Origin of the sequence: Cohnella algarum (assembly GCF_016937515.1) — a bacterium.
Taxonomy (GTDB): domain Bacteria; phylum Bacillota; class Bacilli; order Paenibacillales; family Paenibacillaceae; genus Cohnella; species Cohnella algarum.
Window position 1 is genome coordinate 5,469,823 of sequence record NZ_JAFHKM010000002.1, and the last position, 56,777, is coordinate 5,526,599.

A 56,777-nucleotide genomic window follows, 5' to 3' on the forward strand; every position below is an offset into this window, starting at 1 on the left:
GTCGATCAAATGCAGAAGCAGATCGAGCGGTCCTTCGAACGTTTCCAGCTTGTACAGCACCGTCACGCCGCCAAGTCACCCTTTCTGCGGAGCGCAAACCGAGCGGCTTGCGCCGACCGCGCGGAGCCGCGGCCGCGATCGTCCGCTCAACCTTTCAGCGCCCGCGTAAGATTGGCCATTTCGATCGCCGTCGTGGCCGCTTCCCAGCCTTTGTTGCCTGCTTTCGTGCCGGCCCTTTCGACCGCTTGCTCGATGCTGTCGGTCGTCAGCACGCCGAAAATCGTCGGCACGCCCGTTTTCAGTGCGGTCGCGGCCACGCCTTTGGCCACTTCGTTCGAAACGAAATCGAAATGCGGCGTGGAACCGCGAATGACGGCCCCGAGCGTGACGACCGCGTCGTACTTGCCGCTTTCGGCCATTTTCTGCGCGACGAGCGGAATTTCGAACGCGCCCGGCACCCAGGCGATTTCAACCTCGTCCTCTTGCGCGCCGTGGCGTTTGAACGCGTCCAGCGCCCCGCTGAGCAGTCTCGTCGAAATAAATTCGTTGAAACGGCCGACGACGACCCCATATTTTAAACCGGTGGAAATCAGATTGCCTTCATATACGACTGCCATATTATTATTCATCCTTTCTTCGGCGTCAAGCCCGGAATTTGTTCGTTTTGTTCGATGACGTTCAAGGGTTCGGTCCGGCGGCCTTCCTCCGGGAAAGAAAACAGATGGCCGAGCTTATCTTGCTTCGTATGCAAATAGCGGGCGTTGTCTTCGTTTTCCGGCATTTGGATCGGGACGCGCTCGACGACGCTCAGGCCGTAGCCTTCCAAGCCTTTGATCTTGCGCGGATTGTTCGTCAGCAGCCGGATTCGGCGGACGCCGATGTCTTTCAGGATTTGCGCTCCGATGCCGTAATCCCGCAAATCCGGGGCGAAGCCCAATTTGATATTCGCTTCGACCGTGTCCAATCCTTCTTCCTGCAGCTTGTACGCCCGGAGCTTGTTCAAAAGCCCGATGCCGCGGCCTTCCTGACGCATATACAATAACACGCCGGAGCCCGCTTCATCAATTTGCCTGAGCGCCGCTTCGAGCTGCGGCCCGCAGTCGCAGCGGTGCGAATGGAAGACGTCGCCCGTCAAGCACTCGGAATGGACGCGAACGAGGGTCGGCGCCGAACCGTCGATGTCCCCCTTAACCAAGGCGACGTGCTCCTTGTAGTCGACGACGTTCGTATACCCGATCGCCCGGAATTCTCCGAAATCGGTCGGCAGCCGAATTTCCACTTCGCGTTTGACCAGCTTTTCCTTCTCGTTGCGATAGCGGATCAAATCCTGGATCGTCACGAGCTTCAGGCCGTGGCGCTTCGTGAACTCGATCAGATCCGGCAGGCGGGCCATCGTCCCGTCTTCCTTGATGACCTCGCAAATGACCGCGGCCGGGTACGTGCCGCACAAGCGCGCGAGGTCGACGGCCGCTTCCGTATGGCCCGCCCGGCGCAGGACGCCGCCGTTTTTGGCGATCAGCGGAAACATGTGGCCGGGCCTGCGGAAGCTGGCGGGGCCGGAAGCCGGATCGATGAGCGCCTTGACCGTCTCCGCGCGCTCGAACGCCGAAATGCCGGTCGTCGTCGCGACGGCATCCACGGACACGGTAAACGCGGTGCCGTGGTAATCCGTATTGTGCTGGACCATCGGCGGCAAATCGAGCTGTTCCGCGCGCTCCTCCGTAATCGGCACGCATACGAGGCCTCGGCCCTCGGTAATCATGAAGTTGATGATTTCGGGGGTCGCTTTGTCCGCCAGCGCGATCAAATCGCCCTCGTTTTCGCGATCTTCGTCGTCCACGACGACGATCGCCTTGCCTTGCAGCAAATCCTGCATCGCTTCTTCTATCGTATGGAAGTTGAAGGCGTCCATCCTGTTGTCCTCCTCTGTTCTCGCGCTAACTTAAATCCGATTGCCGGGATGCCCGATTGTCCGAACGGTTGACCGAATGCCGATTTATTCGAATCTCGGTTATGCGAATGCCGGTTGTCGGAATCTCGGTTGTCCGGGTGCCCGTTTGTCCGGATCTCGGTTGTTCGGATCTCGGCTGTCCGGGTGCCGGTTATGCCGGTTGCCCGGATACTCGAATGTCCGGCAGCCGATCATCAAAATCCGTTTTCGCGCAGCATCGCTTCCGTCAAGCCTCTGCCGGCCGCCCCGGGGACAGCCGTGCCCGCAGGCGGTTCGCCGAACCGCTGCCTGAGTAAATGATCGACGTATTTGCCCAAAATGTCGCACTCGACATTGACCGTGTCGCCCGGCTTCCTGAACTGGATCGCCGTTTCCTTCAGCGTATGGGGAATGATGGAAACGGTAATCGTTCCGGCGCCGTCGTCGACCGATACGATCGTCAGGCTCGTGCCGTCGATCGTAATCGAACCTTTCGGCACCGATTGGCGGACCAATTCCGGACTGTGCGGCTTGATCGCGAAAACGATCGCGTTCGCTTCCGCCCGGCGGGAGACGACCGTTGCCGTGCCGTCCACGTGCCCTTGCACGATGTGTCCGCCGAATCGCCCCCCGGCAAGCATCGCCCGTTCCAGGTTGACCGGATCGCCGGGCTTCAGTTCGTGCAAGGTCGAGCGTCGAAACGTTTCCGGCATGACGTCCGCGTCGAACGAAGATCCGTCGAACGAAATGACCGTGAGACACACCCCGTTGACGGCGATGCTGTCTCCGAGGCGCGCGCCTTCCAGCACCTTGGCGGCGGCGACCGTCAGCACCATCGCCTCACCGCGCCGCTGCACGCGCCGCAGCGTTCCGATTTCTTCGATAAGTCCCGTGAACATGTCCGTTCCTCCTTCCTAGAGCCTCGGCTTGGCGGGATAACCGCTGACGCACCAATCGTCCCCGTAACGCTCGATTTCAATCCGCTCGATCGAAAGCGCCTCTTCCATTCGTTCGGGACCGGTAAAGGCAAACGCCGGCGGAGCGTCACCGCCGACCAGCTTCGGCGCGTAGAACAGCATGATCTTGTCGACGAGGCCGGCCTCGACGAGCGCGCCGTTCAGCGCGCCGCCTCCTTCCACGAGCAGCGAGGCGATATCCCTGCGGCCGAGTTCCGCAAGCGCGGCGGCGAGATCGACCTTCGGGCCCTCGCCGCACGCGATTACTTCCGCTCCCCGCTGCCTGAGCGACCGGGCCCGATTTTCGTCCGCGCCCGCCGTCGTCAGCACGATCGTCCGCGCCTCGCCGTTCAGCACGCGGGCCGAGTCGGGCAGGCGGAGCTGCGAATCGACCACGATCCGAATCGGATGAAGGCCGGGAACGCCGAGCCGCGTCGTCAATTCCGGGTCGTCCGCGAGCACCGTCCCGATGCCGACCATGATGCCGTTGTTCCGATGGCGGAGCGCATGAACCGCTTCCCGGGCCGCCGGCCCGGTAATCCATTTGCTGTGCCCTTCGCGCGTCGCGATTTTGCCGTCCATCGTCACCGCCGTCTTGATCGTGACGAACGGCAAGCCGGTAACGATGTACTTGTTGAACGCTTCGTTCAGCTTCTCGGCCTCGGCTTTGAGCACGCCGACTTTCACCTCGATGCCGCTCTCGCGGAGCCGGGCCAGCCCCCTGCCCGCCACGAGCGGGTTCGGATCGGTCGTCGCGACGACGACGCGGGCCACGCCCTCGCGAATGAGGCGCTCGCAGCAGGGCGGCGTCCGGCCGTGGTGGCTGCACGGCTCGAGCGTCACGTATGCGGTGGAGCCCTTCGCGTCCTCTCCCGCCATGTTGAGCGCGTGCACCTCGGCATGGGCTTCTCCCCTGCGCAGGTGGGCGCCGATGCCGACGACGCGTCCGTTATTGACGACGACGCAGCCGACCATGGGATTGACTTCCGTCTGGCCGGCGGCGGAAGCGGCCGTATTCAGCGCAAGCCGCATGTAAAATTCGTCGTTGATAATGTCCATTTGCCTCCCACGCTCCCGACGCCGAAATAAAAACAAAAAAACCCGGAGCGGCAAGCCCCGGGGGTGGTTACACAGCGTTATCCGACCGAAAAAACGCTTCGTCCAAAGGCAAACAAGTCCCAAGCTCGCTCGCATGCGAGACAAGCGGACAACGAAGACAACCGACGCGGCGCGAAACGATGGCCGGCCCCGAATCGCGTCTTCCGCAGAAGTCTTGACTCGAACAAACCGATCCCGAACTCGCCGTACCGAAAGACGAATCGATGCGCGCAACATGGTCCCATGTGAAAAATGGTACATGCCAAGTCGCTTAAACGATAACCTGTTTGCGATTATCGTTGAAAAAGCGTTAGCGCCTGATTAGCGCAAGCGCCGCTCGTTCGCTTTCCTGTCGATTGGATGCCTAAAGACGCGGCCCGGCCGCGCTGCGCTTCCTTCTCCCATCCAGACTGTTACTGTCGGTCCCGGATTCGCACCGGGTCCACCGCATCACGCCCGCCGGTTATCCGGTAGCTGCGATGACGGGTCACGGACTGACGACGGCGGCGTCCGCTTAGCGGCCTGCGCGTTCCGTCGATCACCGCCGGTGGGGAATTGCACCCCGCCCCGAAGGTAAGTCGCTGATTGAAAGAAAGTTTACCACTCGCCTGCATAAATTGCAAGCCAAAAAAAGGCGCCGCCCCTCCGCAGCCGCCAAGCGCCCCCGCGCTGGCCATTGGGCGGTCCCCCCATTAGGACAGGCTTTGCGCAGTTACATGATTCGGCGCCATCGGGCTCCCGGCGCCAACGTTAAGGGGCGCCGCACGAACGACGCTTTTTCGTCCGGAACCCCGGAACGCGTGACCTACGTTGGATTTTATTTCGCAAGCGCCGTTCTCCCCAATCGCTCCGCACCGTTTCGCCGATTACTAGCCTAAGTTGGACTTGATCCCGACTAAAAGCACCGTTTTCGCCGATCGAACCGCACCGTTTTCGTTAATCGCTCCGCCCACGTTGGATTTCATCCAACCAAAAGCGCCGTTTTCCCCAATCGCTCTCCCTACGTTGGATTTTATCCAATCGGATGACGCCTTGTCCGTCCATTTCGCCCGAAATGCCCTTTTTCGTTGGATAAAATCCAGCGTAGATAGCACGTTTCCCGATTTTCGCTTCGCTGGTTGGACAAAATCCAACGTAGCTCGTCAAGCGGTTCATATTCCCCCGGTAACGGTTTTAACAAATTTTTAGTTGTAGGCGCCTAAACGTAAGATGACGGGAGTGTACGAAAAATCATATAAATGCGTATATACATAACCGCCTGACGGGGCGATTTTGTACGATAAATCGCGCGGCCTCATGAAACGACCATCAGCCCGTGCAATCAGCCCCCGCAATTCAGCCCGCGCCCACGCCGAAGAAGCCGTCCGCGCGTGAGGCCCGAAGCGGGACCTCCCGAAGCGAACGGCTTCCTTGACGCGATTTACGCCCCTTCGCCGACGCGAACGGTTTCCATTTTGTCGCGGCCTTTGAACGCGTCGACATGCTCCATGCCGGACGTCACCTTGCCGAACACGGTGTGCACGCCGTCCAGGTGCGGCTGCGGCGCATACGCGATGTAGAACTGGCTGCCCCCGGTGTTCGGGCCGCGGTGCGCCATTGCGAGCGCTCCGCGCTCGTGCTTATTCGGGTTGATTTCGCACGGAATCTCGTAGCCGGGCCCGCCGGTTCCGTTGCCGTTCGGGCAGCCGCCCTGGGCGACGAACCCGGGAATGACGCGGTGGAACGTCAGGCCGTCGTAAAATCCGGAGTTCGCGAGCTTTTCGAAGTTCGCCACCGTTCCGGGAGCGTCCTTCTCGAACAGTTCGATGACGACTTCCTTGCCGTCCTCAAGCTTGATAACCGCTTGCTTTGCCATATTCGATTCATCCTCTCGTCTGTCGATCGCCCGGTCCGGGCATTACTTGGCCACAGCTTGCTTGCGTAGACGCTCGGGAATGATGTCGTTGCCGACGATATTGTCGAACGATTCGCGGGATACGACCAGATCGGCCTGTCCGTCGCGCACGAACACGACCGCGGGACGGCGGATCCGGTTGTAATTGCTGGCCATTGCATAATTGTACGCTCCCGTGCAAAATACGGCAAGCAGGTCGCCCTGACGGACAGCCGGAAGCTTCAGGTCCCAGATGAGCATGTCGCCGCTTTCGCAGCATTTGCCGGCGACGGATACGACTTCGTCGGCGGCGTCGTTGCAGCGGTTGGCGAGCACGGCCTCGTATTTGGATTCGTACAGCGCCGGACGCGGATTGTCGGTCATCCCGCCGTCGACGGCGATATATTTGCGCACGCCGGGAATGTCCTTGCTCGTTCCGACGGTGTAAAGCGTCGTTCCGGCGTCGCCGACGATGCTGCGGCCCGGTTCGACCCAAATTTCCGGCAGCGGATAATCGTTTTCCTTGAAATGAGTAATGATCGCATCGGTGATGGCTTTGACGTACGTTGCCACCGGAAGCGGCTTATCCCCTTCGACATAGCGGATGCCGAAGCCGCCGCCCAGGTTGATGACCGGGAACGTGACGCCGAACTTCTCGCGGACTTCGACGGAGAACGCCGCGACCTTCTCGACGGCCATGCGGAAGCCTTCGACTTCGAAAATTTGCGAGCCGATGTGGGAGTGCACGCCGAGCAGCTTGAGCTGCGGCTGTTTCAGCGCTTCCTCGACCGCGCGCAGCGCGGTGCCGTTGCCGACGTCGAAGCCGAACTTCGAATCCTGCTGGCCCGTCGAAATATAATCGTGCGTATGGGCTTCGACCCCCGGCGTGACGCGGAGCAGGATGTTTACTTGCTTGTCCTTTTCCGCGGCGATGGCGTTCAGCATCGCCAGCTCGACGAAGTTGTCGACGACAAAGCAGCCGATTCCCGCGTCCAGCCCCATTTCGATTTCTTCCGGCGTTTTGTTGTTGCCGTGGAAATGGATGCGCTCCGCGGGAAAGCCCGCCTGCAGCGCCGTGTACAGTTCGCCGTCGGAGACGACGTCGAGACTCATGCCCTCTTCCTCGGCCACCCGGCACATCGCCATGACGCAAAACGCCTTGGACGCGTAGGCGACCTGAAAGCGCAGGCCCGTCGCTTTAAACGCTTCGACATATTCTCTCGCGCGCTGGCGGACGAGCGCTTCGTCCACGATATACAGCGGCGTTCCGAACCGCTTGGCCAAATCCGTAACGTCGCAGCCTCCGATTTCCAGATGGCCCAAGTCGTTGATACGGCTCGTTCCGTGCAAATACATTTGGAATTTCCCCTTTGACAAATAAATTCGGATAAACGGTTCGGTCGCAAGACGGCCGCATCCGGTAATTGCGCATGTTACTTAGAGTATATCCGAAACCGTCTCCCGGGGAAATGGAGGATTTGCCACATCATTTGCATTCGTCCGCCTTGCGGGTCCGCCTGCGCGCGTCCGTCCCGCCGCTTCCACAACTTTCGGCGCCGCCTTATACCGGCTGCTTGCTGTTGTCTCTGGACCGGTTGATCGACGGGCGGAACTTGCTTCTCGGAATCGGCCTTCTGAAAATGACGCCGATCAGGGCATTTGCATTGAACGGCACCAACGGCCACATGAAAGGAGCGTTGAACGACCGCATGAGCGCCAGCCAGACGAAGATGACCGTGGAGCCCACGACAAACCCTTCGGCGTTGAACAAAAAAGTGGCGACCAGCAGCACGAGCCTGACGATCCGGTTGGCGAAGCCGAGCTCGTAGCTTGGGGTGGCGAACATGCCGACCGCCGCCACGGCCATGTACAATATGACTTCGTTTACGAACAATCCGGTCTGCACCGCGATATCGCCGATCAGAATGGCGGAGATCAGGGACATCGCCGTCACGAGCGGCGCGGGCGTGTGCACCGAAGCGAGCCGCAGCAGATCGAGGCCGAGCTCGACCAAAATAAACTGCAAAATGAGCGGCAGATCGCCCTTTTCGTTCACGCCGATAAACCACAGCCACTCCGGCCGAAGCTGCGGATTTTGCGCGTACAAGAACCAAAGGGGGAGCAAAAACACCGAAGCCAGCATCCCGAAAAAACGCACCCACCGCAAATAGGTGCCGATGGCCGGACTTTGGCGGTTTTCCTCGGCATGCTGGATCAGATCGAAATACGTGGTGGGCAGCAGCATGATGCTCGGCGACGTGTCGACGATGACGGTGACGCTGCCGTCAAGCAAATGCGCGGCCACGACGTCCGGACGCTCCGAGTAGCGCACGAGCGGAAACGGATTCCAGCCCGTTTTGACCGTCATTTCTTCCAACTGCTTGTCGGCCAGCGGAATGCCGTCGATGTTCACCGCCTGGATTTTGTCGCGAACGGATTCGACCAGCTTGCGGTCGGCAATGTCCTCGATATAGCCGATCGCGACGTCGGTCTGCGTTCGCGTGCCGACTTTCAGGATCTCGAACCGCAACTTCGGATCGCGCAGCCTGCGTCGAATAAGCGCGACGTTGACGAGCAGCGTTTCGACGAACCCGTCCCTGCTGCCGCGCACCACCTTCTCCAGCGCCGGCTCTTCCGGATTTCGATTCGGATACTGCTTCGCGTCGATGAGCAGAACGGTATCCTCTCCGTCCACGTAAAACGCGGAATTGCCCATCATGACGTCGTTGATCATTTCGGACATCGATTGCGACTTGCGGACCTGGACCGCCGGCAAATAATAGGTAAAGAACGATTCGAGCGCGTCATGGCTTAACGATTGCGGCTCGAGGAACGTCAGGCGCTTGACGATTTCCGTAAGCGACGGATCCTTCGTCAGCGAGCTGATAAAAAGTAGGGCCGTTTCGCGATCCCCGAACGTCATTTGCCTTACTTGCACGTCAAAATTGAATTCGAGGCCGATCCGTTCGCGCAGCTTGTCCATCCACTCGTCCATACGCGGAGGGATTCGGTCTTCGGGCGGGATGTCGTTTTGATGTTGCTGACGAGGCGCGGGCCCGTCTTCTTCCCGCGCTTCCTCGTTCTCATCGGGCGGGACCTCGTTTTCATGATGCTGACGAAGCGCCGGCCTGTCTTCTTCCTTCGCTTCCTCGCGCTTCTCGCGGCGCAGCATCTGCTCGATCGTCTTCGGTTTTTTGATGGCGGAAAACTCGTGCTCCGAGTCGTCCGGCCCGCCGCCGCGGGATTCGGGAGGCCGAGGCTCGCGGTCGAGATTCATGGGGCCGTGTTCGGTCGTTTCCATGGCTATTCGCTCCTTCTTGCGTTATTCGGGCTGCAGCAGCAGCCAATCGACGATGGATCCCGCCACCTTTCCGAGAACCATCGCCATCAGCAGCGCGAACAGATACCGGTCCAATCGAAGGCGTTTGGCAAAAATGGGGATGACGTTCAGCACCTCCGTGAGCGCGGCCGCCATCATGCCGACGAAAATTCCGCTAAGCAAGGACGGCACGAACAAAACCGTCGCCGGCAGCGGCGTCTCCCAGTGAAACAGATCGGCGGCGCACCAAAACAGCGTTCCCGACAGGAGGGCGGATTCGAACACGATCGAGCGCCTGTAGGCGCGAGTCAGCTGCACGAGCCGGGGAACGACGTCGAGTACGATCAAAAGCGCGACGAACGCGCTTCCGACCGCAACGCCGCCGGCCAATCCCGCTACGGCCAGTCCGAGTCCGCCCCAAAGCTCACGCATCCGGCTTGCCTCCCCCGGCTTCGTGTTTTTTCCGGTATTCTTCCGTAATGACGTAATGGTTCACGTTCTCCTGGTACATGAACATTTCCACCTCGAGCGGATTCGGCTCGTCGTTGAGCCGCCGCTTGAACAGACGGTTGAAAAACAGCAGCATGCCGAGTCCGAGCCCGATCGAATAAGGGATTTGGAACAGCCACGGGTGCCATTCCCTCCGGCCGGTCATCAGCTCCGTTATCCGCTTTTGGACTTCCGGCATATCCACGTCCGCGTGAAAGTTGATGATCGTCATGCCCGAGCCGAAAAAAAGCACGAGCCAGGCGGCGACGAGCAGCGCGCGCCGCGGCCGGATCGTCCCTCGTTCGGCCACCTCGACCAACACGTGCGGCGCTCCGAACGCTTCCACGAGCATGTCCGGCATCGCGTCGCGGATTTTGCGGACGATTTGCAGCATGTCGATGACGATCAGGCTGCCGTCTTCCGGCTTGACGGTCCAAACCGGAAGGGCGGCGAGCTTCCGTTTCGCCGCCTCTCCCGTCTCCAGCGCCGCAATGCTTCCGAGCGTGATGACCGCCTTCGGGGGTACGACGACGCGCCGCCGCAAACGCAAATATACCGTATTGTCCATCGGGCGCCCCCTCCCTTCCCATGCTTTCGAAATCCGGCTGCCGCTTCGGAGCCGCCGCTGGCATATCCTGTAGTATGAGACGAATGCGGCCAAAAAAAACGCCGGGAACGGCAAGCGTCTTCGCGCTTCGCCGTTCCCGGCGTTCGCCCGTCACTGGGCGATCTGATTTTTGATGTTTTGCAATATTTTTTTCTCCAGCCGGCTGACCTGCACCTGCGAAATGCCGAGCCGGCTTGCGACCTCGGACTGCGTCTGGTCGCGGAAGTACCGCAAAAACACGATGAGCCGTTCCCTGTCGCTCAGGCTCTGAATGGCCTGCGTAAGCGCCATTTTGTCGAACCACTTCTCCTGGGACTCGTCGGCGATCTGGTCCATCAGCGTGATCGGATCGCCGTCGTTTTCGAACACCGTTTCGTGGATCGAGGTCGGCGGCTTGTTCGCTTCCTGCGCGAAGACGATATCTTCGGGCGTCGACCCGATTTCGTCGGCGACCTCGCCGATCGTCGGCTGGCGACCGAGCCGCTTGGACAGCTCGTCCTTCGCCTTGCGGATACGGTTCGCCATCTCCTTCAGCGACCGGCTCACCTTCAGCGTCCCGTCGTCCCGCAAAAATCGCTGGATTTCCCCGATGATCATCGGCACGGCGTACGTCGAAAACTTGACGTCATACCCGAGATCGAACTTGTCGACCGATTTCAGCAGGCCGATGCACCCGATTTGAAACAGATCCTCGGAATCGTACCCCCGTCCGGAAAACCGCTGAACGACGGACCAGACGAGCCGAATATTGTTTGACACCAGCGTTTCCCTCGCCGCGCTGTCTCCGGATTGGCTCAGCGCAATCAGGCGCTTCACTTCCGCATCGTCCAAATATCCCGGCGGCGACGTTCGCTTCGCTTCCAATTCCATGCTTCCAACCCCTGCCGCGCGGATTTAATTGTAGAGCGCTTTTTTGGATTCGATGCGTTTCTTCATCCACAGCCGCGTGCCTTTGCCCTGCTCGCTCGCCACTTCGAATTCGTCCATGAAGTTTTCGATGATCGTGAAGCCCATGCCCGACCTTTCCAGCTCGGGGCGCGAAGTGTACAAAGGCTGGCGCGCCAGATCGATATCTTCGATGCCGCGCCCTTCGTCGCTGACCGTAATCGCGACGGTGTCGGCCTCGATCTCCGCTTCGACGCGAACGACTCCGGTCGGCTCGTTTTCATAGCCGTGAATGATCGCGTTCGTGACCGCTTCGGAAACGACCGTCTTGATGTCGTTCAGCTGCTCCATCGTCGGATCCAGTTGCGACACGAAGGCGGCGACCGCGACTCTCGCAAACGCTTCGTTCTCGGAACGACTGGCAAACGATAGCTTCATAAAATTGGCTGCGCTCATGATACGACCTCCAGACTGGCGAGTGCCGAGCGTTCCGTGTCGTAGAAGGAGATAATTTTGAACAACCCCGACAGCTCGAACAACCGTTTGACGTTCGCGTGCGTGTCGCATACGACCATTTTGCCCCCGCGGCTTTTCACCAGCTTGTAGCGCCCCAGGATGACGCCGAGTCCGGAACTGTCCATAAACTGCAAATCTCGCAAACTGAGCAAAACATGATCGCAGCGTCCGCGCAAAATCGCATCCTCCATTTTAAACCGGACGATATCCGCGGTATGATGATCCAGCTCGCCTCTCAAGCGAACGATGAGCACGTTGCGGTGCTGCTCCAGCTCCACTTGCAAACTCATGCCGATTCTCCTCCCACCTTAACATGACCGTCTCCTGCTTCCCGGCTCTATTCTCCCAATTCTACGGCCGCGAGCCGCATTCCTGCCCCCCGACAAAACTAGAAAAAGCCCCCGTTTACCCGACAAAATACGGCAAAGAGGCGTTGGCGGCCGGGAGCCGGAATCGCCTTCGGGAAGGGCCATGCCGGCATCATTCGAACGCCGCAAAACCGGCTGCGCCCCCAACCCGGAGGCGCACCCGGTCCCATCCGCTATTCGTTCATAAACAGCTTGCCGGCCGATCGCTTGAACAGCGTCCACAATCCCGCGCGTCCGACGGATTCGGGAGCTTCGACCGGGAATTCGCTCATCACTTCGTCGCCGCGGTAGACGATGATTTTGCCGACCTGCTGCCCGGCTTCGACCGGAGCGGTCACCTTGTCGTACAGCACCAGCTCGTGGCGGATGTTGCGGCCGGCGTCGCCCTTGCGCACGAGCACGCTGTACGAACGGTCGGCCACGAGCGGCACCTTCGCGGTCTCTCCCTTTTCGACCTGGAGGGTTCCGATGGCGTCGCCCTTTTTGTAAATCGGCACGTTCGTAAATTGCGCGAAGGCGTAGTCGAACATTTTGGACACTTCCGCGTTGCGCGTTTTCGTATCCGGCTCGCCCAACACGACGGCGATCAGGCGCATGTTGTCGCGCCGTGCCGTTGCCGACAGGCAGTATTTCGCCTCGCCCGTGAAGCCGGTCTTCAGGCCGTCCGCCCCGTGGTAAAACCGGACGAGCTTGTTCGTGTTGACGAGCCAGAACGGTTTGGGCGATTCCTTGCGCAAGTAATCCTGATACATTCCGGTGTATTTCGTAATGCCTTCGTGCTTAAGCAGTTCGCGGGACATGATGGCGATGTCGCGGGCCGAAGAAGCGTGACCCGGCGACGGGAGGCCGTTGCAGTTGACGAAATGGGTATTCGTCATCCCGAGTTCCTTGGCTTTCTCGTTCATCATCTTGACGAACTCTTCCTCGGTGCCGGCCAGCTTTTCCGCGAGCGCGACCGAGGCGTCGTTGCCGGAAGCGAGCGCCACCCCTTTCAGCATCTCCTCCACCGTCATCTGTTCGCCCGGCTCCAGAAAAATCTGCGAACCGCCCATCGAGGCGGCATATTCGCTCGTCTGCACGGGATCCGACAGCTTCAGCCGCCCTTCGTCGATCGCTTCCATGACCAGCAGCATCGTCATGATCTTCGTGATGCTGGCGGGCGGCAGCTGCTCCTGGCTGTTCTTTTCGAAAATGACGGTTCCGCTGTCCGCGTCCATCAGTATGGCGGAACGGGCGGAGCTCGCGAGCTGCGCCTGGGGCGGATTCGCGCCCGGTTTGCTCTCTTCGGCCAGCGCCTGCTGCGGCCCGACCGCGAAAACAGCCGTCGTCATCGACAACAAGCCGGCCGTCAGCAAACGAGTCCAAGGGCGATTGCGAAAAACGTTCATGTCGATTCGTTCCCCTCCGGAAATGGCGGTTTGGTAGCGTTATCGCTGCTTCCAACCAGTCTGCCCCGAGGCCGAACAAAATATTCCCAACCTTTCCGGTTATTCGATTTCCGCGAACATCTCGGCCAAACGGATTTTCCGGCCGGTTTTCGAGCTTTCGAGCGCTCCCAGCACCATCGCCATGCTTTGAATGTTGTCCCTGCAATCCGTGGCGGAGCGGCGGCCGGCGGCAAGCGAGGCGAACATCTCGTCCAGGCAGCCGTTATGGAACGTTCGGCCGCCCTCCGTCACCGGCGCGTCGACGCGCCGGCGATTTTTGTGAAAGCTGCCGGATGCGTCGACCAGCTCGACCGTCTCGGCGAACGGGGCATCGTTCCCGTTCCAGATTGCGGTGCCTCTTTCCCCCATGATGCGCCACTCCGCTTCCCACGACGTCGGAACGCCTTCCGCGCACCAGGAGCCCCGATAGCAAAACACGGTGCCGTCCGACATTTCGAAAATGCAAACCGCCGCCGCGCTTCCCTCGTACCACGATCCGGGGGGATTGAACTCCTGGCAATAGACCGTTACCGGATCCGAGCCTAGAATGAAGCGGGCCTGGTCGAACGTGTGGATCGCCATATCGAGCAGGAGCGGACTTTCCATCGCTTCGCGAAAGCCGCCGAAATGCGGCCCGAGAAAAAAATCGGCGCACGCGAATCCGGGCCGCCCGATCGTCCCGGAGGCGATCAGCTCCCGGTAGGCGCGGATGCGCGGATCGTAGCGGCGGTTTTGCATGACGGCATGAAAGCGTCCGGTTTCGTCCGCTTTTTTGACGATGTCCGCGCATTCCGCAAGCGTAGCGGCGAGAGGCTTCTCGGCCATCACGTCGCAGCCGAGCGACATCGCCGTCGTCGCGATCCGGTGATGGGTCGCCGGCACCGTGACGTCGAACAGCAAATTGGCGCCGGACTCGCTTGCCGCCAGGCCGAGATCGGCGTAGACGCCGCAAGCAAGGCCGTAACGGTCGGCCATCGCCTGCGCGAGCTCCGGCTTGATATCGATGAGAGCGACGATTTCGGCATCCTCGCGGCCGAGCGCGTGCTCCACCCATGTCCTCGCCATGCTGCCGCAGCCGGCGACGGCGATCCGAAAACGCTTTTTCGACATTTTTGCGCACCCCGTTTATAATGGATTTACTCGGAATTCACTTCGATTATAGCCGGGTAAGCAAGCGTTTTCTCTATTCAATCTTGGCTGAAAACAGACGAATCTTGTGCGAAGGGAACTTGCGATGACCTATCCGATCAACTTGCGGGAAAACACCGTCCTGCCGGACAAGAGCTACCCCGTCAATTTTTTTGCGAACCGTCCTCTCGCCGGGGCCGGGCAAGGCGTGCTGTACTTGCATTGGCACGAGCATATCGAAATCATCGTCATGAAAAAAGGTTCCGCGCTGTTTCTCATCGACAGCCTTCCGTTCGAAGCCGATGCGGGCGACGCGCTCGTCGTGCCGTCCGGAAGCCTGCATGTCGGCTACAACCGGTCCGACCTCCCCGTCGAATACGTCTCGATCGTCGCAAGCCCCGCCCTGTTCGGCGATTCGGCCCGCGATCCGGTCTTCGAGGCCTTCGTCAAGCCGTTCCTGGAAGGACAGATTTCCTTTCCGATGAAGCTGGACGGCCTCGACCCGGAAAACGCGCGGCTGATCGCGCTCCTTGACGATGCGATCGCCGAATTCAAAAGCAAGCGGCTGGCCTATCAGCTCGTCGTCAAAAACGATTTGCTGCTCGTTTTTGCGCTTCTGTCCCGTTCGCTACTCCCCGCCGCTCCCGCGCGAAACGCAGCCGAACCTACTTTTCGCAACCGTGACCGGTTCAAATCGCTGCTCGCCCGGATGGAATCGAACCCTTCCGGCCGGACCTTCATCGATTATTCGAACCTGCTGCGGATGAACGAAGCGCTGCGGCTGCTGCGGCAGAGCGACCTGACGGTGACCGAAATCGCCGAAAGCATCGGATGCGGCAATCCGAACTATTTTACGAAGCTGTTCAAGCAATATTTCGGGCATACGCCCTCGCAGGCGAGAAAGCAAGAGCTGCCTTAATCGGCCGGGGCTGCCAATGGTTCGATCGGCTTATTCGGTCGTTTCTCCCGATATCAAAGGATCTCTTGGGAAACGGGGTGATCGTTCGGATGAAAATGAAAGAGGTTCTGGCTTTGATCGGATTTGCGGCGCTTCTGTGCGCAGCCGTGGCGTTGCCGTCCGCCGACACAAAAGCTTCAGGAGAAGCCACGTTGATGGACGAATTACGGGCAGGCACCGCGCATATCCGGCATGAGGAACCGATGTTTGCGCAAATGAAGGACAAGGAAGTCGTTCAGGCCATCGTGGACAGCTGGGACCGGAGCGAAGCGATCTTGCGAAGGTATTGGGACCGCGAGCTCACCGCTTAAAAACGGCTGGCAGCGGATCAACAGCGCGGACGCGGGCATCGAGTTTACGAATTTTTTGACCCAGAAGGAGGCTTTTTCGTTCAATGCGGCAATTATGGGGAAAGCGCATCGAGCCGCCTTGCAGGTCGGGGATTTTTGACCGGCGCTGCTGCTGAACAAAGAGGAAGGCAAAGCGGTCCTCTTCTGGGAACGCAAAGACGGAACCGCCGTCGCGGTCACGCTTCTGACCAGAGAAAACGAGGACGGAAGCCGGGATTGGTACGAAAAGGGGCCGGCAGAGGAAGTTGCGGCCGCGCCGAGCGGAGGAGCCTCCGACCTTTAAATGTTCGTGGCATAGGGTCGGCAAGGCGTTTAGCGCACGGACTTCTTGACCGCATTCCCCGCCGAACTGCCCCCATGCAGCGCACCGGGTGCACTTCTTGACCGCATTCCGCGCCGAGCCGCCCCCATGTAGCGCACCGGGTGCACTTCTTGACCGCATTCCCCGCCGAACTGCCCCCATGTAGCGCACCGGGTGCACTTCTTGACCGCATTCCGCGCCGAGCCGCCCCCATGTAGCGCACCGGGTGCACTTCTTGACCGCAATCCGCGCCGAGCCGCCCCCATGTAGCGCACCGGGTGCACTTCTTGACCGCAATCCGCGCCGAGCCGCCCCCATGTAGCGCACCGGGTGCACTTCTTGACCGCATTCCCCGCCGGCTTTCTCTCATTGGCATCCGATTTGGCACTATGCGTTTTAATCCGTTCCGAGCAATTCATGCAAGGAAACCTGGCGCGAACTGTCAAGCAGCAAAGCGCGCGTGCCGTGGCCCCGGGCCGAGGCACGCGCCGCTCGTCTACGAGACGATCTCGTAGATGAGCGGATTCGCGCCCGGCGCCGCGCTCTCGATGCGGTAAGCCGCGGCCAGCTGCCGCGCGAGCTCGTCCGCGCCTTTGTCGTTGCGAACGTGCAGCAGCGCCAGCGTGTCGCCGCCGCGCACGCGATCGCCGCGCTTGCGAACGAGCTCGACGCCGACGGCGTGGTCGATCCGATCCTCCTTGGCGGCCCGGCCCGCGCCCAGGCGCATCGCCGCGAGCCCGACGCTTTCCGCGTCGATGCCGTGCACGTACCCGTCCGCCGCCGCCGCCACGGGCACGAGCAGCCCGGCCTGCGGCAGCAGCTCGTCCGGCCGTTCGACGACCGCCGGGTCGCCGCCTTGCGCGGCGACAAGCTCGGCGAACTTCCGCAGCGCCGCCCCGGAGGCGATCGCCTCCTCCAGCATGCGGCGCGCCTCCGCCGCATCGCTCGCCTTGCCGCCGAGCGCGACCATGTGCCCGCCAAGCTCAAGGCACAGCTCGCGCAAGTCGTCCGGCCCCTCGCCGGCAAGCACGTCGATCGCCTCCCGAACCTCCATCGCGTTGCCGATGGCGCGGCCCAGCGGCTGATCCATGTCGGTGATCGCCGCAACCGTGCGCCGCCCGACCTCCCGGCCGATGGCGACCATCGCCTGCGCAAGCGCCTTCGCTTCTTCCGCCGTCTTCATGAACGCCCCGCTGCCGAATTTGACGTCGAGCAAAATCGCGTCGGCTCCGGCCGCGATTTTTTTGCTCATGACGGAGCTGGCGATTAGCGGAATCGACTCGACCGTTCCGGTTACGTCGCGCAGCGCGTACAGCTTCTTGTCCGCCGGGGCGATGTTGCCGCTCTGGCCGATGACGGAGACGCCGATCTCGTTCACCTGCGCAAAAAAACGCTCGCGCGGAAGCTCCGTCCTAAACCCGAGCATCGACTCCAGCTTGTCGATCGTTCCGCCGGTATGGCCGAGCCCTCGGCCGCTCATTTTCGCGACCGGCACCCCGCAGGCGGCAACGAGAGGCGCCAGGATCAGCGTCGTTTTATCGCCTACTCCTCCGGTGCTGTGCTTGTCCAACTTGATGCCGCGTATGCCGGACAAATCGACGCGATCGCCCGAATCGGCCATCGCCAGCGTGAGAACGGCCGTTTCCCTGGCGGTCATTCCCGCAAAGCAGACCGCCATCAGCCAGGCGGACGTCTGATAATCGGGGATCTCGCCGGAAACGACGCCTTCGACCACAAACCGTACTTCCTCCGCGGACAGCTCCGCTCCCGATCTTTTTTTTCGGATGACATCCACCATGCGCATGCTTGTGCGCCTCCCTTCGTGCTATTGTGATTGGCTTATTCAACATTTAACGTCAGAGGGAAGTTTACGTCCTTAGGCGGGCGGGCATATGAAAATTGCCGCCTCGGCAAAGGCCCGACGGAACCCGAAAAATGCAACTCCGGCTATGAGCCCGACGGAACCCGAAAAATGCAACTGCGGCTATGAGCCCGACGGAACCCGAAAAATGCAGCTGCGGCCTGCCCCCTGCGGAAACGGAATCGGCGGCTCTGGCTATACGTCCGTCGAAAGCCCGAATTTGCATTTTTCCCAACACGCCCGCCGATACCCGAAATTTACAGCTTCGGCAGCAAGGCGAGCACGAGCTGAATGAATTTCGCCTTGACTTTATCGGTCGTTTCCATGACTTCATCGTGCGACAGGGGCTGATCGAGAATGCCCGCCGCCATGTTGCTGATGCACGAAATGCCGATAACCTCCAACCCCGAGTGCCGCGCGACGATCACCTCGGGAACCGTCGACATCCCGACCGCGTCGGCCCCGAGCGCGCGCAGCATGCGGATTTCCGCCGGCGTCTCGTAGTTGGGACCGAGCATGCCGGCATAGACGCCCTCCTGTACCGGGATGTTCAGCGCGGCCGCCGTTTCCTTCGCGATCCCGCGGAGACGGCGGGCGTATGCATCGGACATGTCCGGAAAGCGCACGCCGAGGGAGTTGTCGTTCGGACCGGCCAGCGGATTGCGGCCGGTCAGATTAAGATGGTCGGAAATGATCATCAAATCGCCAGGCTCATAGTTCAGGTTCACCCCGCCTGCCGCGTTCGTCACGAGCAGCGTCCTCGCTCCCAGCTCCTTCATGACGCGCACCGGAAGCGCGGTCCGCTCCGGTTCGTACCCTTCGTACATATGAAACCGCCCCCGCATCAAAGCGACGGCGCGCCCCTGCAGCTTCCCGACGACAAGCTCGCCGGCATGGCCCTCCACGGTCGAATCCGGAAAATGCGGAATGTCCCGGTACGGAATCGTCACCGCATCCTCCATGTCTTCTCCGATAACGGCAAGGCCCGATCCGAGAATGAGGCCGATTTCCGGACTCAGCGGGGTAAGCGATGCGATGTAGGCCGCCGATTCGTCGATAACGGCCTTGGTGGACTCGTTCATCCGACTGTTCCCTCCTTCAATGTCCGCTTAACGGATCTCGTTCAAAAAGCTGGTTCCGTTTGCCGGAGCCGCAACGCCGAAATTTTCGGCGATCGTGGCGGCCAGGTCGGCGAACGTCCGGCGAGTGCCGATGCTGCCGGGCGCCGCCGCGCGCGGACTGTAGGCCAGCAGCGGGACGTATTCCCGCGTATGGTCCGTTCCCGAATGCACGGGATCGTTGCCGTGATCGGCCGTGACGACGAGCAGATCGTCGTCTCCGAGCGACCGGAGCAGCGAGGGAACCGCGCGGTCGAATTCCTCCAGCGCGCGGGCGTAGCCTTCGGGATCGCGGCGGTGGCCGTAAAGCGAATCGAAGTCGACCAGGTTCGTAAACAGCAAGCCGTGAAACTCTTTGGCCAGCTCGCGGACCGTCGCGGCGATGCCGTCTTCGTTGCTTTTCGTCGGAATCGCTTTGCCGATGCCTTCCCCGCTGAAAATATCGTTGATTTTGCCGACCGCGATGACGTCCCGGCCGCCGTTCTTGAGCGCGTTCAGCACCGTCGGCTGCGGCGGCTTGACCGCATAGTCGTGCCGGTTCGGCGTCCGCACGTACGCTCCCCGCTTGCCGACATACGGCCGGGCGATGACCCGGCCTACGGCGTACGGTTCGTGCATCGTCAGCCTGCGCGCCGTCCGGCAGGCGCTGTACAGCTCGTCCAACGGAATGACGTCCTCGTGGGCCGCAATTTGAAATACGCTGTCGGCCGACGTATAGACGATCCACGAACCGCTGCGAATTTGCTCGTCGGCAAGCTCGTCCAAAATCTCCGTCCCCGAAGCCGCCCGGTTTCCGATGACCGTCCTCCCCGTTTCGGCTTCGAATTTGGAAATGAGCTCGTCCGGGAAGCCGTTCGGAAACGTCCGGAACGGGGTGTCGATCTTGAGCCCCATAAGCTCCCAATGCCCCGTCATCGTATCTTTCCCTTTCGAAATTTCCGCCATTTTGCCGTAGCTTGCCAGCGGCCGGGGCTCCGGCTCCCAATCGGCGATCGGAGCGATATTGGCGAGCCCAAGCTTGCGAAGGTTCGGCAGCCGCAAATCCGGAACGCGGGCGGCGATATGGCCCAGCGTGTGCGCTCCCGCGTCTCCGTAAGCGGAAGCGTCCGGCAGTTCCCCGATTCCTACGCTGTCGAGTACGATAACCGCAATGCGCCGAAAAGTCATTCCTGTTTACCTCCTTATTCGACTGCCGTCGGCTCTTGGATGAGCGCGATCGTATTCTTCCTTGATCCGGATTTTCGCCGGAGGCCGATAAAATTGCGTCGTCGCCGGGTCGGCATGCCCCATCATTTCCTGCACGGCGCGCAGATCCGCCCCTCCGGCCAGCAAATGCGCCGCGAACGAATGCCGGAGCGTATGCGGCGTGAGCTCGACCGGGATCGAGGCTTCGGCCGCGAGCTTTTTGATCGTTTTCCAGCAGCCTTGCCTCGTCATCCGGCTCCCCAGCCGGTTGACGAACAAGGCGCGTTCCGTCGAGTTTTCGGACAGCAGCCTGGGCCGCGCTTCCCGCATATAGCGCGAGACCCATTCCGCGCAGACGGACCCGATCGGCACCATTCGCTCCTTGCCGCCCGGACCGGTGCAGATCAAAAAACCGAGCTCCGTCTTGACATGCTCCACATTCAGCGCGAGCAATTCGGACACTCTCAAGCCGCAAGCATAGAGCACCTCCAGCATCGCCCGGTCGCGGACGCCGGCGGGATGGTCGGTTCGGGGCGCATCGAGCAGCTTTTCCACCTGTTGCTCCGAAAGGACCTGCGGCGCTTTTCGTTCCGGTTTGGGCGCTTCGAGCGACAATGCCGGGTTTTCCGCGATTTTTTTCTGAAGCAGCAAATATTGAAAAAAAGCCCGGATCGACACGATTCTTCGGGACAGCGTCGCATTGGAGCGGGCTTGTCCCCGAAGGCTTTGCAAATAGCCCGACAAATGGTAGGACCTGATGTCGCGAACGTCGGCCGCCCCCAGCGCTTCCAGCGAACCGATAAAATCGTTCAAATCCCGGCGATACCCGTCGAGCGTGTTGGCGGCCAGCCCCTTTCCTGCTTGCAAATATTCGATAAAAGCATCGAGATCGCTTCGCATCGCGTTATCCTTTCTATTTTCATGGCGGCCCAATTGCTTTTATTCCACATTCCGGAACGGAATCCTTCCCGCTGGCTATTCCCCAAGCCAAAAAAACAGCTTCAACCGTTCCAGCGGCGACGTTTCCTTCCCGGGCTCGCCCGTCATAAACACCTTCACCGCTTCTCCCTCCGGCACTTTGTACGGGTCGACCGGGTCGAGCCAGACGCGCATCCAGCCGAAAGCGTAGTGCACAAGCACGGTAAGCGCAAGAAAAACGAGCGTGAATTGCAGCCGATCCCTCCATTTTCCGAGCTGCCGGTTCAATTCGGTTCTCCCCTTCCGTTTGTCCTAGTAAAACGTTATGTTTCCGGAAATCGGACTAGACCAGGGCGTTCTTCGCAAAAAAACGGCCACGGCGCCAGGGCGGTCGGCACGCGGCGGCACGCCGGCCCATACATTGCATAGGAAAGCCAAACCATTCCGAGTCGAGATCAGGGAGAGTTGCATTTGATGAAGCCGGTCGAGCAAGTGCTTACGGGCTGCGTCCGCCCAAAATCGACGCGATATACCGAACGGAGAATCGTCGTGCTCCGAAAAAACGCCGACTATCGCAAATGCTTGCGGCAGTTGGCGGCTTCCGGCATTCAGCCGGTGAAAACCGTTTCCGGCGCGCGGCTCATTTGCTGTTACGCGGACAAACGGCAAAAATGGAAAGAGCTTCGAAACCATCCGATGGTCGCCTACGTGGAAAAAGACGAAAAAGTTTCGGCGCACGGAAGCTCCGTTTGGCTTCGATCGCGTCCGGATCGCCCGTCCTCGCCGAAACGGTCCCGGAATAAAATCCCGTGGAACGTTTGCCGGGTGGAATCCCCGGAGGTTTGGAGCCAAACGCGCGGAGAAACGATCAAACTGGCCGTCATCGATACCGGAATCGCTCCCCATCCCGATCTTCGCATCGCGGGCGGAGTCAATACGATGGGCGGCACGTCGTACAAGGACGACAACGGCCACGGCACCCATGTCGCCGGCATCGCCGCGGCCACCGGCAACGTCCGGATATTCGGAAACGCCCCGAACGTTCGGCTGTATGCGGTCAAAGCCCTGGATCGGCGCGGCGACGGGTTCGTTTCCGATATTGCGGAAGGGATCGACTGGTGCATCGCGAACGGCATCCGGGTGATCAACATGAGCTTCGGCCTGCCAAGCGACAACCGGACGCTGCGGGAAGCCGTGAAGCGGGCGAGAAAACGCGGCATCGTCATGGTCGCCTCGGCCGGCAACGAAAATTCCGCAACCGGAGAGGTCGATTATCCCGCGCGATACGCGGAGACGATCGCCGTCGCGGCCACGACGCGAAGCAACCGAATCGCTTCCTTTTCCAGCCGGGGAGCCGGAATCGACGTCTCCGCTCCGGGCGTCAACATTTTGTCCACGTATCTTTACCATACGTACGTTCGCATGTCCGGCACGTCCATGTCCGCGCCGCACGTGTCCGGAGCCGCCGCCTTGCTGCGGGCGCTGTGCCCGAAGCTCGGGCCGGCCGCCGTCTCGCGGCTGATCCGGGCGTCGGCCCGCCGGCTTCCCGGATTCGCGCCGATCGCGGCCGGATCGGGCCTGCTGCAGACGGCCAAAGCCGCCGCCATCGCTCGCCGCCGCGCCGCCTGTTCGCCGCGGGACGCCGGGCCGCCCGGGAAAGCGGCAACCAAGTGAGCCGGGCGCAAGCCCGAGACTCAACCGAGCGGATTGGCCGCCTTCATTTTTTTCAGCAGATTCGTCGCTTCGCGGTGCAGCGCGAACACGTCCTCCAGCGGGATGCCGAATTTGCGGACGATCGCCTCCGGAATGCCGCAGGCGTCTTCCCGCAGCCGGTTCCCTCGTTCCGTCAACGCGATATAAACGTTGCGCTCGTCCTCGCCGTCCCGGGTTCGGGTGACGAGTCCCTGGGCCTCCAATTTTTTGAGCAGGGGGGTCAGCGTTCCCGAATCCAGGAGCAGCCGGCTCCCCAATTGTTTGACGCTGACCCGGTCCTCTTCCCACAGCGCCAGCATCGTGACGTACTGCGTGTACGTCAGTCCGAGCTCCTTGAGCAGCGGCGCGTACAGCTTCGTAATCTCCCGCGAACAAGCGTATATCGCAAAGCACAGCTGATTGTCGAGCTTCAAATGTTCTTCCCGTTCCATAGGGCGCCTCCTTTTCGAAGCAAACAAGGTTTGCGGATCGAGCTTCGCAAAGCCGATTTTCGGCCCTTGACTTTCCAATTAAATTTCATACAATTTAATTGTATCATATTTTTCGGAGGTGACAACGTGTCCATATACGATTTCGAAGTCGAAACGATCCAGGGCAAGCAAGAGAAGCTGGCGGACTATGAAGGCAAAGTGCTGTTGATCGTCAATACGGCCACCAAATGCGGATTCGCCCCGCAGTTTCAAGGCTTGCAGCGGCTGCACGAGACCTACGCGGACAAAGGCCTCGCCGTTCTCGGCTTTCCGAGCAACCAGTTCGCGAATCAGGAGCCCGGAGACAACTCGGATATTTTGCAGGCTTGCCAGATCAACCACGGCGTGACTTTCCCGTTGTTCGCCAAAATCGACGTCAACGGACCCGAGGCTCACCCGCTGTACCGCTACTTGACAAAAGAAGCCCCCGGCTTCCTCGGGAGCAAGGCGATCAAATGGAACTTCACCAAGTTTCTCATCGACCGCCAAGGCCGGATCGTCGGGCGTTTCCCGCCGACCGCGAAGCCCGAGCAAATCGAAAGCCGCATTCAAAAGCTGTTATAGCCGCCGAACGCCCTCGTCCCGGCTCCTTCGCCGCAAATGAAAAGGGATGCCGCGCCCGCGCCTGTCGCGCTCCGCAGCATCCCCCGGCCGCTACGCTCCGGACGACACTTTGTCTTCCGGGCTGCCGCCCGTTTCCTGTTCTTTTTCAATGGCGTTGCACTTGGCGCAAATGCCCTGGAAATCCAGACGGTGGTCCAGAACCGTAAAGTTGTACTCGTTCTCCAGCCGTTCTTCCAGCGGCGTCAGCCAGTCGTCCATAATTTCCGACATGGACCCGCATTTGACGCAAATCAAGTGATGGTGATGGTGCTTGTTCGTCTCCGCGCGCAAATCGTAGCGGGCAACCCCGTCGCCGAAATTCAGCTTTTCAACGATGTGCATTTCGCTTAACAGTTCAAGGGTTCGGTATACCGTGGCGAGACCGATCTCCGGCGCGATATCCTTGACGAGCATGAACACGTCTTCCGCGCTGAGATGGTCTTCTTCGTTCTCAAGGAGCACCCGGACTGTCGCTTCCCGCTGCGGAGTCAGTTTGTAGCCCTGCGATTGCAGTTGTTGCTTCACTTTCTCGATTCGGGCTTCCATCGTCTCTCCCCCTACAGCCGAACGGCGCACTTGTTTCCATTATAGGGGGAGGTCCTTCACGAAGTCAAACATCGGCCGCGGCCGGTGTCAATATGCTGTAAAAATGTCACCATAACTCGTCTGTAAAAATGTCACTTTGCTAATTTGGGCAGCCGCCCGTTCAAGTGACTTGGACGGCTGTCGTTTTTGTGTTATCCTGTTGTTGTCTACAGTTCCATGCCAACCTCCAAGGGTGGTTGGCGGCGGGTTTGCGTGACTGCGCAGGCTCCGCCTTTTTTGTTTTGGACATCGGTTTGCGTACCGGCTTTTCCGTCTCTTTCAGCGGAATCGCCTGGCCATTGTGCCAAACGAGCACTTCTCCAGAGAGCGTTTTACGCACCTCTACCGTTGTTCTGGCTTCGAAACGGAAATCACAGGGCTTGGCGAAGGTATACACTTTCCCGTAATAAGAGAGTGTGTTTCCGTGTCCTAACTTTCGGTACTCGCGAATCGTGAACACATGATTCAAATTGACGGATGGATCCAGCTTCATATACGCCGATTCTACTTTTTTGGGCTGAACAGCAAATTTGCGATTGTGCTTCTCCAACAGCATGGGCAACGCCGCATTGGCCTCCTCAATCGTCTTTGCGCCGAGCAGCCTGAGTTCGATGACCAGGCGATCTTGGAACGTCTGCCAAAGCCTTTCTACACGGCCCTTAGCCTGCGGCGTAATGGCCTTGATATGCTCAATGTGAAGTTCGGCCATCGCCTTGCCAAAGTGAGAGAGCGGCTTCGTTTCACCAGCCAGTTCCTGCTCTACGGTCAGCTTTTCATTAGGAGAGCGAAAGATGGTGTGTCGGTCGCTGTACAGGCCGAGCGGTACGCCGTATTTCTGAATGCCTTGCTGCATGACGAGCGAGTATCCTTCGCGGCATTCGTTGAGCCGGAATATGGCGCCGACAACCGTGCCTGTGGCATCGTCGATGGCTGCATGGAGGGCAAAGGCAGGACCCCGGTCCTCCAGCCAAGCAAATGGCGTCGCGTCGATCTGCCACAGCATTCCGGCTTGCGGCTTGCGCTGACGTGGTTGATGAGCTTTGCTACGTCTGCGCTGCTTGGCTTGTTTGATTCCTTCAGAAAGCAAAATACGTCTTACACTGGAAGGACTCAATTTCAATGCTTCATGTTCCTCCAAAAGCTCCGCAAAATGGCAGTTGTTGCTACCATAGTATTTTGTGTTGTACAACTCAACGACCTGCTGTTTAACTTCCTCGGACAAGGCGTGCTTCGGCTTTTTTCCGCGATTGCGGTGCACCAGTGCCTGCGCTCCTCCCTCTTCCACATACTTTTTCTTCAGCCGAATCATTTGTCGCACTGTTAGTCCGAGTGTCGCTGCTCCTTCCACATTAGTCATGTGTCCGTCTAAAATCTTCTCCACGACAAGTACCTTTTTCAGTTCTGCTCTGGTCAATGTTAATGTCTCCTGTCCCATAGTGACATTATCTCAGAACAGTTACAGGGTGACATTATCACAGACGAACAACAACATCGGCCGCGGCCGGGACGACCAGCTCGAGCAGCATCGGGGACAAGTACGCTTCGTACGCCGCCGCGCACCCAAGCAGGAGCAGCATGACGAACGCGACGGCCGAATGCTGCAAAAAAGGCGGCAGCAGCTTGCCTTTTTTCCGGAACAGCCTTTCCCGCACGATATAGTAGGCAAAGCGGGAAGCCGATACGCTGGCGATCATGAACGCGGGAACGACGACGGCGTTTTGCGGCGCCACCGCGGCGAGCGAAACGAGTACTCCTTCCCACTCGAGCTGTCTGACGAACAGGCCGACCGCGAAGCCGATCAGCATGCCTTTCATGAAATCGAGCGCCAGCACGAGCGGCAGGCCGATGACGGACAAGCCGAGCAGCCAGATCAATCCCATCCATTTGAAATACAACGCAAATCGGCTCCAGAACGCCTCGCTCGATTGCAAGGACAACGGGTCGCCCGCGGAAGACAAATAAACGCCAAGCTCGTCGGCCAATTCCTGCTGCTGCTCGAAGGTGAGAGCGTTCACGAGCATCACGCCGAAAATAGCGCCGCAAAGCATGACAACGCCGATAAAAACGTACAGGTTCAGGTTGTCCCGCGCCGACAGACTCCAAGTACGAACGCTCACCGCATGCCCCCTCCCCGTCCGGCCAAGCTCCGTTTCGGTGATTATGTGTATGCCGGACAAGTCGGGTTTATTCGCCTTGCTTGATTTTGCCGTAAGCGCCGCCGGCGCCGGCGGCAAGCGCGAGATCGCCCGTCCGCGCCTTGACGATGAGAGATGCCAGCGCCTCTCCCGCGACGGCGGAGAGATCCGGATAGGGGACGAGGTGCAGCACGTTCATTTCCGAGCCGAAAGCATGGAGCAGCTTATCGAGCATGCGAGGGCCGAGTCCCGGAAAAAAAGAAAGCGGCACCTGACGGCGGTACGGGGGCCGCCCGGACAGCCGGAACGGCCGCTCGCGGTCGGCGAGCCGTTCGATTCGTCCGGAGACGCCCCGGACGAGCCGCTTGCTCCCGCAATCGGGGCAAACGTCCGCCTCTTCTTCGTGCGGCCGGAACGCCCGGCCGCACGCGGCGCACTGCGTGCCGTGGTACTTGCCGAGCAGCGGATGCAGCCCGATATTGGCCGTAATCCGCCGTCCTTGCTCGCCCGACAGCGCCTTGGCCCATTCGTCGAACGACGGCTCCTTCAGCAGCAGCTCGTTGCATTCCCTGCCGATCATCCGGGTCGAATGGGCGTCCGAATTCGTCAAAAACGGGTAGCGATCCAGCTCGGACAACCGGCTCGCCATGTCGCTGTCGGCGCTCAAGCCCAGCTCGACGGCGGCGATGCCGTCCGGCTCGAGCCTCGCGTCCAGCCGGTCGGCCGAGCAGCCCAGCAACCCGCGATGCGGCGTAAACGCATGCGCGGGCACCAGCTTGCCGCCCCGCGCGAGCACCTCCGCCTGCACCTCCCGGGCCGTCGTCCGGATGCGCTGGGAGCTCAGCCGGACGTTGGCCATTCGCGGCCGCATCCATTCCGTCCACCGCTTCATCGCTTCGAACGTCGGCAGGTAGGCCAGCAGGTGGAACGGCCCGCCTCCGGGCTCCCGGATTTCCAGCTCGCAGCCGAGCAAAATGACCGTCCGCCGATAGCGGATCCCGCCCCCGGCAATCTCCTCCATCTCCCCCTCGTCCAAAAGACGGGCGATATCGTCCTGCACGGGCGGAGAGTGGCTGTCGATGACGCCGACCAGCTCGACGCCCTTCCGTTCCGACGCTTCCTCCGCGATGGAACGGAACGTCAACTTCCGGCTGGCGCTGATTTTGACCGCTTCGCCGGACTCGCTGCTGCCGATATGCACGTGCAAATCGGCGAACACCCTTCTCAGCTCTTCCACTAGAACGTCCCGGTCAATGTCTTCAGGCGCCACAGCTGCACGGCCATCAGCGTTTTGGCGTCATAGATCCGGCCTTCGCGAATATATTGCTCCGCCTGCTCCAGCGTAATCGACTCGCAGGTGAGAAACTCTTCGTCGTCGAGATGGACGTCGCCCGGCTCCAGCTCGTCGGCGAAATACAGGTGAATAATCTCGTCCGCGAAGCCCGGGGAAGTGGAAAAGGTATGCAAATGGACGAGCGATTTCGCCCGGTATCCGGTTTCTTCCTCGAGCTCGCGAAGGGCGGCCTGCTCCGGCTCCTCGCCCGCGTCCAGCTTGCCGGCCGGAATTTCGACCTGGACAAGGTCGAGCGGCTTGCGGTATTGCTCGACGACGAGCAGCTTGCCGTCCAGCAGGGCTATGACGGCGACCGCGCCCGGATGGCGGATGATCTCCCGGGTGGCCGTTCCTCCGTCCGGCAGCCGTACCGTATCTACCTGCAAAGAGATGATTTTCCCCTCGAAAATCGGCTTCGTTTCGATCGTTTGTTCGTAAAAAGGATGCTTGCTTGCGTCCGTCGGATTCATTCGGTCGGGTTCCTCCTGTCATGAAAAAACGTAAAGCTGCATACCTTCAACATAAAGGCATGTCCGACGGAATGCAAGTCCGCCGCCAACGAGGACAAGGAGGAATCGCCATGTTGAAGCGCTACGTTTCGCAAGATCGCGTGCAGTGGACGGGAAAAGCCTGGGAGGTCCGCTACGCCCTTCGCCGGGCGAAACGGCAAAGCGGCGGAGACGTCCGGCTGGCGGACTGGCTCGCCGAGTCGGCCAAAGCCGCCAAACGCTAGACAGCCCGGATCGCCGGCGGCCTGAAGCCGGGAATGGAGACGCGAAGCCGGGTTCCGGAATTCCCCCACGGCCGCTTACCGGGTGCTCGTCAAGGAAGCGATACGTACCCGAACATCGCGGCATCCGGAGAGGTCGGGTGCCGGCTGCCGCCCTTCGGCTCCATCGTCAGCGCGATCGCTTCCCACAGCTCGGGCCGAACTCCCCTGCTGTACAAATGGGCATGGTTATTGTTGAACTCCAGCACGCCCAAATTGGCCAATTTTCCGCGCACAAGCGCCCACGCCTGCACGTCCAGCTTGTCGGAAGGGAGCATTCCGTCCAGCAGCAAAAACAGCTCCTGCGTCCGCACGTTGATCCATACCGTCTGTGTCGTTCCCGACGCAAGCGAAACGTTCGCAGCGTCTGATCCGGCCCCGAGCCGGTACATCACCGTATCCGGCCGGCTCATCACCGCTTCGCCGACAGGCACATGCTCTTTCGCGTAGCGCTGCGATTCGAGCAGAACCCGATCGCCGTCGGGCGTTTGCAGCAAGGCGATCGCGCCGGCCAGCAAGGCGAACGCCAGCCCGGCGGTGACGCCGGCCGCGCGCCAACGCTTCCCTTTCCGCCTCGTTTTCTCTTTCAGGCCGCGCCAGACGACATGTGCCTGCAAATGCCGCTTCCGCCACGTGCGCAGCTTCGGCCGGCTCTCCTCCGCATCGTCCCGGGCCGCCCGCCGCAGGAGGCCGCTCCACTGTTCGCTCGCTTCGTCGCAATCCGGGCAAGCTTCGCGATGGCGCAGCAGCTCGCTCGCGGCCATCGGGTCAAGGCGGCCCGAATGGTAATCAATCCATTTTTCCTCCGGCACTCCGCATTTCCGCAGTTCCATCGCCCGGCCTCCTTTCCGCTTCCGCCCAGCCCATTTTCACGAGCGCCCGCCTTAAATGATGAAGCCCGTAACGCATTCGCGACTTGACCGTCCCGAGCGGAACCTTCCAGGCTTCCGCCAGCTCGCTTTGGCTCCTCGAGGCGAAATACGCTTCGGCCAGCGCTCTCCGCTGCAAGCCCGGCAGCTCCTGGAGCGCTTTGCGCAGCGCTTCGCCCTCCAGCTTGGACAAGACCGCTTCCTCCGGCGAGCGGCTCGATCCGGAAGCCCGGCCGGCTTCCAGGTCCTCGCGCTCCGTCAGCAGCAGCTTCTTGTTGCGGCGAAGCCGGTCCAGGCAGCGGCTTTTCGTCTGCACGGCAAGCCACGCTTCGACCGAGCCGCGTCCCGGATCGAATTTTTCCGGATGCGAAATGACGGCGAGAAGCACGTCGTGGCATACGTCCTCCGCCTCCATCCGGTCCCCGAGCAACTGGCGCGCGATCGGCAGGATCAAGGGGACGGCCGACTCGTAAAACCGCTCGAACGCTTGCAGCGAGCCGCCGTTCATTTCCTCCAGGCATTGAGCCAATTCGGACGCCGAACCTTTCGTAAACGTTCCCATTTTGCTCCTCCGTATTTTCGGTATCCCTTATTTCATTCATATCAAAAACGAAATCCGTTGAAAACGATCCCGAGCCGTTTTTTACGTTTTTTTAAGCTCGTTTTAAGCAAATTTTTATCCTTTTTTTCGCCCAAAACGTAAATCCGTTCGCTTTCCTGGCGCGTAGATCCGATGAAAAAAAACAATATCCTCAGGAGGGTCCAAAGCGATGATCAAAGCATGGAAAGCAAGAACGAAACGGCTGACGGCAGCCGTGCTGCTGTTAAGCCTCGGGCTGCTTGCCGTATCCGGCCCGGCCTTCGCGTCCTCGGTCTACACGCCGTATACGAGCCTGTCCGCGGCGCCCGGCGAAACGGTATCCTACAGCGTCGATCTGATCAACGACAGCGGCTCGATCATGACCGCCGACCTTTCGCTCGACAAGGGCGGCACGAGCTGGGCGACGGAGCTGACCGCGGGCGGGCATCCGATCAGTCAGATCGCCGTCAAGCCGGGGGAGCAGCAGACGGTCAATCTGTCGGTTACCGTCCCCTACGAAGTAAACAAGGGCGCTTATACGTTCAGGCTCAACGCGGGAAGCTTCGGCGCGCTGAGTCTTAAAATCAACGTCTCCGAGCAGGGCTCCTACAAATCGGAGCTCACGACCGACCAGGTGAACATGCAGGGGACTTCCGATTCCACCTTCACCTACAGCCTGACGCTGAACAACCGGACGGCGAACAAGCAAAACTATGCGCTCACGGCCGAAACGCCGGCCGGCTGGTCCGCCGTATTTTCGGTCAACAGCAACAACGTCACCGCCGTCGAAATCGAGCCGAATTCCTCGTCGTCCATTACCCTGACCGTCACTCCGTCCGAAAGCGCGACGGCCGAAACGTACCAGATTCCCGTCCGGGCGACGAACAACAGCACGACCGCGGAAGCGACGCTGGAGGCGGTCATTACCGGAACGTACGACCTGCAGCTGACGACGTCGGACGAACGCCTGAGCACGGATTTGACGGCGGGCGGTTCCCGCAACCTGGAAATGGTCGTCCGCAACACCGGCACGTCGGACCTGAGCGACATCAGCCTGACGGCGACGACGCCGACGGATTGGGAAGTGACGTTCGAGCCGAAAACGATTCCCGCGCTCAAGGCGGGCGAATCCGTTCCGGTCACGGCGACGATCAAATCGACGGACAGCTCGCTCGCCGGAGACTACGTGGTCGGCATGACCGCCCAGGCGGCGGAAAAATCGTCGGACGCCACGATCCGGGTGACCGTCGAAACTTCGGTGCTGTGGGGCTGGATCGGGGTGCTCATCATCCTTGCGGTGCTCGCCGGCATTTACGGCCTGTTCCGTAAATACGGGAGGCGGTAACCGGTGATGGAATCGGTCATCGAACTCAAGGAGCTGACGAAAAAATACGGCGAATTCACGGCCGTCGACAGGCTGAACCTGACGATACGGCCGGGCGAAATTTTCGGCCTGCTCGGACCGAACGGCGCCGGCAAGACGACGACGATTCTGATGATGCTCGGCCTCGCCGAACCGGACGCGGGGACGGCGACCGTCTGCGGCGTCGACGCCACGCGGCAGCCGATGCAGGTTAAACGGCGGGTCGGGTACATGCCCGACGACGTCGGCTTTTACGAGGACCGCACCGGCCTGGACAATCTCGTCTACACGGCGCGGCTGAACCGGGTCCCCGAGCCGGAAGCGCGCAAGCGGGCGCTTGAGCTGCTCGATCGGGTAGGCTTGGCCGCGGCCGCGCGCAAAAAAGTCGGCGCGTATTCCCGGGGATGCGGCAGCGGCTCGGGCTTGCTGACGTGCTGATCAAAAAGCCGGAAGTGATCATTCTGGACGAGCCGACTCTCGGCATCGACCCGGAAGGGGTTCGGGAGCTGCTCGTGCTCATCCGGGATTTGAGCCGCAACGAAGGGCTCACCGTGCTGCTCTCCTCCCACCACCTCCATCAGGTGCAGCAAATTTGCGACCGCGTCGGCATTTTCGTCAAAGGCCGGCTGATCGCCGTCGGCGACCTGGACGAATTGGCCCTGCAGTTGGAGACCAAGGCCAACTATAAAGTAGAGCTGGACCTGGAAGGCTGGAACGAAGAGACGGAAAAAGCGCTCGCCGGCGTCGATTCGGTGCTGGAGGTCGAGCGTACCGAATCCGACGCGCTGAAAAGCGGCGGCCAAACGGGGGAGAAATCGGATATCGCGACCGTTCGCGTCATCAGCAGCAAGGACGTCACGCCGCTTTTGGCCGCGGCGGCCATCGGCCAAGGGGCCGCCCTGCACGGACTGCGCCCGGTGCGGTACGGGCTTGACGACATTTATCATCGTTATTTCGAAGGAGGCGGAAAGCCGTGAACGCATGGATCGAAAAGCTTCGGTCGACCTGGGGCGAACGGTTCCGCTTGCGGCCCGCCGGCGGAGAAGCGGCCGAAGGAGCGGCGCAGGCTGCCGTTCGCGCGCCCTCGCCGTTCTGGGTCATGGTGCAGAAAGAATTCGGGGACCACATACGGAGCTGGCGCTTCATCATCCTGATGTCGATCGTGACGCTCGCGTGTTTCGGCTCCATCTATACGGCCGTAACCGCCCTGAAAAGCGGTTCGGCGGCCTCGGCCGGAAGCGACACGTTTCTGTTTCTGCGCATGTTCACCGAGTCGGACGGATCGCTGCCCAACTTTTTGACGTTTATGTCGTTTTTGGCGCCGCTCATCGGCATCGCGATCGGCTTTGACGCCGTCAATTCCGAACGAAACAAGGGAACGCTCGGGCGCCTGCTGTCGCAGCCGATCTATCGCGACGATTTTCTGATCGCCAAGTTCGTCGCCGGGCTGCTGCTCATCGCGGTCGTCATTTTCTCGCTCGGCTTTCTCGTCATGGGCATGGGGCTGTTTACGATCGGCTATCCGCCGACGCCCGAGGAATTTTGGCGCGTCGTCGTCATGCTGGTCATGACGATCGTCTATGTCGGCTGGTGGCTGAACCTGTCGATCTTTTTCTCGGCGCGGTTCCGCCAGGCGGCGACCTCGGCGCTTTCCGGGATTGCGGTCTGGATCTTTTTTCTCGTGTTCTACAGTATGATCGTCAATCTCGTCGGCAATCTCCTCATCTCTTCCGACATGGCGGACGTGCAGTCGTACATCGACGCGCAAAGCAACCTGACGCTGCTGTCGCGGCTGTCTCCCTCGTATTTGTTCCAGGAGGCGACCTCGACCCTGCTGTATCCGGACGTCCGGACGCTCAATCCGTTCGTGACGCAGGATCAGGCCTATCTCGCCGTCAACGCGCCGCTTTCGTTCGGCCAGAGCCTGCTGCTCGTATGGCCGCAGGTGACGGCGCTCGTCGCGGAAACGGCGCTTATCTTCGCCGTTTCCTACGTGACGTTCATGCGGCAGGAAGTCCGCTCGCGCTCCTGATGCGGGCGGCCGCAAACGAACCGCCCTCCGGCTGCCGCCTGGCGAGCCGGAGGGCTTTTTTGGGGGAATGGGAGGACTCGGCGCATCGGAGATAACCTTTGTTGGAATTTATCCGATTAATAAATGCCGGTTTCGATTGGACAAATTCCACTGAAGCTGCGCCAACTCCACGCTCGCCGATGACGAAGCTCCGCCAACAAAAACGCGCCGCCGGAGCTTCCTCCGGCGGCGCGTTGATGCTATCGGTTATCATCCGTTCCACAGCATGAGCAGCACGACGACCGCGATAATGCCGAGGATATAAATCCCTCCGAGACGAAGCCATTTCCGGCCGGTTTGCTGGAAATAACGGGGATCCTCTTCCCGATTGCTCTTCGACTGGCCGATGACGATCGTCGCCGCCAGACCGATCGCGATAATCGCGACTCCCGCGGCCAATAACCACCCCATCCTGATCACCGCCAACTTGTCATTTCGTTCGCGAAGCAATTCCATTATAAATGACTTGCGCCTTCCGCGCACCAGCCATTCGCGAACGCCGGGCCCGTCCATCGGGATGAACGCCGGAGCCGCGTGCATCGGCTCGATCGCTTCACTCGACCGAATAAATCCGCGCTTCGTGCGGACGAAGCGTCGCGGGAAGCCCGGACTGCCCGACGTCCGCCGGATAATTGGCGAGCAGCAGCCGCACGTTCGCGCCGCGCAGCCTTGCCGGCCATTCGAGAGGGCTCGGCTCGTCCGAGTGGTTCAGCGCGATCAGCCAGGTCGTCCCCCCAGCGTGCGCGTGTATACGTACAGCCGCTCGTCGTCCATCCATTCGGGAAGCTCCGCGAAGTCTCCGTACGCCATGACGTCGTTCTCCTTGCGGATCCGGATCAGCTGTTGATAATACCGGTAGACCGAATCCGGGGCCGCCAAATCCTTGGCCGCATTAAGGTCCCGGTAGTTCGGATTGACGCGGATCCACGGCGTGCCGGTCGTAAAGCCGGCGTTCGGCGAATCGTCCCATTGCATCGGCGTCCGGGAATTGTCGCGGCTGAGCGGCTGCAGGCTCCGCAGCGCTTCTTGCGGATCGGCGCCGCCCCCGACGAGCTCCGCGTACTTGTTTTTCATCGCGATGTCGTCGTATTCCTCGATCGAGCCGAAGCGCACGCCGGTCATCCCGATTTCCTCGCCCTGATAAATATAGGGCACGCCGGGCAGCGTGTGGAGCATCGTCGCGAGCAGCTTGGCGGACTGGACGCGGTAAGGCCCGTCGTTGCCGTAACGGCTCACCTGGCGCGTATGGTCGTGGTTGTTCAAAAACTGCGAGTTCGTGCCTTTTCCCCAAAGTCCTTCGTACCATCGGCGCTGAATCCGCTTGAAGCGGAGCATGTCCCATTCCGGCATTTCGTCGCAAATTTCGAAGTGGAAAAGCATGTTCAGCTCGCCCCGGTCTTCCCCGACGAACTTCAGCCCCTCCTCCGGGGTCACGAACGCGGCTTCGCCGACCGTGACGATATCGTAACGGGCGAACGTCCGCTCGTTCATCTCGCGCAAATAATCGTGCAGCCCGGGGTTGTTCGTCAAATACCGGATATCCGCGGGGTTTTCCGCGTCGGGAAACCCGTCGGGCTTGGCCAGCAGCGCGATCGCGTCCAGCCGGAAGCCGTCGATTCCCTTGTCCAGCCAAAACCTCATCGTCCGGTAGATTTCCTCGCGCAGCTCGGGGTTGCGCCAGTTCAAATCCGGCTGCTCGGAGGCGAACGAGTGAAAATAGTACTGCTCCGTCCGCTCGTCCCACGTCCAGGCCGACGGAGAGAAGTAGGAGCGCCAGTTGTTCGGCGCCCCGCCGTCCTTCGGATCCTTCCATATATACCAATCCCGCTTCGGATTGTCGCGGGACGAGCGCGACTCGACGAACCACGGATGCCGATCCGACGTATGATTGACGACCATGTCCATCATCAGCTTCATTCCGCGCCGGTGCGTCTCGCGAAGCAGCCGCTCCCACGTCTCCATCGTGCCGGCCTTTGCCATGACGGTTTCGTAATTCGAAATGTCGTAGCCGTTGTCCCGGTCGGGCGATTCGTACACCGGGTTCAGCCAGACGATATCGACGCCCAAGTCCCGGATATGGTCGAGCTTGCGGATCACCCCTTCGAGGTCGCCGCAGCCGTCGCCGTCCGAATCGTAAAAGCTTCTCCAATACACCTGATACACGACCGCTTTTTTCCACCATGCCTGGTTTGCGGCTGCCGCCATAGGTTCAACCCCCGTTCGTTTCTTTGGATGTCTTGGCGGGCGATCGCTTATTTTACCGCGCCGGCGGCAATGCCCTTAATGATGTATTTTTGCGCGAACATATAGAAAATGACGACCGGAATAATCGTCAGCGTCAGCCCGGCCATCGCGAGATTCCACTGAATCGTAAATTCGCCGAAGAAATAGAACGTCGACAGCGGAATCGTCCTCAAGCCTTTGTCCGACAGCGTCAGCGAAGGCAGCAAATAATCGTTCCACATGGCGATGACGTCGAGAATCGCGACGGTGATCGTGATCGTTTTGAGCATCGGAAACACGATCCGCCAGAACACGCCGAATTTGCTGCAGCCGTCGAGCGTGGCCGCTTCCTCCAGCGCGACCGGCACCGACTTGATGAAGCCGTGGTACAGAAACACCGCCATGCTGGCGTGAAAGCCGACGTTCATGAAAATCAGGCCGCCGTGCGTGTTCAGCATCGGGATGTGAAGGTGGGTGCGGATCCAGTCCATCACCTGCATCAGCGGCATCATCAACGTTTGGAACGGAATGAGCATTGTCGAAACGAAGACGAGAAAAATGACGCGGCTCAAGGCGTTGTCGGTCCGCACGAGCATCCAAGCCGTCATCGAGGCGAGGACGACGACGAACAGGACCGACACGAGCGTCACGAACAGCGAGTTGCCGAAAGCGGTAAAAAAGTTCATCTTGTCCATCGCTTCCGCATAGTACTCGAAGCTGAAGGAGGACGGGAGCGCAAGGGCGTTCTTGTACAGCTCCGCCCGGTTTTTGAACGAGTTGACGAGCATGATGTAGATCGGCGACAGGAAGGCCAGCGACAAAAGGACAAGCAGCGCTCCGAGCGCCGTGCGGCTTGTTGTCTTCATCAGAACTGGACCTCCCTTTTCTTCGTGATGATGACCTGCGTCAGCGTGACGGCCGCCACCAGGACGAAAAAGACGATCGCTTTCGCCTGTCCGAGCCCGTAATTGCCGTAGCCGAAAATTTCGTTGTAAATGTTCATCGCGAACAGCTCCGTCGCGTTGTTCGGCCCGCCCTTCGTCAGCGACAGGTTGACGTCGAATATTTTGAAGGCGCCCGACAGCGTCAGGAACAAGCATATCGTAAAGGAGGGCATCAGCAGCGGGAAGATGATTTTCGTCAGCCGGTGCCACAAATTCGCCCCGTCGACTTTGGCGGCTTCGTTCAGTTCGTCGGGAATGCCTTGTATGCCCGCGATGTACACCACCATCGTATAGCCCGCCATCTGCCACGTAAAGACGATCACCATCGCGTACAGCGCGAACTGCGGGTGAATGAGCCAATTAAAGAAAACCGATTCCATGCCCGTCTTTTCCCCGATGAACTTGAACGCGTCCGTAAAAATGAACTGCCAGATGTAGCCGAGAATAAGGCCGCCGATCAGGTTCGGCATGAAAAACATCGTTCGCGCCGCGTTGCCGCCGCGCAGCTTCGACGTAACGAGCAGCGAAAAGACGAGTCCGAGCAGGTTGACGAGCACGAGCGCCAGCACCGTAAATTCGATCGTCCGCCAAGCCGAAGTCAGAAAGCGCTCGTCGCGAAGCAGGTCGGCATAGTTGGCGAAGCCGACGAACACCTTCGGATTGGCGGGAATGCCGTCCCAACTGACGAAGGAATAGGCGATCCCGATAAAAAACGGAATGATGACCACGGTCGTAAAAACGATCAGCAGCGGCAGCGTAAACAGCGCGTACCAGGCTCTTTCTTTGCGTTTTCGTGTCGTCACATCGATTCACCGCTTTCCGGATGATAAAACGAAAACCTAACCCGTAAGGCGGCGTTAGGTTCTCGCGGGTAACGCTTGCAGCCGAAGCCGATTATTTGGCGCCTTTCGCCCACGCGGCGTCGAGGTTGGCCAGGAACTGCTCGCCGGTCATGTCCTTGTTCAGGAAAAATTCCTGCGCGGCCGGAGCCAAATCGTTGACGATGATCCCTTGCGGGAAGTAGTTCATCGCCCATGGAATCGTTTCACCGCTGTTCGTCGCTTCGTAAACCGCCTGTGACAGCGGATCGAGATTTTCCGCTTCGATGTTGGTCATCGCCGGGATGAACTTGAATTCGTTCACGATCGCGTTTTTGCCCGTTTCGCTCGTGAACATCCAGTTCAGGAACGCGTTGGCGGCCTTGATTTGATCCGCGCTCGCCTTGGCGTTGACAACCCAGTTGCTGGCGACGCCGACGGCGATTTTGTCGTTGCCGGAAAGCGGAAGCGCCGTCATGCCGATGTCGAAGCCGAGGTCGCCGAAGTCCGCAAGCATGCCGTAGCTCCAGTTGCCTTGATGAACCATGGCCGTTTCGCCGACGGCGAAGTCGCCCATCTGGGTGTCGTATTTCACTTCGAGCGGATTTTCCGCGTTGGCGCGAATCGCCTCCAAGAATCGGGCGAATTCCTGGAACTCCTTCGTGTCGGCCATCTTGACCTCGCCGTTGTTCAGCTTGGCGATGAAATCCTGCGGATCGGCCTGCAGCGCGAACGGCGTGTTCATGATGTGGCCGATGAGGAAGTAAGCTTCCTGGGACAGGCTGATGCCGTTTTTGCCTTCCGCCTTGAATTTCTCCAGCAGCTGCGTGAACGAAGCCAGGTCCGTCATTTGCTGCGGATCGACCAGACTCTTGTTGTAGACGAGCCCGAAGCCTTCCACCCCGTAAGGAACGCCGACGACTTTGTCGCCATCCTTGAGCGCCATGTCGGGCGCGATGTTTTTCGCATAGTCTTCATTGCTCAGATCCGCGAAATAAGACTTGAACTTTTCCGCCTCTTCCCCGGTGGCGACGCTGAACACGGTCGGCCCTTCGCCCGCCGTCAGCTTGGCCTGCAGCTGCGTCGCGTAAGCGTCGCCGGCCGAGCCCCACACTTCCACTTCGTTTCCGGTTTCTTCCTTATATTTCTCTGCTAGCGCTTCCAAAGGCTCGGCAATTTCGACCTTCGATTGGAACAGCGAGATTTTCACCTGCTTTTCGGCGGCGCCGCCCGGCGACGCCTCGGGAGACGACGTGCTGGAAGCGGTCGGAGAACCGGCTCCCGCATTCCCGTTCGACGAGCCCCCGCAAGCGCTCAAAACTCCGATCATGGCCGACACGGTTAGTAAAATTATCGATCTTTTTACTTTCCTCATCTGGTCTTCCCCCTCGTTTTTAGTGAATGGAGTAAAACTTTATTAAAATACGCTTTACACCCCCATCATATGCAAACATTAAAGCGCTGTCAACCGGTTTTGGTAGCGTTATCAGTAAATTTTAAGTAAAATATTTAGTAAAACATAGATTAGTCAATAAATTTTGTTCGCAAAATTACCGCGTCGTTTTTCGCCACTTGATGCCTGCGCCGATTTTGAACGGCATCGTGCTTTCCGTCCCCTGAATCATTTCGAGCAGTTTCTTCGCCGCCAGGTAGCCGCTTTCGTAGCGCGGAATCGAAATCGTCGTCAGCCCGGCGACGGCGGCCGTTTCCGAATCGTCGAAGCCGGTCACCGCCACGTCTTCCGGCACGCGGACGCCGTTTTCCTCGAACGCCCGGATCGCGCCCAATGCCATATTGTCGCTCGCGCAGACGAGCATTTCCGGCAAATCGTTGCTGAGCAGCATCAGCTTGGCCGCCTGATAGCCGCTGTTTTCGCGGTAGTTGCCGTGATAGTAATGCTTCTGGTCGAAGGCGATCCCGTTTTTTGCAAGCGTTTCCACAAGGGCGGCGAACCGCTCCTTGTTATCGAGCGTAAAACTGTGTCCCCCGATGAAGCCGAATTTGCGGTAGCCTTTGTCGACGAGGGCCTGCACCATCTCGCACATGATCGGATAGTTGTCCACGATGACGCTTTTGGCGTTGACCCGGTCGCTTTCGAGAATCCGGTCCATCATCACGACGGGCATGCCGGGACCGGCCGCGGAAACGAGCGCCTCGTCCGTCATGCTTCCGTCGAGGATGATCGCTCCGCTCGCAAAACTCGGCCGCAGGAAGCTTTCGCTGGACGAATGGGTGCAGATAATAAAATCGTACCCGTTTTCCGTCAGGCAATCGCTCAGCCCCTGAATGATTTTCAAATAAAAATCGCGGTCGAAATCGCTGTATATGAACACGATCGTGCGGCTCGCCCCCGCCCGTCCCTTTTTCGCCTCCGCCGCGGGGCTGTAACCGTATTCGGCGCAAATTCGAAGAACCTTTTCCCGCGTCTCCTTCCCCACGTTTTTGCGTCCGTTGAGCACGTTGGAAACGGTGGAAATCGACACCTCCGCCATTTTGGCGATTTCCTTCAGTCCGACCATTTCGGCGACCTCCAATAAAACGTTTTAATAATTTAACTATAACAACGGTTTATTTTTTTGTAAATTTTACTTTTGTGGAAAATGGCGAATTTTCTTAAGCGATTGCGGCAAAGTTTGTTTCGAGGGGGGAAGCGAATTTCGAGTTCGCCGCATCATCGTTCGCTTGGGCGCGACAATTTCGGCGATTTTGGGGTTGGCTTGCTCGGAAGTTTTTCAATAAAAAGAACTCCTGAACGGGATGACGTTGGGTTCGTCGAAGCTTGGTTGGATTTTGTCCAATCAAAACCGGTATTTTCACGAAATACGTTATCTTCGCTGGATTTTGTCCAATCTGGCGAGGCCTTTTCCGCGTTTTTGCCCAAATTTCATGCTTCTCGTTGGATAAAATCCACTCTGGACAACGGTTTCCCCGTTTTCTGCTCCCTCGATTGGACAAAATCCAACATAAGTTCCCTGCGCTTGGACTGCCCCCTCCTCATCCCCTAATTTTCTACAAAACTCTTTAGCTAGATAAAGACTTGAATTTTCCGACTATGCCAAAAAACCATCCGAGTCGGGTGGCGGAATACCTTCTCTTCCCGTCCGTCGACCGCCGACATGCAGCGGTACGCCGGTGCCGGGACGTCTGCCCACGGACCGCCGACATGCAGCGGTACGCCGGTGCCGGAGCATCCGTGCGCAAGGGGCCCGGCTGTATCGCGCACGGTACAAGCCAGAGCCCCGCGTGACGTCAAGACCGGCCGCGCTCTCGGGCCATCTCCTGCGCGATGAGATGTCAAGCCCGGCCGCGTTCGGCCATCTCCTGCACGATGGCAAGCACGAGCTCGGTCGTCAGGACGAGATTGTCGGCCTTGATTTGTTCCTTCGTCGTATGAATGTTCTCGTATCCGACGGCGAGATTGACGGTCGGCACGCCTTTGCCGTTGAAAATATTGGCGTCGCTGCCGCCGCCCGATTTGAACGTTCTCGGCTCGAGGCCGATCCGGCCGATCGCCGCTTTGGCGACCTGCACGACCTCGTCGTCTTCGCCGAACGAGAACGACGGGTAAATGATTTCGCTCGAAAACTCGGCCTCGGCGAGAAACTCCCGGGCGGCCGATTCCACCGCCTCGCGCATCGCCGCCACTTGCCGGTCGAGCTTCGCCGAATCGATGCTTCGCGCTTCCGCGTCGATTCGCACGTAGTCGCAGACGATATTGGTCGGCCCGCCTCCGGCGAAACGGCCGATGTTGGCCGTCGTTTCCTTGTCGATCCGGCCGAGCGGCATCCGGGAAATCGCCTTGGACGCAACTTGGATCGCGCTGATCCCGTCTTCCGGATTGACGCCGGCATGCGCGGATTTCCCTCGGATCGCGAAGACGATCTTCGCCTGCGACGGCGCCGCCGCCGCGATATCCCCGATCTTGCCGTTGGAATCGAGCGCGAAGCCGATTTTGCCCCGGAGCCGTTCCGCGTTCATCGCTCTCGCTCCGACCAATCCGGACTCTTCTCCGACCGTGATGACGAACTGGATCGGTCCGTGGGCTATTTCTTGTTCCCGGATGACGCGCAGCGCTTCGAGCATAGCCGCAAGTCCGGCCTTGTCGTCGCTGCCGAGAATCGTCGTGCCGTCGCTGCGGATATACCCGTCCTCGTCCAAACGCGGCTTGACGCCGCGTCCGGGCGTGACCGTATCCATATGCGAAGTGAACAGCAGCGCCGGCGCCGATTCGAGCCCCGGCGAGGCCGGCAGCCAGGCGAACAGGTTGCCCGCCCCGTGCCCGGTCGCCTCCCGCGCGTCGTCTTCGGTCACTTCGCAGCCGAGGGCGGCGAATTTATCGCGCAGCTCGCGGCTGATTTCCTGTTCGAATCCGGTCTCGCTGTCGATTTGGACAAGCTCCATAAATTCGGCGATAAGCCGTTCCCGCTGCACCATTCGTATTCCTCCCGCTCGCCTTGGATCTTCATTTGCGTTACAATATACAGGATGGCCGCGCAGCTTATGCGCTTGAAAGACGATTCAACTCGAAAAGGAGGATCGCCCATGAACAACAAACGGCTGTTCAAGATTATCGTCTACGTCATGCTTTTCGCCATGGTCGCCTCGACCGTGCTGATGTCCGTCGGCACGTTGATCGGCTGATTCGCTTCGTCATAGCCGAACACGCGGATAAAATGCGGCAGCAGCCGCCGGCCGATCTCGTGCACCTCGTACTCTTGTCCCGTCAAGGCTTCCAGCGATGTGACGCCGAATTCGCTGATCCCGCACGGCACGATGCTCTGGAAGCCTTCCGCCTCCACCTGCCGCTTGACGTTAAAGGCAAACCCGTGGCTCGTCACGAAACCTCTGCGCGTTTTGGCCCGGTTGAACTTGACGCCGATCGCGGCGATTTTTTCGTCTCCGACCCATACTCCCGTGTACTCCGGCTTTCGCCCGCCCGTTATGCCGAACTCCGCCAACAGCCCGATAATCGCCTCTTCCAGGCTCCGCAAATAAGCGTGCAGGTCGAGACCGACCGCATCTAGATAGAGCAGCGGATACCCGACGAGCTGTCCCGGCCCGTGGTACGTGATGTCTCCGCCGCGGTCGATTTGATAAACGCCGATCCCCCGCCGTTCCAATTCCTCGGGCCCGATCAGCAAATGCTCCGGATGCCGGTCCGAACCGAGCGTGTAGGTAGGCGGATGCTCGAGCAGCAGCAGCGTATCCCCGATCCGCTCCCGGTCGATCTCTCGAACGAGCCGCTTCTGGAACTCCCATGCTTCCCCGTAATCGACTCGCGTAACGAACGCGGCTGTCAACGTTTTCATCCTGTGTGCGCCTCCCGTTTGCGGCTTGCCCCCGATACGGCCAAGGACCGCGCCGCCGGCTTGTCGGCAGGCTCGCTTTCCGAACCCCCGATCGGCCGGCGGGCAGTCCTTCGCTTTTCGACTAAAACGGCAGCTTCGTCTTTGCCTTTTCCCGCATGGTTCTCGTTCAATACAGCTTCGTATTCTTGTCGTAGCTTTCCAGATTGGCTTTGACCCGCTGGTGGAATTTTCCGCAAATGACCCCGTCCAAAATCCGGTGGTCGAACGACAGGCACAAATTGACCATGGAGCGGATGCCGATCATGTCGTTCAGGACGACCGGGCGCTTGACGATCGTTTCGAACGTCAATATCGCCGCCTGAGGGTAGTTGATAATCGGCACGGACTGCACCGATCCGAACGTGCCGGTGTTGTTGACGGTAAACGTGCCGCCCTGCAGGTCGGCCAGCTTCAGCTTGTTTTCGCGCGTCCGGCGCGCCAGGTCGTGGATCTCGTGAGCCAGGCCGACGATGTTTTTCTGATCGGCGTTGCGAATGACCGGCGTCAGCACCGAGTCCTCGGTTCCGACCGCAAGCGAGATGTTAATATCCCGTTTGACGATGATTTTATCGTCCGCCCAAACCGAGTTCATAATCGGGAACTCCTTGAGCGCTCCGACGACCGCTTTGATCAGGAACGGCATGTACGTAAGGTTGATGCCCTCCTGCTCCCGGAAATCGTCCTTCAAAAGATTGCGAAGCTCGACAAGATGCGTAATGTCGACTTCGACCATCGTCCAGGCGTGCGGAATTTCGCTCACGCTTTGGCGCATGTTTTTGGCGATCGTTTTGCGGATCGGCGTGACGTCGATGTAATACTCGCGGCCCGGCCCGACCTTGCCTTCGACCTCGACCGTCGGCATTCGGGCAGCGTCGGCGGCGGGTTCCGGGCGACTCGGCCGGGCGGGGGCTGCCGACGGCTCGGGAGCAGGCCGTCCGGCGGACGGCGCCGGCGAAGCGGCGAAGCCTCCCGTCTGGACGGCCTGCAGCACGTCCTTGCGCGTAATGCGCCCCCCGAGCCCGGTGCCGTTCACCCGGCTCAAGTCAAGCCCATGCTCGGCCGCAAGCCGTTGAACGGCCGGCGAATAGCGCCCGCGCATCGGCGCGCCCGGGTCGAACGCCGCCGCCGGAGCCGGGATCGCCGCGCCCGGACGGGCGGAAGCGGGCGCCGCGGGAACGGAAGGAGCGGCGCTTCCTTCCGCCCGCTCAGGAACGCCGTCCGCTTCGGCCGCCGAATCGGCTTCCGTTTCGATCAAGCCGATCGGAGAGCCGACGGCGACTTCCTCGCCCTCTCCCACGAGCTTTTTGACGAGCACGCCGGCAATCGTCGCCGGCAGCTCGGCGTTTACTTTATCCGTTTGAATTTCGCACAGCGGCTCGTACATTTCCACCCGGTCGCCCGGCTCCTTGAGCCAACGGTCGATCGTAGCCGACACCAGCGACTCGGCCAGCTGCGGCATGATGATTTCCGCGATTTTTTTTGCCATGTGCGCCGTTCACTCCTCTCCGGCATATTGGGATTCGTCGTTCAATACGGTCAATAGCGGGCAAGCTCCAGCATGGCGGCCTTCAGCTTTTCCTTATTGAGCAAAAAATGCTTCTCCCCGGGCGGATTGATCGGCATCGCGGGAACATCCGGCCCGCACACCCGGCGAATCGGGGCGTCGAGATCGTACAGCATTTCCTCCGCGATCATCGCGGCCACCTCGGCTCCGATGCCCCCCGTTTTGTTGTCTTCGTGAACGATCAGCACCTTGCCGGTACGAGCCGCCGCCTCGAGAATGCCCTCGCGGTCGAGCGGCTGCAGCGTGCGCAAATCGAGAATGTGGCAGGAGACGCCTTCCTCGCGCTCCAGCTCCTCGGCCGCGGCCATCGCGAAATGCAGCGGCATGCTGTACCCGATCACGGTAATATCGTCCCCTTCGCGCAAAACGTTCGATTTGCCGATCGGAACGGTGTACTCCCCTTCGGGAACCTCGTCGCTGATGAGGCGGTAGCATTTTTTATTTTCGAAAAACAGCACCGGGTCGGGATCGCGGATGGCCGACAACAGCAGCCCTTTGGCGTCGTACGCGGTTGCCGGGGCGACGATTTTGAGACCCGGCGTTCCGAAAAACACCGATTCCGGACATTGCGAGTGGTACAGCCCTCCGAAGATGCCGCCGCCGATCGGAGCCCGAATGACGATCGGGCAGTCCCAGTCGTTGTTCGAGCGGTAGCGGATTTTGGCGGCTTCGCTGATGATCTGGTTCGTCGCCGGGAACATGAAGTCCGAATACTGCATTTCGGCGACCGGCCGGAGTCCCGCCATCGCCGCGCCGATCGCGACGCCGGCGATCGCGGACTCCGCCAATGGCGTATCGAGCGCGCGCAATTCGCCGAACTGCTGCTGCAGTCCTTTGGTCGCGTTGAATACGCCGCCTTTGAGCCCGACGTCCTCGCCCAGGACGAAAACGCGGTCGTCGCGCTCCATCTCTTCCTTCATCGCCGTGCGAATCGCTTCGATATATTCGATAACCGGCATCTTAACGCCCTCCCCTCGCTTCCGGCTGCTCCGCGTAAACGTGCCGGAACGCCTCCTCCGTCGATTGAAACGGCGCCCGCTCCGCGTACGCCAGCGATTCGTCGAGTTCCTTGCGGATGCGCGCCTGCAGCTCGTCTTCCCGCTCGTCGGACCACAATCCGATTTCCGTCAAATAATTGCGGAAGGCCGGGATGCCGTCTTGATCCCGGTGCAGGTCGACCTCTTCCTTCGTCCGGTAATCCATGTCGTTGTCTGTCGTGGAGTGAGGCGTAATCCGGTAGGTCATCACTTCGATCAGCGTCGGTCCTTCCCCGCGAAGCGCCCGTTCGTGCGCTTCCTTGAATACGCGGTACACTTCGAGCGCGTCGCTGCCGTCCACGCGAACGCCGGGAAAGCCGTAGCCGTTCGCGCGATCGCAAATGCGGCCGGCCGACTGCTTGGCGAAGGGCACGGAAATCGCATAGCCGTTGTTCTCGCAAACGAAAATAACCGGTAGGTTATGCACGCCCGCGAAGTTGCAGCCTTCGTGGAAGTCCCCCTGGTTGCTCGAGCCTTCGCCGAACGAAACGAGCGCCACGGAGCTTTCGCCGCGGTACTTCGCCGCGTACGCAAATCCGACCGCGTGCGGCACCTGCGTCGTCACGGGGCTGGAGCCCGTCACGATACGAAGCCGCTTGCAGCCGAAGTGGCCGGGCATTTGGCGGCCGGCGCTGTTCGGATCCTCCGCCTTGGCGAACAAGGAAAGAAACAGCTCCCTGACGGTCATCCCGACCGACAGCACGAAACCGTAATCCCGGTAATAGGGCAAAAACCAGTCTTTTTCGAGATCCATCGCGAACGCCATCGCCACTTGGGACGGCTCCTGATGAATGCCGGAAATATGAAAATTGACTTTTCCCGCGCGTCGCAGCAATTGGCTTCTTTCGTCAAAACGGCGTGCCAGCATCATCTTCTCGTACATGTCGACGACTTGCCGATCCGACAGGCCAAGCTCGGCATGACGCGAGTTGTGCCGAACGGCTCCCGATTGGGTCATAGCTCGTCCCTCCTGGCTAACACTTAGTTTTATAACCTGGTCTTAATACTTGAATCTAAAACCTATTATACTCCCCTTCCCGGCAAAAAGAAACGTCCAACCCGCGGACATGGCTCAAGGATGCCCGATCGCCGCAGGTTGGCCGTATTCAAGTCGTTATGCATGTCCGGCGCCGCCGCCCAGCGCGGCCGTCACTTCGGCCAGCGCTTCCGACAGCGTCGGGTGGGGATGAATCGAGCGGGCGATCTCCCACGGGACGGCGTCGAGCAGCTTCGCAAGCGACGCTTCCGCGATCAGCTCGGTCGCATGCGCGCCGACGAGATGAACGCCGAGCAGGTCGCCCGTCGCCCGGTCGGCCACCACCTTGGCGAAGCCTTCGGTCTCGCCGTGAACGAGCGCCTTGCCGAGCACGCGCAGCGGGACGCGCGCGGTCTTCACGTCGAAGCCGCGCTCCTTCGCCGCGGCTTCGGTCCAGCCGATCGCCGCCGCTTCCGGCCGCGAATAGACGCAGCGCGGAATGTCGCGATCCGCCGACCGGACGGCCGGCACCGGCGCGCCGAGCAAATGATCGACCGCGACCGCCGCTTCGTGCATGGCCGCATGCGCAAGCTGCACGCCGCCGATGCAGTCGCCGATCGCGTAAATATGGCGCTCGCCGGTCTGCAGCGTCAGCGGATCGACCGCTACGAAGCCGCCGGCCGTTTTGATGTCGGTGTTTTCGAAGCCGATGCCTTCGACGTTGCCCTGGCGGCCGACCGAAACGAGCATGCGCTGCGCGGCGAGCGGCGATTTGCCGGACGGCGACTCGATTTCGCACGCGACTTCGCCTTCTCCGATCCGGACGGAGGACGCATCCAGCTTGACTCCCGTATGAATCTCGACGCCGCGCCTTTCGAGCGCCTTCCGGATTTCGGACGAGATCTCCTTGTCCTCGCCGGGCAGCAGCCGCTCCGCCGTTTCGATCACCGCGACCTTGCTTCCGAAATCGCTCAGCATCGAAGCCCATTCCACGCCGATGACGCCGCCTCCGACGATGATGACCGATTCCGGGAAGCTTTCCCAGGCAAGCGCTTCGTCGCTCGTCACGATCGCTTGGCCGTCGTAGGGAACGCCTTCGAGCCTGCGCGGCCTCGAGCCGGTCGCCACGATCAAATGACGCGGCACGACCGTCTCCGACTCGCCGTTCGCCAGCTCTACGAAGACCGATCCGCTGCTCGGCGAAAAGATCGACGGCCCCATGATCCGTCCGCTGCCGCTCAGCACCTGAATCCGGTGCTGTTTCATCAGCGCCTCGAGCCCGCGGTGCAACTGGTCGACAATGCCGGCTTTACGCGAGATGACGGCCGGCCAATCGACGGCGACTCCCTCCTGCGGCACCATGATTCCGTAGGATGCGGCGGCGCGAATCGTCGCAAACACCTCCGCGCTCCGCAATAAAGCTTTCGAAGGGATGCACCCCCGATGCAAGCAGGTGCCTCCCAGCTTGTCCCGCTCGATCAGGACGACGCTTCGTCCCGCCTGCGCGGCTCTGATCGCCGCCGTATATCCCCCCGGTCCGCCGCCCAAAACGGCGACATCCACCTCTATTGGCATCGTATTATCCTCCGATCGATACTGGCTTGTCCGTCATCGCGACGTTATGTAAGTCCGTCTACTATTGTACCTGTTTTTGCTTGTCCAGTCGATTTGCCGGGCGGCCGTCCCTTTCATCCCCTTTCAGCTTTTCGTGGACAGAATCCGGCAAAATCGGTATGATAGGAGAAGTGGAAGGAGGGATGTCCGGTGAGACTCGTTATTTCCCGCCTAATCGCCATTTTACTCCTAGTCGTGCCGGGTTTGGCAGCGGCGTACGGATTTTTGCTTATGAAGGACGCATTGTACGAATATTTCGTTCAGCTCGGTGACGTGCAAATGCAGGACCCGCGCTTTGAATGGCTCTCGTTCGCATTCGGATTCATTTTATTTTTTGCGGGCGTCGGTTTTATCGGAGGCTGGATTTTTTTCCGCGACCGCAAGCATAAATACGTAGCTCCCCGCTTCATGCCGAAGCGCCCGCGGCCGACCAAGCCGTCCGGGCCCGATTCCGGCGGAACGGCGGAATAATTTCGCGAATAACGCTTGAAGGCTCCCGTTGCCGGATTCCGGCAGGGAGCCTTCTTTCGTGTCCGTCAGCGGACTTCCGTCCGCCCGCCTTGCGCCTTCGCTTTCCGGTACTCGGACGGCGTGCAGTCGTATAAGGAGCGGAACAGTTTGCTAAAATAGCTAAAGTTGTCGAATCCCGCTTCCGCCGCCGCCTCGCCCACCGTCGCGTCCGAATCGGACAATCGCCGGGCCGCGTAGCGCAGGCGAAAATGGTTGACGTATTCGACCGGGGTCCTTCGCATGTACGTCTTGAAGACGCGGCAAAAATGGCCTTCGCTCATGCCCGCCGCTTCCGCGAGCTCGCGGACGGTCAGCTTGCGGCCGAAGTTCGTCTCGACGAATTTGAGCGCTTCCTTCAGCCGTTCCAGCGTCCGGGCTTCCGACGGCGCTTCCGTCTCGCGCGAAACCGAAACGCCGGCCGACCAGAATTCGGCCAGCAGCAAATATAGCTCGCCGGTTATTTTCATCTCGCGGGCCGGGTCGGCCGATTCGAACAGCTCGAACATCCGTTCCAGGCGCCCGACCGCCCGCTCGCCCCATTCGGTCCCTTTGCCGAAATGCGGAGGAAGCGCGAGCCTGCCTCGCTGCAAATGCTGCAGGAACCGGGCCGTTTCCCCTCCGCGGCCGCCGATCAGCATCCCCGGATCGAAGACGATGGCCGTATAGGTGCAAGCCGAATCCTCGGCGGGGTAGCCGCCGTGAATTTCGCCACCCGGCACGAATATCGCATCCCCGGCCTGCAGCTCGTACTCGAAGGCGCCGATTTGGAATATGGCCCGACCGCTCTCGACGGCGAGAAATTCCGTTTCTTCGTGCCAATGATTTTCCAGGATCGGATGCCCCGCCGGCAGTTCCATCCGGTACACGCCGACCGGAAAATCCTGCGTCCCGTGCCTCCGATTTTCCCGAAGATGGGTCAAATCCATTTCATCACCCCCAATATATCAGAATCGTGTTAAATGAAAACGTAATAGTGCAAGATTTCTTGTGTTTTAATCAGTATAATGACAGTGTAAACGATCAAGCGAGCTGCGACAAGAAAGGATGAATTCCGATGAAATTCAGCAACGGCTACTGGATGACCCGCGAAGGGTATCAAGTGCTGAGTCCTTACGAAATACACGACGTCCAAGTCGGCACGAACAGGATTACCGTCTTCGCTACGTTCAGGCACCTCGAACACCGGGGCAACACGTTGAACGAGCCGCTCATGACGATGGAATTTTCGTCGCCGGCCAAGGACATGATCCGCGCCCGTTTTTACCGACACAAAGGCCAAAAACGCGGCACCCCGGATTCCTTTCCGCTGCTGCTCGAAGGCAACGCTCCCGTCGAAATCGAAAACACCGACGAAGCCGTCAGCCTGACGAGCGGAGACACGACAGTAACGATTACGAAAAAACACCCCGTCTCCATTCGGTATACGCACAAAGGACGCTTCCTGACGGGCAGCGGCACCCGATTGACCGCATTCGTCAAAGCGGACGACGGACATCATCATTTCCGCGAGCAGTTGAACTTAAGCGTCGGCGAAACGGTATACGGGCTCGGCGAACGCTTCTCCGCCTTCGTCAAAAACGGCCAGGTCGTCGACATTTGGAACGAGGACGGGGGCACCGCTTCGGAACAAGCGTACAAAAACATTCCGTTCTACGTGACGAACCGCGGCTACGGCGTTTTTGTCAATCACCCGGAAAAGGTGTCGTTCGAGGTCGCGTCGGAAAAAGTGTCGAAAACGCAGTTCAGCGTTCCCGGCGAAATGCTGGAATATTTCCTGATCGGCGGCGATTCGCTGAAAACGGTGCTCGGCAATTATACGGCTTTGACGGGCAAGCCGGCGCTTCCGCCTTCCTGGTCGTTCGGCCTGTGGCTGACGACGTCGTTCACGACCAATTACGACGAAGCGACCGTCAACAGCTTTATCGACGGCATGGCCGAACGAGACATTCCGCTTGCGGTGTTCCATTTCGACTGCTTCTGGATGAAGGAATACGAATGGTGCAACTTCGAGTGGGACGAGCGCGTCTTCCCCGATCCGAAAGGCATGCTGGAGCGGCTCAAAGCGAAGGGGCTTAAAATCTGCGTATGGATCAACCCGTATATCGGGCAGCGTTCCCCGCTGTTCGACGAAGGGATGAAGCACGGCTACCTGCTGAAACGTCCGGACGGCAGCGTATGGCAATGGGACATGTGGCAGTACGGCATGGGCATCGTCGATTTCACGAATCCGGACGCCTGCAAATGGTTCGGCGACAAGCTGCGCGCGCTGGTGGACATGGGCGTCGATTCGTTCAAAACCGACTTCGGCGAGCGCATTCCGACGGACGTCGTTTACCATGACGGCTCCGATCCGATGCAAATGCACAACTACTACACGCAGCTGTACAATAAAGTGGTGTTCGAGGTGCTGGAAGAAAAGCTCGGCAAAGGCCAGGCGGCCTTGTTCGCCCGATCGGCGACGGCCGGCGGCCAGCAGTTCCCGGTTCACTGGGGCGGCGACTGCGAGGCGACGTACGAGTCGATGGCGGAAACGCTGCGCGGCGGTCTTTCGCTCGGCCTGTCCGGCTTCGGCTTCTGGAGCCACGACATCGGCGGGTTCGAGCAAAGCGCGCCGGCGGACCTGTACAAGCGCTGGGTCGCCTTCGGCCTGCTGTCCAGCCACAGCCGCCTGCACGGAAGCAGCTCGTACCGCGTTCCGTGGCTGTTCGACGAGGAAGCGGTCGATGTCCTGCGTCACTTTACGAAGCTGAAGCTGCGCCTGATGCCCTACCTGTTCGGCCAGGCGGTGCAATCGACGAAGCTGGGCTTGCCGATGATGCGCGCCATGCTGCTCGAATTCGGCGACGACCGGACGAGCGATTATTTGGACCGTCAATATATGCTCGGAGACTCGCTCCTCGTCGCTCCGATTTTCAACGAGGAAGGCGCATCTTCCTATTACCTGCCCAAAGGAACGTGGACCCACTTCCTGACGGGGGAAAAAGTCGAAGGCGGCTCCTGGCGCAACGAAACGTACGATTACTTCGGGCTTCCGCTGTTCGCGAAGGCCGGCTCGATCGTCGCGGTCGGCAGCGAAGACGGCCGTCCGGATTACGACTACGCGGCAGGCGTGACGTTTCACCTGTTCGAGCTTGCCGACGGCGCAACCGCCTCCGCCGTCGTGCCGGACGCTAGCGGCAATACGGCGCTGACCGTCACCGCTTCCCGCAGCGGCAGCCGCATCGACGTGCGCGCCGAAGGCGACACTCGCGACTGGAACGTGCTGCTGCGCGGCATTTCCTCGGTCGAAAGCACCTCGGGCGGCACGGCCGAAACGACGGCGGAAGGCGTCCGCATCGCGGCCGGCGGCTCGTCGCTGTCGATTCAGCTGTAAGGAAGAGAGACGCAAAGAGGCCGAACCCCTGGCAGACGATTCCTGCCGGGGTTCGGCCTCTTCGCTTTGCATTACGCTTCGTTTCGCAACATGCTCCCGTAGCGCGGCTTCCCTCGCGCTCGACGCCCCTATTCCGCCGTCCTCTCCTCCAGCACCCGCTTGAGCTTCCGCAGCTCTTCTTCGGCCGTCTCCACGCCGTTCAGAAATTGCTCATGCGTCATGTCCGGCTGCTGGAACACGGTTACCATCACCGCGCACCCGTCGGGCCCTCTCGGCAGCACGCGCATCGGGTTCAGCGTTTTCCGCGCGGCCTCTTTTCCGTTCAACGGAACGACCCAATGATCCAGCACGCCGCTCTCGTTCCGCCCGGCAAAGCGGACGGCGGCTTCCCCTTCCGGCGTATCCGCAATCCATTCGTTTCCGGACTTGCGAAGCGATCGGAAAAAAGCGGGGGCCCACAACGGAAAATTGCCCGGATCGGACAAAAAATCGTAAGCGAGCGGAAACGAACATTCCGCAGGTTGAATCAGCGTTTTGGAACGCAAAACCGGTATCGCCATCGGCACCTCTCCTTGTCCCGACTTCTCCCTTCCTTTTCATTTTATGGGTACGCTCAGCTTCGTATGATCGGTCATTCCGGCATATTCGGCGGCGGCAACGAGCGGCGATTCGCCGTAAAAGCGCTTGAATTCGCGGATCATGTGCGCCTGATCGGAGTAGCCGAAATCCGCCGCCATCCGGGAACCGTTCGCGATGCGCCCGTTTCGTACAACGGTCAGCACGTTCTGGAAGCGGACGATTTCGGAAAATTTTTTCGGGCCGAGGCCGACCCACCGGTCGAACACCCGGTTCAACTGGCGGGCGCTGACCGTTTCCGCCTTGGCCAATTCGCTCACGCTGCCGCATCCCTTGGCAACGAAAATCCGATACAGCGCGTTCGAAACGAGGCTGTCGTCGGGACGCCCGTTTTTCTCCAGCCTGCTCATTAGAAAACGGTCTGCGACTTCGGCTTGCCTTTCGAATGAAGGCTGCGCGAACAGGCGCTCCGCAACCGTGCCGGCTCCGCCGGGGAGCAGCTCGTCCAGGCTGAATGCCCGCCCGGCAAATTCGGCCAGCGATGCTTTCAGCAGCGGATAAGCGCCTCCCGGGAAAAACCGGATGCCGAAGCTGCGGACAGGGCGATCGTCATGCTCGATCGCGAACGGTTCGTCGTATATGCCGCAATACCGGACGTTTACCCGGTTCGCCCCGGCATCGCATGCGAAAATAAAGTCCGAGCAGCCGTCCGGCACCACCCGGTCGATCCCCTTGCGAGCGGCAAGCGGCGCCGTCTCCCGATACGGTTCCGCAGGCTCGGAAGTCCAGTAGCAGGATACGTATGGGCGCAGCGGCGCGGCGGGCAGCCGCTCCGCATAACGATAGGAAGCGACTCTGCCGCTTGCCTGGATCGGGCGAAACAGCGCGTGCAATTCCATGCTCATCCGGCGGCACCTCCCTTTCTTCCCATTATACCCGCTTGAGCGCGGGAACGCAGGATCGCGCAGGAGCAAGCGGGTTTGCTAGGCGAATAACTTCCGCATTCCGAAAAAAACCTTTACGGCCGCAGGCCGCAAAGGCAATAACGCGCAAGTCATTTCTGCTTCGCTCTGGAGAGCAGGTAAAGAAAGTAAGGAGCCCCGATGACCGCCACGACGATGCCGGTCGGAATTTCCGACGGCTGAAGGATGACCCGGCCGATCGTGTCGGCGACGAGCAGCAGCAGGCCGCCGGTAAGCGCGGATGCCGGAACGAGCACCTCGTGCCGCGATCCGACGAGCCGCCTGGCCAGGTGCGGCCCGATTAGGCCGATGAAGCTGATGCCGCCGCCGACGGCGACGCACGACCCGGCCAGCGCGACGGCTGCCAAGAGCAGCAGCAGCCGTTCCCTGCCGACGGGCGTGCCGAGCCCGGTGGCGAGCTGCTCGCCTAGGCTAAGGACGTTAAGCGTTCTGGACTTGTAGAGAATGAACGGGAACAGCACGGCGATCCACGGCAGCAGCGCCAGCACGTACTTCCACGTTGTTCCCCAAATGCTCCCGGCCATCCAAACTTGCACAAACTGATATTCGTTCGGATCCAGCCGAATCGTCAAGATAATCATCGCCGCCTGGATGGCCGCCGCGATCGCGATCCCGACGAGCACCATCCGCATCGGGGATATGCCTTCGTTTTTTTTGTAGGAGAGCAGCATGAGCAGCCCGGCCGTCGCGAACGCCCCGACCAGCGCCAGCACCGGGAGCAAAAAGACGGGCGCCGCTTCGTTCATCGGATAAAAGGAAACGAACAGGACGACCATCAGCCCGGCACCGGAATTGATGCCGAGAATGCCCGGGTCCGCGAGCGGATTGCGCGTAATGCCTTGCAGCACGCATCCGGCCAACGCCAGACCCGCGCCGACCAGGATCGAGACGACGATGCGCGGCAGCCGAAAATCGAAAAGAATCAGATTTTGCTGCTCGGTTCCGTAGCCGAACAGCGTTTTGAAGACGTCGATCGGGGAAAGGCGCGTGTAACCGGTGTTCATGCTAACGACAAAAGCGATGACGATTAGCACGGCCAACACGATAATGATCGTCCAGGAGCGGGCCGTCTTTCTGCCTTTCGCTTTTTGCAACGATGCGGTGCTCACGTCGTCTCCCTCCTCATGCGGCGAATCAAATACAGGAAGAACGGAACGCCGATGACCGCAATAAGCGCCCCTACCGGCGTTTCGAAGCCGGGACGGACCATTCTCGCCGCGATATCGGCGAAAACCATCAGCAGAGCACCGAGCACGGCCGAGCACGGAATGATCCAGCGGTAGTTGGCGCCGACGAGCATGCGCGAAATGTGCGGAATGACAAGTCCGACGAAACTGATGCCGCCCACGGTGGCGACCGATGCGCCGGCCAAAATGAGGACGAGCACGGAGCCGAAAAATTTGACCCAGGCGGTCCGCACGCCGAGTCCAGACGCAACCTCGTCCCCGAGACTAAGCAGCGTAATCGAGCGCGACAAAATAAAGGCTCCGATCAGTCCGACTCCGATCCAGGGCACCATAACCTCGACCTGGGACCACTTCGTCCCGGACACGCCGCCCGCGTACCAGAACGCGAGCTCTTGCCCGATTTTGAAATGGATCGAAATGCCCTCGCTGAGCGCGACGAGCAGCGCCGTGATCGCCGACCCTGCCAGAGCGAGCCGGACCGGAGACATGCCCCTCTGCCCGCCGAACTGATGCCGAACACGAGCACCGTTCCGAGCGCGGCGCCCAGAAACGAAAACAGCGTCACCTGGCCGAACGCCATTCCCGGAAAAAACGCGAAGCAGATCGCCAGCGCGAAAGCGGCTCCCGCATTGATGCCGAGCAAGCTCGGATCGCCCAGCGGATTGCGGGTCATCCCCTGCATGATCGCGCCCGACACGGCGAACGCGGCGCCGACGAAAGCGCCGACGATCGCGCGGGGCATCCGCAGTTCGCGGATGATTTGATGCTGGGTCAAGTCTCCGTTGAAGCGGAATACCGCTTCCCAGACGGTTGCCAGCTTGATGTCCGCGGCGCCGACCGAAATGGACAGCGCAAGCGCGAAGGCAAGGGCCGCCACGCCGCCGATCAGGATGATCGTGGCGGTAAGCGGCCGCGAACGCACCTTCGGCGCTTCTTGCGACACGGGATCGATGGATGATGTCATGAGCGTGAGAACCTGCCTTATTCGAATTAAGTGAGTCGGATACGGAATTCCGGCTTTCAGTTCAAGGTGCCGAACTGGGCCCGATGCAAACGGCTGTAGATGCCTCCGGCCGACACGAGCTCCTCGTGCCTGCCCTGCTCGCCGATGCCGTCCTCGGTCACGACCACGATGCGGTCGGCGTTTTTGATCGTGGCGAGACGGTGGGCGATGACGAGCGTCGTTCGCCCTTGCGACAATTCCGCCAACGATTGCTGAATGGCCGCTTCCGTTTCCGTATCGAGCGCGGACGTCGCCTCGTCCAGGATGAGGATCGGCGGATTTTTCAGGAACATTCTGGCGATCGCGAGCCGCTGCTTTTGGCCTCCGGACAGCTTGACGCCCCGCTCGCCGATGACCGTCGCCAGCCCTTCGGGCTGGGCCGCGATAAACTCGTCCAGCTTCGCCCGGCGCGCGGCTTCCCAAATTTCTTCGTCGGACGCGGTCAGCTTGCCGTACGCGATATTTTCCCGGATCGTGCCGGCAAACAGGAACACGTCCTGCTGGACGATGCCGATTTGGCGGCGCAGCGACTCCAGCTTGATCCCTTTGATGTCCATTCCGTCGATCGAAATCGTGCCGGAGTCCGCCTCGTAAAATCGGGGCAGCAGGCTGCAAAGCGTCGTTTTTCCGGCGCCGGACGGACCGACGAAGGCGACCGTTTCGCCCGGACGGATCGTCAGGTCGACGTTTCGCAAAATCGGCGAGTGCCGCTCATAGCCGAACGACACGTTTTGAAAACGGATGTGCCCTTTCAAATAATCGACCGCGACCGCGTCGGGCGCGTCCGCGATATCCGGCGCGGTATTCAACAGCTCCACGTATCGATTGAAGCCGGCAAAGCCT

Annotated in this window: 54 protein-coding genes, 3 pseudogenes and 1 riboswitch (2 of these 58 only partly in view); of the genes and pseudogenes, 11 read left to right on the forward strand and 46 right to left on the reverse strand. The window is 60.2% G+C overall.

What is annotated here, in order from left to right; translation table 11 throughout:
- The 15 genes from JW799_RS24760 to JW799_RS24830 all read right to left on the reverse strand — a co-directional run.
- Positions 1–66, reverse strand: the 5' portion of a protein-coding gene (locus JW799_RS24760) for a segregation/condensation protein A (protein ID WP_205432163.1). 729 nt of this gene lie to the left of the window's left edge; 66 of the gene's 795 nt are visible here — the first part of the coding sequence; the start codon lies at positions 64–66; its stop codon lies beyond the left edge, outside the window.
- Between the two features lie 80 nt (positions 67–146).
- The gene (gene ribH, locus JW799_RS24765) at positions 147–617 is read right to left on the reverse strand and encodes a 6,7-dimethyl-8-ribityllumazine synthase (protein ID WP_080838553.1); all 471 of its coding nucleotides are present in this window, start codon (positions 615–617) and stop codon (positions 147–149) included.
- 8 nt (positions 618–625) lie between these two features.
- A complete protein-coding gene (locus JW799_RS24770) occupies positions 626–1,912 on the reverse strand; it encodes a bifunctional 3,4-dihydroxy-2-butanone-4-phosphate synthase/GTP cyclohydrolase II (protein ID WP_080838551.1) in 1,287 nt (428 codons plus the stop codon).
- A gap of 233 nt (positions 1,913–2,145) precedes the next feature.
- On the reverse strand, positions 2,146–2,829 hold the full coding sequence (ribE, locus tag JW799_RS24775) for a riboflavin synthase (RefSeq protein WP_080838548.1): 684 nt from the start codon (positions 2,827–2,829) through the stop codon (positions 2,146–2,148).
- Positions 2,830–2,844: 15 nt separating this feature from the next.
- A complete protein-coding gene (ribD, locus tag JW799_RS24780) occupies positions 2,845–3,945 on the reverse strand; it encodes a bifunctional diaminohydroxyphosphoribosylaminopyrimidine deaminase/5-amino-6-(5-phosphoribosylamino)uracil reductase RibD (RefSeq protein ID WP_205432164.1) in 1,101 nt (366 codons plus the stop codon).
- A 428-nt stretch (positions 3,946–4,373) separates the two neighbouring features.
- Positions 4,374–4,563: riboswitch (FMN riboswitch) on the reverse strand.
- An 841-nt stretch (positions 4,564–5,404) separates the two neighbouring features.
- Positions 5,405–5,839 carry a peptidylprolyl isomerase gene (locus JW799_RS24785; protein WP_080838539.1) on the reverse strand — a complete coding sequence of 145 codons (435 nt, stop codon included), beginning with the start codon at positions 5,837–5,839 and terminating at the stop codon, positions 5,405–5,407.
- 42 nt (positions 5,840–5,881) lie between these two features.
- On the reverse strand, positions 5,882–7,213 hold the full coding sequence (lysA, locus tag JW799_RS24790) for a diaminopimelate decarboxylase (protein ID WP_205432166.1): 1,332 nt from the start codon (positions 7,211–7,213) through the stop codon (positions 5,882–5,884).
- Positions 7,214–7,418: 205 nt separating this feature from the next.
- Complete coding sequence (locus JW799_RS24795) at positions 7,419–9,158, reverse strand: spore germination protein (RefSeq protein WP_205432168.1); 1,740 nt, start codon at positions 9,156–9,158, stop codon at positions 7,419–7,421.
- A 21-nt stretch (positions 9,159–9,179) separates the two neighbouring features.
- Complete coding sequence (locus JW799_RS24800; protein WP_205432170.1) at positions 9,180–9,608, reverse strand: stage V sporulation protein AB; 429 nt, start codon at positions 9,606–9,608, stop codon at positions 9,180–9,182.
- The gene (locus JW799_RS24805; RefSeq protein WP_080838530.1) at positions 9,601–10,233 is read right to left on the reverse strand and encodes a stage V sporulation protein AA; all 633 of its coding nucleotides are present in this window, start codon (positions 10,231–10,233) and stop codon (positions 9,601–9,603) included. Before JW799_RS24805 ends, JW799_RS24800 begins: the two co-directional genes overlap by 8 nt.
- Positions 10,234–10,383: 150 nt before the next feature.
- A complete protein-coding gene (sigF, locus tag JW799_RS24810; protein ID WP_080838528.1) occupies positions 10,384–11,142 on the reverse strand; it encodes an RNA polymerase sporulation sigma factor SigF in 759 nt (252 codons plus the stop codon).
- 24 nt (positions 11,143–11,166) lie between these two features.
- The gene (gene spoIIAB, locus JW799_RS24815) at positions 11,167–11,613 is read right to left on the reverse strand and encodes an anti-sigma F factor (RefSeq protein WP_080838525.1); all 447 of its coding nucleotides are present in this window, start codon (positions 11,611–11,613) and stop codon (positions 11,167–11,169) included.
- Entirely contained in the window at positions 11,610–11,963 is a 354-nt protein-coding gene (gene spoIIAA / locus JW799_RS24820; protein ID WP_080838522.1) for an anti-sigma F factor antagonist, read from the reverse strand. Before spoIIAA ends, spoIIAB begins: the two co-directional genes overlap by 4 nt.
- A gap of 251 nt (positions 11,964–12,214) precedes the next feature.
- Positions 12,215–13,429, reverse strand: coding sequence for a D-alanyl-D-alanine carboxypeptidase family protein (locus JW799_RS24825; RefSeq protein ID WP_205432173.1), 1,215 nt, complete (start codon positions 13,427–13,429; stop codon positions 12,215–12,217).
- Between the two features lie 99 nt (positions 13,430–13,528).
- Positions 13,529–14,578, reverse strand: a complete 1,050-nt coding sequence (locus JW799_RS24830; protein WP_080838516.1) for a Gfo/Idh/MocA family protein — start codon at positions 14,576–14,578, stop codon at positions 13,529–13,531.
- 124 nt (positions 14,579–14,702) lie between these two features.
- Here JW799_RS24830 and JW799_RS24835 point away from each other — a divergent pair, with 124 nt between their 5' ends.
- Positions 14,703–15,515, forward strand: a complete 813-nt coding sequence (locus tag JW799_RS24835; RefSeq protein ID WP_205432175.1) for a helix-turn-helix transcriptional regulator — start codon at positions 14,703–14,705, stop codon at positions 15,513–15,515.
- An 89-nt stretch (positions 15,516–15,604) separates the two neighbouring features.
- Positions 15,605–15,865 (forward strand): hypothetical protein, encoded by a 261-nt coding sequence (locus tag JW799_RS24840; RefSeq protein WP_205432177.1) that lies wholly within the window; start codon positions 15,605–15,607, stop codon positions 15,863–15,865.
- A gap of 836 nt (positions 15,866–16,701) precedes the next feature.
- On the opposite strand, the gene JW799_RS24845 is transcribed toward JW799_RS24840, so the two are convergent.
- From JW799_RS24845 to JW799_RS24865, 5 genes are all read right to left on the reverse strand, one after another.
- Positions 16,702–18,009: a pyrimidine-nucleoside phosphorylase gene (locus tag JW799_RS24845; RefSeq protein ID WP_205432179.1), complete on the reverse strand. Its 1,308-nt coding sequence runs from the start codon at positions 18,007–18,009 to the stop codon at positions 16,702–16,704.
- A gap of 314 nt (positions 18,010–18,323) precedes the next feature.
- The gene (locus tag JW799_RS24850) at positions 18,324–19,148 is read right to left on the reverse strand and encodes a purine-nucleoside phosphorylase (RefSeq protein WP_080838507.1); all 825 of its coding nucleotides are present in this window, start codon (positions 19,146–19,148) and stop codon (positions 18,324–18,326) included.
- A gap of 27 nt (positions 19,149–19,175) precedes the next feature.
- Positions 19,176–20,351: a phosphopentomutase gene (locus JW799_RS24855; RefSeq protein ID WP_205432181.1), complete on the reverse strand. Its 1,176-nt coding sequence runs from the start codon at positions 20,349–20,351 to the stop codon at positions 19,176–19,178.
- A gap of 6 nt (positions 20,352–20,357) precedes the next feature.
- Positions 20,358–21,269: a site-specific tyrosine recombinase XerD gene (gene xerD / locus JW799_RS24860; protein WP_080838501.1), complete on the reverse strand. Its 912-nt coding sequence runs from the start codon at positions 21,267–21,269 to the stop codon at positions 20,358–20,360.
- 75 nt (positions 21,270–21,344) lie between these two features.
- Entirely contained in the window at positions 21,345–21,575 is a 231-nt protein-coding gene (locus JW799_RS24865; protein ID WP_080838498.1) for a DUF4227 family protein, read from the reverse strand.
- Between the two features lie 186 nt (positions 21,576–21,761).
- Between JW799_RS24865 and JW799_RS24870 the strand changes: the two genes are divergently transcribed.
- Positions 21,762–22,961 carry a S8 family peptidase gene (locus tag JW799_RS24870; protein ID WP_240353840.1) on the forward strand — a complete coding sequence of 400 codons (1,200 nt, stop codon included), beginning with the start codon at positions 21,762–21,764 and terminating at the stop codon, positions 22,959–22,961.
- A gap of 20 nt (positions 22,962–22,981) precedes the next feature.
- On the opposite strand, the gene JW799_RS24875 is transcribed toward JW799_RS24870, so the two are convergent.
- On the reverse strand, positions 22,982–23,431 hold the full coding sequence (locus tag JW799_RS24875) for a MarR family winged helix-turn-helix transcriptional regulator (RefSeq protein WP_205432185.1): 450 nt from the start codon (positions 23,429–23,431) through the stop codon (positions 22,982–22,984).
- A 126-nt stretch (positions 23,432–23,557) separates the two neighbouring features.
- Between JW799_RS24875 and JW799_RS24880 the strand changes: the two genes are divergently transcribed.
- A complete protein-coding gene (locus JW799_RS24880) occupies positions 23,558–24,034 on the forward strand; it encodes a redoxin domain-containing protein (protein ID WP_205432187.1) in 477 nt (158 codons plus the stop codon).
- A gap of 90 nt (positions 24,035–24,124) precedes the next feature.
- On the opposite strand, the gene fur is transcribed toward JW799_RS24880, so the two are convergent.
- From fur to JW799_RS24905, 5 genes are all read right to left on the reverse strand, one after another.
- Positions 24,125–24,619, reverse strand: a complete 495-nt coding sequence (gene fur / locus JW799_RS24885) for a ferric iron uptake transcriptional regulator (RefSeq protein WP_080838487.1) — start codon at positions 24,617–24,619, stop codon at positions 24,125–24,127.
- 160 nt (positions 24,620–24,779) lie between these two features.
- Positions 24,780–26,072 carry an ISNCY family transposase gene (locus JW799_RS24890; RefSeq protein ID WP_205428370.1) on the reverse strand — a complete coding sequence of 431 codons (1,293 nt, stop codon included), beginning with the start codon at positions 26,070–26,072 and terminating at the stop codon, positions 24,780–24,782.
- A 58-nt stretch (positions 26,073–26,130) separates the two neighbouring features.
- Positions 26,131–26,775, reverse strand: a complete 645-nt coding sequence (gene spoIIM / locus JW799_RS24895; protein WP_205432198.1) for a stage II sporulation protein M — start codon at positions 26,773–26,775, stop codon at positions 26,131–26,133.
- A gap of 67 nt (positions 26,776–26,842) precedes the next feature.
- A complete protein-coding gene (locus JW799_RS24900) occupies positions 26,843–28,063 on the reverse strand; it encodes an endonuclease Q family protein (protein ID WP_338026326.1) in 1,221 nt (406 codons plus the stop codon).
- Positions 28,030–28,596 carry an NUDIX hydrolase gene (locus JW799_RS24905; RefSeq protein ID WP_080838479.1) on the reverse strand — a complete coding sequence of 189 codons (567 nt, stop codon included), beginning with the start codon at positions 28,594–28,596 and terminating at the stop codon, positions 28,030–28,032. Before JW799_RS24905 ends, JW799_RS24900 begins: the two co-directional genes overlap by 34 nt.
- Before the next feature lie 110 nt (positions 28,597–28,706).
- Here JW799_RS24905 and JW799_RS24910 point away from each other — a divergent pair, with 110 nt between their 5' ends.
- Positions 28,707–28,859 (forward strand): hypothetical protein, encoded by a 153-nt coding sequence (locus JW799_RS24910; RefSeq protein ID WP_176220841.1) that lies wholly within the window; start codon positions 28,707–28,709, stop codon positions 28,857–28,859.
- 89 nt (positions 28,860–28,948) lie between these two features.
- Here JW799_RS24910 and JW799_RS24915 read toward each other — a convergent pair whose 3' ends face one another.
- Both JW799_RS24915 and JW799_RS24920 read right to left on the reverse strand, forming a co-directional pair.
- Complete coding sequence (locus JW799_RS24915; RefSeq protein WP_205432200.1) at positions 28,949–29,728, reverse strand: anti-sigma factor; 780 nt, start codon at positions 29,726–29,728, stop codon at positions 28,949–28,951.
- A complete protein-coding gene (locus JW799_RS24920) occupies positions 29,685–30,326 on the reverse strand; it encodes an RNA polymerase sigma factor (protein WP_080838472.1) in 642 nt (213 codons plus the stop codon). The genes JW799_RS24915 and JW799_RS24920 overlap by 44 nt, the downstream gene beginning before the upstream one ends.
- Positions 30,327–30,534: 208 nt before the next feature.
- On the opposite strand from JW799_RS24920, the gene JW799_RS24925 reads away from it, so the two are divergent.
- The 3 genes and pseudogenes from JW799_RS24925 (at position 30,535) to JW799_RS24935 (ending at position 33,739) form a co-directional block, all read left to right on the forward strand.
- Positions 30,535–31,689, forward strand: a complete 1,155-nt coding sequence (locus tag JW799_RS24925; protein ID WP_205432202.1) for a COG1470 family protein — start codon at positions 30,535–30,537, stop codon at positions 31,687–31,689.
- Positions 31,690–31,695: 6 nt separating this feature from the next.
- Positions 31,696–32,684 (forward strand): annotated as a pseudogene (locus tag JW799_RS24930) (ABC transporter ATP-binding protein).
- Positions 32,681–33,739 (forward strand): ABC transporter permease, encoded by a 1,059-nt coding sequence (locus tag JW799_RS24935; RefSeq protein ID WP_139787271.1) that lies wholly within the window; start codon positions 32,681–32,683, stop codon positions 33,737–33,739. Before JW799_RS24930 ends, JW799_RS24935 begins: the two are co-directional and overlap by 4 nt.
- 249 nt (positions 33,740–33,988) lie before the next feature.
- Here the strand turns inward: JW799_RS24935 and JW799_RS24940 are convergent, their stop codons facing one another.
- The 7 genes and pseudogenes from JW799_RS24940 to JW799_RS24970 all read right to left on the reverse strand — a co-directional run bounded on the left by JW799_RS24940 (position 33,989) and on the right by JW799_RS24970 (position 42,197).
- Complete coding sequence (locus JW799_RS24940; protein ID WP_139787270.1) at positions 33,989–34,189, reverse strand: hypothetical protein; 201 nt, start codon at positions 34,187–34,189, stop codon at positions 33,989–33,991.
- A gap of 142 nt (positions 34,190–34,331) precedes the next feature.
- Positions 34,332–35,983: pseudogene (locus tag JW799_RS24945) on the reverse strand (glycoside hydrolase family 13 protein).
- A 47-nt stretch (positions 35,984–36,030) separates the two neighbouring features.
- Positions 36,031–36,867: a carbohydrate ABC transporter permease gene (locus JW799_RS24950; protein WP_080838457.1), complete on the reverse strand. Its 837-nt coding sequence runs from the start codon at positions 36,865–36,867 to the stop codon at positions 36,031–36,033.
- Positions 36,867–37,748, reverse strand: coding sequence for a carbohydrate ABC transporter permease (locus JW799_RS24955; protein ID WP_080838454.1), 882 nt, complete (start codon positions 37,746–37,748; stop codon positions 36,867–36,869). The genes JW799_RS24950 and JW799_RS24955 overlap by 1 nt, the downstream gene beginning before the upstream one ends.
- Before the next feature lie 91 nt (positions 37,749–37,839).
- Entirely contained in the window at positions 37,840–39,138 is a 1,299-nt protein-coding gene (locus JW799_RS24960) for a sugar ABC transporter substrate-binding protein (protein ID WP_080838451.1), read from the reverse strand.
- Between the two features lie 175 nt (positions 39,139–39,313).
- On the reverse strand, positions 39,314–40,282 hold the full coding sequence (locus tag JW799_RS24965) for a LacI family DNA-binding transcriptional regulator (RefSeq protein ID WP_080838448.1): 969 nt from the start codon (positions 40,280–40,282) through the stop codon (positions 39,314–39,316).
- Between the two features lie 775 nt (positions 40,283–41,057).
- Positions 41,058–42,197, reverse strand: a complete 1,140-nt coding sequence (locus JW799_RS24970) for a M20/M25/M40 family metallo-hydrolase (RefSeq protein WP_080838445.1) — start codon at positions 42,195–42,197, stop codon at positions 41,058–41,060.
- A 66-nt stretch (positions 42,198–42,263) separates the two neighbouring features.
- Between JW799_RS24970 and prli42 the strand changes: the two genes are divergently transcribed.
- Positions 42,264–42,404: a stressosome-associated protein Prli42 gene (prli42, locus tag JW799_RS30345; RefSeq protein ID WP_420830660.1), complete on the forward strand. Its 141-nt coding sequence runs from the start codon at positions 42,264–42,266 to the stop codon at positions 42,402–42,404.
- On the opposite strand, the gene lipB is transcribed toward prli42, so the two are convergent.
- The 5 genes from lipB to lpdA all read right to left on the reverse strand — a co-directional run bounded on the left by lipB (position 42,338) and on the right by lpdA (position 48,263).
- Positions 42,338–43,072 (reverse strand): lipoyl(octanoyl) transferase LipB, encoded by a 735-nt coding sequence (lipB, locus tag JW799_RS24975; RefSeq protein ID WP_080838441.1) that lies wholly within the window; start codon positions 43,070–43,072, stop codon positions 42,338–42,340. The genes prli42 and lipB overlap by 67 nt on opposite strands.
- Positions 43,073–43,238: 166 nt before the next feature.
- Positions 43,239–44,597: a dihydrolipoamide acetyltransferase family protein gene (locus tag JW799_RS24980; protein WP_080838437.1), complete on the reverse strand. Its 1,359-nt coding sequence runs from the start codon at positions 44,595–44,597 to the stop codon at positions 43,239–43,241.
- Between the two features lie 50 nt (positions 44,598–44,647).
- Positions 44,648–45,634: an alpha-ketoacid dehydrogenase subunit beta gene (locus JW799_RS24985; protein WP_080838434.1), complete on the reverse strand. Its 987-nt coding sequence runs from the start codon at positions 45,632–45,634 to the stop codon at positions 44,648–44,650.
- Between the two features lies 1 nt (position 45,635).
- A complete protein-coding gene (locus tag JW799_RS24990; protein ID WP_205432204.1) occupies positions 45,636–46,670 on the reverse strand; it encodes a thiamine pyrophosphate-dependent dehydrogenase E1 component subunit alpha in 1,035 nt (344 codons plus the stop codon).
- Positions 46,671–46,826: 156 nt separating this feature from the next.
- The gene (gene lpdA, locus JW799_RS24995; protein ID WP_205432207.1) at positions 46,827–48,263 is read right to left on the reverse strand and encodes a dihydrolipoyl dehydrogenase; all 1,437 of its coding nucleotides are present in this window, start codon (positions 48,261–48,263) and stop codon (positions 46,827–46,829) included.
- 189 nt (positions 48,264–48,452) lie between these two features.
- On the opposite strand from lpdA, the gene JW799_RS25000 reads away from it, so the two are divergent.
- Positions 48,453–48,773 carry a DUF2627 domain-containing protein gene (locus JW799_RS25000; RefSeq protein ID WP_080838421.1) on the forward strand — a complete coding sequence of 107 codons (321 nt, stop codon included), beginning with the start codon at positions 48,453–48,455 and terminating at the stop codon, positions 48,771–48,773.
- A gap of 65 nt (positions 48,774–48,838) precedes the next feature.
- On the opposite strand, the gene JW799_RS25005 is transcribed toward JW799_RS25000, so the two are convergent.
- The gene (locus JW799_RS25005; protein WP_205432210.1) at positions 48,839–49,738 is read right to left on the reverse strand and encodes an AraC family transcriptional regulator; all 900 of its coding nucleotides are present in this window, start codon (positions 49,736–49,738) and stop codon (positions 48,839–48,841) included.
- 128 nt (positions 49,739–49,866) lie between these two features.
- Here JW799_RS25005 and yicI point away from each other — a divergent pair, with 128 nt between their 5' ends.
- Positions 49,867–52,185: an alpha-xylosidase gene (gene yicI / locus JW799_RS25010; protein WP_080838414.1), complete on the forward strand. Its 2,319-nt coding sequence runs from the start codon at positions 49,867–49,869 to the stop codon at positions 52,183–52,185.
- 128 nt (positions 52,186–52,313) lie between these two features.
- Here the strand turns inward: yicI and JW799_RS25015 are convergent, their stop codons facing one another.
- From JW799_RS25015 to JW799_RS25035, 5 genes and pseudogenes are all read right to left on the reverse strand, one after another.
- Positions 52,314–52,745, reverse strand: coding sequence for a hypothetical protein (locus JW799_RS25015; protein WP_080838411.1), 432 nt, complete (start codon positions 52,743–52,745; stop codon positions 52,314–52,316).
- A gap of 36 nt (positions 52,746–52,781) precedes the next feature.
- Entirely contained in the window at positions 52,782–53,666 is an 885-nt protein-coding gene (locus JW799_RS25020) for a helix-turn-helix domain-containing protein (protein ID WP_205432211.1), read from the reverse strand.
- A 149-nt stretch (positions 53,667–53,815) separates the two neighbouring features.
- The gene (locus JW799_RS25025) at positions 53,816–54,838 is read right to left on the reverse strand and encodes a FecCD family ABC transporter permease (protein ID WP_240353845.1); all 1,023 of its coding nucleotides are present in this window, start codon (positions 54,836–54,838) and stop codon (positions 53,816–53,818) included.
- An 11-nt stretch (positions 54,839–54,849) separates the two neighbouring features.
- Positions 54,850–55,895, reverse strand: a pseudogene (locus JW799_RS25030) (FecCD family ABC transporter permease).
- Positions 55,896–55,951: 56 nt separating this feature from the next.
- Positions 55,952–56,777, reverse strand: the 3' end of a protein-coding gene (locus JW799_RS25035; RefSeq protein WP_205432214.1) for an ABC transporter ATP-binding protein. 896 nt of this gene lie beyond the right edge of the window; the window shows 826 of its 1,722 coding nt (coding positions 897–1,722); its start codon lies off the right edge, out of view; its stop codon occupies positions 55,952–55,954.

Bases quoted from the DNA above. Each gene is read 5' to 3' on its own strand.
- ribH (WP_080838553.1), bottom strand. From the start codon at position 617: ATGGCAGTCGTATATGAAGGCAATCTGATTTCCACCGGTTTAAAATAT.
- JW799_RS24770 (WP_080838551.1), bottom strand. From the start codon at position 1,912: ATGGACGCCTTCAACTTCCATACGATAGAAGAAGCGATGCAGGATTTG.
- ribE (WP_080838548.1), bottom strand. From the start codon at position 2,829: ATGTTCACGGGACTTATCGAAGAAATCGGAACGCTGCGGCGCGTGCAG.
- ribD (WP_205432164.1), bottom strand. From the start codon at position 3,945: ATGGACATTATCAACGACGAATTTTACATGCGGCTTGCGCTGAATACG.
- JW799_RS24785 (WP_080838539.1), bottom strand. From the start codon at position 5,839: ATGGCAAAGCAAGCGGTTATCAAGCTTGAGGACGGCAAGGAAGTCGTC.
- lysA (WP_205432166.1), bottom strand. From the start codon at position 7,213: ATGTATTTGCACGGAACGAGCCGTATCAACGACTTGGGCCATCTGGAA.
- JW799_RS24795 (WP_205432168.1), bottom strand. From the start codon at position 9,158: ATGGAAACGACCGAACACGGCCCCATGAATCTCGACCGCGAGCCTCGG.
- JW799_RS24800 (WP_205432170.1), bottom strand. From the start codon at position 9,608: ATGCGTGAGCTTTGGGGCGGACTCGGACTGGCCGTAGCGGGATTGGCC.
- JW799_RS24805 (WP_080838530.1), bottom strand. From the start codon at position 10,233: ATGGACAATACGGTATATTTGCGTTTGCGGCGGCGCGTCGTCGTACCC.
- sigF (WP_080838528.1), bottom strand. From the start codon at position 11,142: ATGGAATTGGAAGCGAAGCGAACGTCGCCGCCGGGATATTTGGACGAT.
- spoIIAB (WP_080838525.1), bottom strand. From the start codon at position 11,613: ATGAGCGCAGCCAATTTTATGAAGCTATCGTTTGCCAGTCGTTCCGAG.
- spoIIAA (WP_080838522.1), bottom strand. From the start codon at position 11,963: ATGAGTTTGCAAGTGGAGCTGGAGCAGCACCGCAACGTGCTCATCGTT.
- JW799_RS24825 (WP_205432173.1), bottom strand. From the start codon at position 13,429: ATGAACGTTTTTCGCAATCGCCCTTGGACTCGTTTGCTGACGGCCGGC.
- JW799_RS24830 (WP_080838516.1), bottom strand. From the start codon at position 14,578: ATGTCGAAAAAGCGTTTTCGGATCGCCGTCGCCGGCTGCGGCAGCATG.
- JW799_RS24835 (WP_205432175.1), top strand. From the start codon at position 14,703: ATGACCTATCCGATCAACTTGCGGGAAAACACCGTCCTGCCGGACAAG.
- JW799_RS24840 (WP_205432177.1), top strand. From the start codon at position 15,605: ATGAAAATGAAAGAGGTTCTGGCTTTGATCGGATTTGCGGCGCTTCTG.
- JW799_RS24845 (WP_205432179.1), bottom strand. From the start codon at position 18,009: ATGCGCATGGTGGATGTCATCCGAAAAAAAAGATCGGGAGCGGAGCTG.
- JW799_RS24850 (WP_080838507.1), bottom strand. From the start codon at position 19,148: ATGAACGAGTCCACCAAGGCCGTTATCGACGAATCGGCGGCCTACATC.
- JW799_RS24855 (WP_205432181.1), bottom strand. From the start codon at position 20,351: ATGACTTTTCGGCGCATTGCGGTTATCGTACTCGACAGCGTAGGAATC.
- xerD (WP_080838501.1), bottom strand. From the start codon at position 21,269: ATGCGAAGCGATCTCGATGCTTTTATCGAATATTTGCAAGCAGGAAAG.
- JW799_RS24870 (WP_240353840.1), top strand. From the start codon at position 21,762: ATGAAGCCGGTCGAGCAAGTGCTTACGGGCTGCGTCCGCCCAAAATCG.
- JW799_RS24875 (WP_205432185.1), bottom strand. From the start codon at position 23,431: ATGGAACGGGAAGAACATTTGAAGCTCGACAATCAGCTGTGCTTTGCG.
- fur (WP_080838487.1), bottom strand. From the start codon at position 24,619: ATGGAAGCCCGAATCGAGAAAGTGAAGCAACAACTGCAATCGCAGGGC.
- JW799_RS24905 (WP_080838479.1), bottom strand. From the start codon at position 28,596: ATGAATCCGACGGACGCAAGCAAGCATCCTTTTTACGAACAAACGATC.
- JW799_RS24910 (WP_176220841.1), top strand. From the start codon at position 28,707: ATGTTGAAGCGCTACGTTTCGCAAGATCGCGTGCAGTGGACGGGAAAA.
- JW799_RS24915 (WP_205432200.1), bottom strand. From the start codon at position 29,728: ATGGAACTGCGGAAATGCGGAGTGCCGGAGGAAAAATGGATTGATTAC.
- JW799_RS24920 (WP_080838472.1), bottom strand. From the start codon at position 30,326: ATGGGAACGTTTACGAAAGGTTCGGCGTCCGAATTGGCTCAATGCCTG.
- JW799_RS24925 (WP_205432202.1), top strand. From the start codon at position 30,535: ATGATCAAAGCATGGAAAGCAAGAACGAAACGGCTGACGGCAGCCGTG.
- JW799_RS24940 (WP_139787270.1), bottom strand. From the start codon at position 34,189: ATGGGGTGGTTATTGGCCGCGGGAGTCGCGATTATCGCGATCGGTCTG.
- JW799_RS24950 (WP_080838457.1), bottom strand. From the start codon at position 36,867: ATGAAGACAACAAGCCGCACGGCGCTCGGAGCGCTGCTTGTCCTTTTG.
- JW799_RS24960 (WP_080838451.1), bottom strand. From the start codon at position 39,138: ATGAGGAAAGTAAAAAGATCGATAATTTTACTAACCGTGTCGGCCATG.
- JW799_RS24965 (WP_080838448.1), bottom strand. From the start codon at position 40,282: ATGGTCGGACTGAAGGAAATCGCCAAAATGGCGGAGGTGTCGATTTCC.
- JW799_RS24970 (WP_080838445.1), bottom strand. From the start codon at position 42,197: ATGGTGCAGCGGGAACGGCTTATCGCCGAATTTATGGAGCTTGTCCAA.
- prli42 (WP_420830660.1), top strand. From the start codon at position 42,264: ATGCGCTTGAAAGACGATTCAACTCGAAAAGGAGGATCGCCCATGAAC.
- lipB (WP_080838441.1), bottom strand. From the start codon at position 43,072: ATGAAAACGTTGACAGCCGCGTTCGTTACGCGAGTCGATTACGGGGAA.
- JW799_RS24980 (WP_080838437.1), bottom strand. From the start codon at position 44,597: ATGGCAAAAAAAATCGCGGAAATCATCATGCCGCAGCTGGCCGAGTCG.
- JW799_RS24985 (WP_080838434.1), bottom strand. From the start codon at position 45,634: ATGCCGGTTATCGAATATATCGAAGCGATTCGCACGGCGATGAAGGAA.
- JW799_RS24990 (WP_205432204.1), bottom strand. From the start codon at position 46,670: ATGACCCAATCGGGAGCCGTTCGGCACAACTCGCGTCATGCCGAGCTT.
- lpdA (WP_205432207.1), bottom strand. From the start codon at position 48,263: ATGCCAATAGAGGTGGATGTCGCCGTTTTGGGCGGCGGACCGGGGGGA.
- JW799_RS25005 (WP_205432210.1), bottom strand. From the start codon at position 49,738: ATGGATTTGACCCATCTTCGGGAAAATCGGAGGCACGGGACGCAGGAT.
- yicI (WP_080838414.1), top strand. From the start codon at position 49,867: ATGAAATTCAGCAACGGCTACTGGATGACCCGCGAAGGGTATCAAGTG.
- JW799_RS25015 (WP_080838411.1), bottom strand. From the start codon at position 52,745: ATGGCGATACCGGTTTTGCGTTCCAAAACGCTGATTCAACCTGCGGAA.
- JW799_RS25020 (WP_205432211.1), bottom strand. From the start codon at position 53,666: ATGAGCATGGAATTGCACGCGCTGTTTCGCCCGATCCAGGCAAGCGGC.